This is a genomic window from Pseudomonas sp. ASL7, from assembly GCF_056680375.1.
On the sequence record NZ_CM155279.1, the window covers coordinates 4586701 to 4643461 of the forward strand.

General features: G+C 59.8%; 52 protein-coding genes and 2 pseudogenes (2 of these 54 running past the window's edge). 25 read left to right on the forward strand and 29 right to left on the reverse strand.

The window, feature by feature from the left end:
- Window positions 1-62, forward strand: partial view of an Lrp/AsnC ligand binding domain-containing protein gene (locus tag AC1MDT_RS21275; protein ID WP_003176896.1) — the 3' end only. It extends 427 nt beyond the left edge of the window; only the last 62 of its 489 coding nucleotides appear in the window; the start codon falls outside the window, past its left edge; it ends in the stop codon at window positions 60-62.
- Between the two features lie 111 nt (window positions 63-173).
- Here the strand turns inward: AC1MDT_RS21275 and AC1MDT_RS21280 are convergent, their stop codons facing one another.
- Complete coding sequence (locus AC1MDT_RS21280) at window positions 174-527, reverse strand: YkgJ family cysteine cluster protein (RefSeq protein WP_480418818.1); 354 nt, start codon at window positions 525-527, stop codon at window positions 174-176.
- A gap of 147 nt (window positions 528-674) precedes the next feature.
- Here AC1MDT_RS21280 and AC1MDT_RS21285 point away from each other — a divergent pair, with 147 nt between their 5' ends.
- Window positions 675-1967 carry an NAD(P)/FAD-dependent oxidoreductase gene (locus AC1MDT_RS21285; RefSeq protein WP_480418819.1) on the forward strand — a complete coding sequence of 431 codons (1293 nt, stop codon included), beginning with the start codon at window positions 675-677 and terminating at the stop codon, window positions 1965-1967.
- A gap of 127 nt (window positions 1968-2094) precedes the next feature.
- Here AC1MDT_RS21285 and AC1MDT_RS21290 read toward each other — a convergent pair whose 3' ends face one another.
- Complete coding sequence (locus AC1MDT_RS21290; protein WP_480418820.1) at window positions 2095-2340, reverse strand: DUF1127 domain-containing protein; 246 nt, start codon at window positions 2338-2340, stop codon at window positions 2095-2097.
- 178 nt (window positions 2341-2518) lie between these two features.
- Between AC1MDT_RS21290 and AC1MDT_RS21295 the strand changes: the two genes are divergently transcribed.
- Both AC1MDT_RS21295 and AC1MDT_RS21300 read left to right on the forward strand, forming a co-directional pair.
- Complete coding sequence (locus AC1MDT_RS21295) at window positions 2519-3952, forward strand: aminotransferase-like domain-containing protein (protein WP_480418821.1); 1434 nt, start codon at window positions 2519-2521, stop codon at window positions 3950-3952.
- Between the two features lie 60 nt (window positions 3953-4012).
- Complete coding sequence (locus tag AC1MDT_RS21300; protein ID WP_480418822.1) at window positions 4013-5581, forward strand: phospholipase D family protein; 1569 nt, start codon at window positions 4013-4015, stop codon at window positions 5579-5581.
- Between the two features lie 76 nt (window positions 5582-5657).
- On the opposite strand, the gene AC1MDT_RS21305 is transcribed toward AC1MDT_RS21300, so the two are convergent.
- Window positions 5658-6800, reverse strand: coding sequence for an MFS transporter (locus AC1MDT_RS21305; protein WP_480418823.1), 1143 nt, complete (start codon window positions 6798-6800; stop codon window positions 5658-5660).
- Between the two features lie 166 nt (window positions 6801-6966).
- The gene (locus AC1MDT_RS21310; RefSeq protein WP_201115694.1) at window positions 6967-8460 is read right to left on the reverse strand and encodes an aldehyde dehydrogenase; all 1494 of its coding nucleotides are present in this window, start codon (window positions 8458-8460) and stop codon (window positions 6967-6969) included.
- A 237-nt stretch (window positions 8461-8697) separates the two neighbouring features.
- Between AC1MDT_RS21310 and AC1MDT_RS21315 the strand changes: the two genes are divergently transcribed.
- Window positions 8698-9060: a cupin domain-containing protein gene (locus AC1MDT_RS21315; protein WP_480418824.1), complete on the forward strand. Its 363-nt coding sequence runs from the start codon at window positions 8698-8700 to the stop codon at window positions 9058-9060.
- 187 nt (window positions 9061-9247) lie between these two features.
- Here the strand turns inward: AC1MDT_RS21315 and rpmG are convergent, their stop codons facing one another.
- Both rpmG and rpmB read right to left on the reverse strand, forming a co-directional pair.
- Complete coding sequence (gene rpmG, locus AC1MDT_RS21320; protein ID WP_007894709.1) at window positions 9248-9403, reverse strand: 50S ribosomal protein L33; 156 nt, start codon at window positions 9401-9403, stop codon at window positions 9248-9250.
- A gap of 11 nt (window positions 9404-9414) precedes the next feature.
- Window positions 9415-9648, reverse strand: coding sequence for a 50S ribosomal protein L28 (rpmB, locus tag AC1MDT_RS21325; RefSeq protein WP_003176907.1), 234 nt, complete (start codon window positions 9646-9648; stop codon window positions 9415-9417).
- Between the two features lie 447 nt (window positions 9649-10095).
- Here rpmB and AC1MDT_RS21330 point away from each other — a divergent pair, with 447 nt between their 5' ends.
- A complete protein-coding gene (locus AC1MDT_RS21330; protein WP_480418825.1) occupies window positions 10096-11682 on the forward strand; it encodes an ABC transporter substrate-binding protein in 1587 nt (528 codons plus the stop codon).
- Window positions 11683-11824: 142 nt separating this feature from the next.
- Here AC1MDT_RS21330 and radC read toward each other — a convergent pair whose 3' ends face one another.
- Entirely contained in the window at window positions 11825-12499 is a 675-nt protein-coding gene (gene radC / locus AC1MDT_RS21335) for a RadC family protein (protein ID WP_480418826.1), read from the reverse strand.
- Between the two features lie 136 nt (window positions 12500-12635).
- Between radC and coaBC the strand changes: the two genes are divergently transcribed.
- The 4 genes and pseudogenes from coaBC to argB all read left to right on the forward strand — a co-directional run bounded on the left by coaBC (window position 12636) and on the right by argB (window position 16986).
- Window positions 12636-13844 (forward strand): bifunctional phosphopantothenoylcysteine decarboxylase/phosphopantothenate--cysteine ligase CoaBC, encoded by a 1209-nt coding sequence (coaBC, locus tag AC1MDT_RS21340; RefSeq protein ID WP_480418827.1) that lies wholly within the window; start codon window positions 12636-12638, stop codon window positions 13842-13844.
- A 5-nt stretch (window positions 13845-13849) separates the two neighbouring features.
- Entirely contained in the window at window positions 13850-14305 is a 456-nt protein-coding gene (gene dut, locus AC1MDT_RS21345) for a dUTP diphosphatase (RefSeq protein WP_201115687.1), read from the forward strand.
- A 332-nt stretch (window positions 14306-14637) separates the two neighbouring features.
- A pseudogene (locus AC1MDT_RS21350) lies at window positions 14638-16041 on the forward strand (phosphomannomutase/phosphoglucomutase); the annotation flags it as partial.
- 39 nt (window positions 16042-16080) lie between these two features.
- On the forward strand, window positions 16081-16986 hold the full coding sequence (argB, locus tag AC1MDT_RS21355; protein WP_045059191.1) for an acetylglutamate kinase: 906 nt from the start codon (window positions 16081-16083) through the stop codon (window positions 16984-16986).
- A gap of 176 nt (window positions 16987-17162) precedes the next feature.
- Here the strand turns inward: argB and pyrE are convergent, their stop codons facing one another.
- A complete protein-coding gene (gene pyrE, locus AC1MDT_RS21360) occupies window positions 17163-17807 on the reverse strand; it encodes an orotate phosphoribosyltransferase (RefSeq protein WP_201115685.1) in 645 nt (214 codons plus the stop codon).
- Window positions 17808-17889: 82 nt separating this feature from the next.
- Between pyrE and AC1MDT_RS21365 the strand changes: the two genes are divergently transcribed.
- Complete coding sequence (locus tag AC1MDT_RS21365; RefSeq protein ID WP_007934608.1) at window positions 17890-18669, forward strand: exodeoxyribonuclease III; 780 nt, start codon at window positions 17890-17892, stop codon at window positions 18667-18669.
- Window positions 18670-18834: 165 nt separating this feature from the next.
- On the opposite strand, the gene gltS is transcribed toward AC1MDT_RS21365, so the two are convergent.
- The 3 genes from gltS to rph form a co-directional block, all read right to left on the reverse strand.
- On the reverse strand, window positions 18835-20040 hold the full coding sequence (gene gltS, locus AC1MDT_RS21370) for a sodium/glutamate symporter (RefSeq protein WP_480418828.1): 1206 nt from the start codon (window positions 20038-20040) through the stop codon (window positions 18835-18837).
- Between the two features lie 468 nt (window positions 20041-20508).
- On the reverse strand, window positions 20509-20877 hold the full coding sequence (locus AC1MDT_RS21375) for a DUF4870 domain-containing protein (RefSeq protein WP_480418829.1): 369 nt from the start codon (window positions 20875-20877) through the stop codon (window positions 20509-20511).
- 28 nt (window positions 20878-20905) lie between these two features.
- Window positions 20906-21628 (reverse strand): ribonuclease PH, encoded by a 723-nt coding sequence (gene rph / locus AC1MDT_RS21380; RefSeq protein ID WP_449645057.1) that lies wholly within the window; start codon window positions 21626-21628, stop codon window positions 20906-20908.
- Window positions 21629-21908: 280 nt separating this feature from the next.
- On the opposite strand from rph, the gene AC1MDT_RS21385 reads away from it, so the two are divergent.
- The 6 genes from AC1MDT_RS21385 (at window position 21909) to AC1MDT_RS21410 (ending at window position 27216) form a co-directional block, all read left to right on the forward strand.
- Window positions 21909-22772, forward strand: coding sequence for a YicC/YloC family endoribonuclease (locus AC1MDT_RS21385; protein ID WP_480418830.1), 864 nt, complete (start codon window positions 21909-21911; stop codon window positions 22770-22772).
- A gap of 12 nt (window positions 22773-22784) precedes the next feature.
- A complete protein-coding gene (gene gmk, locus AC1MDT_RS21390; protein WP_414909923.1) occupies window positions 22785-23405 on the forward strand; it encodes a guanylate kinase in 621 nt (206 codons plus the stop codon).
- Window positions 23406-23572: 167 nt separating this feature from the next.
- On the forward strand, window positions 23573-23836 hold the full coding sequence (gene rpoZ / locus AC1MDT_RS21395) for a DNA-directed RNA polymerase subunit omega (RefSeq protein ID WP_007894670.1): 264 nt from the start codon (window positions 23573-23575) through the stop codon (window positions 23834-23836).
- 57 nt (window positions 23837-23893) lie between these two features.
- A complete protein-coding gene (gene spoT / locus AC1MDT_RS21400) occupies window positions 23894-25999 on the forward strand; it encodes a bifunctional GTP diphosphokinase/guanosine-3',5'-bis pyrophosphate 3'-pyrophosphohydrolase (protein ID WP_480418831.1) in 2106 nt (701 codons plus the stop codon).
- A gap of 24 nt (window positions 26000-26023) precedes the next feature.
- Entirely contained in the window at window positions 26024-26404 is a 381-nt protein-coding gene (locus AC1MDT_RS21405; protein ID WP_003229509.1) for a RidA family protein, read from the forward strand.
- A 71-nt stretch (window positions 26405-26475) separates the two neighbouring features.
- Window positions 26476-27216, forward strand: coding sequence for a hypothetical protein (locus AC1MDT_RS21410; RefSeq protein ID WP_480418832.1), 741 nt, complete (start codon window positions 26476-26478; stop codon window positions 27214-27216).
- 141 nt (window positions 27217-27357) lie between these two features.
- Here the strand turns inward: AC1MDT_RS21410 and AC1MDT_RS21415 are convergent, their stop codons facing one another.
- Window positions 27358-28215, reverse strand: a complete 858-nt coding sequence (locus AC1MDT_RS21415; protein WP_480418833.1) for an SDR family oxidoreductase — start codon at window positions 28213-28215, stop codon at window positions 27358-27360.
- A gap of 188 nt (window positions 28216-28403) precedes the next feature.
- Here AC1MDT_RS21415 and exbB point away from each other — a divergent pair, with 188 nt between their 5' ends.
- From exbB to AC1MDT_RS21445, 6 genes are all read left to right on the forward strand, one after another.
- Window positions 28404-29348, forward strand: coding sequence for a tonB-system energizer ExbB (gene exbB, locus AC1MDT_RS21420; RefSeq protein ID WP_480418834.1), 945 nt, complete (start codon window positions 28404-28406; stop codon window positions 29346-29348).
- Window positions 29349-29354: 6 nt separating this feature from the next.
- Window positions 29355-29783 (forward strand): TonB system transport protein ExbD, encoded by a 429-nt coding sequence (exbD, locus tag AC1MDT_RS21425; protein WP_480418835.1) that lies wholly within the window; start codon window positions 29355-29357, stop codon window positions 29781-29783.
- A complete protein-coding gene (locus AC1MDT_RS21430; protein ID WP_480418836.1) occupies window positions 29780-30526 on the forward strand; it encodes an energy transducer TonB family protein in 747 nt (248 codons plus the stop codon). The genes exbD and AC1MDT_RS21430 overlap by 4 nt, the downstream gene beginning before the upstream one ends.
- 276 nt (window positions 30527-30802) lie before the next feature.
- Window positions 30803-31732 carry a hydrogen peroxide-inducible genes activator gene (locus tag AC1MDT_RS21435; RefSeq protein WP_201115674.1) on the forward strand — a complete coding sequence of 310 codons (930 nt, stop codon included), beginning with the start codon at window positions 30803-30805 and terminating at the stop codon, window positions 31730-31732.
- A gap of 9 nt (window positions 31733-31741) precedes the next feature.
- On the forward strand, window positions 31742-33817 hold the full coding sequence (gene recG / locus AC1MDT_RS21440) for an ATP-dependent DNA helicase RecG (RefSeq protein WP_480418837.1): 2076 nt from the start codon (window positions 31742-31744) through the stop codon (window positions 33815-33817).
- A 78-nt stretch (window positions 33818-33895) separates the two neighbouring features.
- Window positions 33896-35296, forward strand: coding sequence for an aminoacyl-tRNA deacylase and HDOD domain-containing protein (locus AC1MDT_RS21445; protein WP_480418838.1), 1401 nt, complete (start codon window positions 33896-33898; stop codon window positions 35294-35296).
- 110 nt (window positions 35297-35406) lie between these two features.
- Here AC1MDT_RS21445 and AC1MDT_RS21450 read toward each other — a convergent pair.
- Window positions 35407-35598, reverse strand: a pseudogene (locus tag AC1MDT_RS21450) (helicase); the annotation flags it as partial.
- A gap of 233 nt (window positions 35599-35831) precedes the next feature.
- Here AC1MDT_RS21450 and AC1MDT_RS21455 point away from each other — a divergent pair.
- On the forward strand, window positions 35832-36089 hold the full coding sequence (locus AC1MDT_RS21455) for a hypothetical protein (RefSeq protein WP_480418839.1): 258 nt from the start codon (window positions 35832-35834) through the stop codon (window positions 36087-36089).
- A 141-nt stretch (window positions 36090-36230) separates the two neighbouring features.
- On the opposite strand, the gene AC1MDT_RS21460 is transcribed toward AC1MDT_RS21455, so the two are convergent.
- Window positions 36231-36608, reverse strand: coding sequence for a helicase (locus AC1MDT_RS21460; RefSeq protein ID WP_480418840.1), 378 nt, complete (start codon window positions 36606-36608; stop codon window positions 36231-36233).
- A 479-nt stretch (window positions 36609-37087) separates the two neighbouring features.
- Between AC1MDT_RS21460 and AC1MDT_RS21465 the strand changes: the two genes are divergently transcribed.
- Window positions 37088-37948, forward strand: a complete 861-nt coding sequence (locus AC1MDT_RS21465; protein WP_480422840.1) for a CAP domain-containing protein — start codon at window positions 37088-37090, stop codon at window positions 37946-37948.
- A gap of 236 nt (window positions 37949-38184) precedes the next feature.
- On the opposite strand, the gene AC1MDT_RS21470 is transcribed toward AC1MDT_RS21465, so the two are convergent.
- The 15 genes from AC1MDT_RS21470 to tssB form a co-directional block, all read right to left on the reverse strand.
- Window positions 38185-39180: a serine/threonine-protein kinase gene (locus AC1MDT_RS21470; RefSeq protein ID WP_480418841.1), complete on the reverse strand. Its 996-nt coding sequence runs from the start codon at window positions 39178-39180 to the stop codon at window positions 38185-38187.
- Window positions 39177-39905 carry a PP2C family protein-serine/threonine phosphatase gene (locus tag AC1MDT_RS21475; protein ID WP_480418842.1) on the reverse strand — a complete coding sequence of 243 codons (729 nt, stop codon included), beginning with the start codon at window positions 39903-39905 and terminating at the stop codon, window positions 39177-39179. Before AC1MDT_RS21475 ends, AC1MDT_RS21470 begins: the two co-directional genes overlap by 4 nt.
- The gene (gene tssM / locus AC1MDT_RS21480) at window positions 39905-43441 is read right to left on the reverse strand and encodes a type VI secretion system membrane subunit TssM (protein ID WP_480418843.1); all 3537 of its coding nucleotides are present in this window, start codon (window positions 43439-43441) and stop codon (window positions 39905-39907) included. Before tssM ends, AC1MDT_RS21475 begins: the two co-directional genes overlap by 1 nt.
- A gap of 13 nt (window positions 43442-43454) precedes the next feature.
- Complete coding sequence (gene icmH / locus AC1MDT_RS21485; protein ID WP_480418844.1) at window positions 43455-44324, reverse strand: type IVB secretion system protein IcmH/DotU; 870 nt, start codon at window positions 44322-44324, stop codon at window positions 43455-43457.
- Between the two features lie 5 nt (window positions 44325-44329).
- Window positions 44330-45661: a type VI secretion system baseplate subunit TssK gene (tssK, locus tag AC1MDT_RS21490; protein WP_480418845.1), complete on the reverse strand. Its 1332-nt coding sequence runs from the start codon at window positions 45659-45661 to the stop codon at window positions 44330-44332.
- The gene (gene tssJ, locus AC1MDT_RS21495) at window positions 45658-46161 is read right to left on the reverse strand and encodes a type VI secretion system lipoprotein TssJ (RefSeq protein ID WP_480418846.1); all 504 of its coding nucleotides are present in this window, start codon (window positions 46159-46161) and stop codon (window positions 45658-45660) included. Before tssJ ends, tssK begins: the two co-directional genes overlap by 4 nt.
- Window positions 46162-46166: 5 nt before the next feature.
- Window positions 46167-47363, reverse strand: a complete 1197-nt coding sequence (gene tagH / locus AC1MDT_RS21500; RefSeq protein WP_480418847.1) for a type VI secretion system-associated FHA domain protein TagH — start codon at window positions 47361-47363, stop codon at window positions 46167-46169.
- A gap of 17 nt (window positions 47364-47380) precedes the next feature.
- Window positions 47381-47521 (reverse strand): type VI secretion protein, encoded by a 141-nt coding sequence (locus AC1MDT_RS21505; RefSeq protein ID WP_480418848.1) that lies wholly within the window; start codon window positions 47519-47521, stop codon window positions 47381-47383.
- A gap of 168 nt (window positions 47522-47689) precedes the next feature.
- On the reverse strand, window positions 47690-49207 hold the full coding sequence (locus tag AC1MDT_RS21510) for a sigma-54 interaction domain-containing protein (protein WP_480422841.1): 1518 nt from the start codon (window positions 49205-49207) through the stop codon (window positions 47690-47692).
- Between the two features lie 13 nt (window positions 49208-49220).
- Window positions 49221-51866, reverse strand: coding sequence for a type VI secretion system ATPase TssH (gene tssH, locus AC1MDT_RS21515; protein ID WP_480418849.1), 2646 nt, complete (start codon window positions 51864-51866; stop codon window positions 49221-49223).
- Between the two features lie 13 nt (window positions 51867-51879).
- Window positions 51880-52887 (reverse strand): type VI secretion system baseplate subunit TssG, encoded by a 1008-nt coding sequence (gene tssG, locus AC1MDT_RS21520; RefSeq protein ID WP_480418850.1) that lies wholly within the window; start codon window positions 52885-52887, stop codon window positions 51880-51882.
- Window positions 52851-54638: a type VI secretion system baseplate subunit TssF gene (gene tssF, locus AC1MDT_RS21525; protein WP_480418851.1), complete on the reverse strand. Its 1788-nt coding sequence runs from the start codon at window positions 54636-54638 to the stop codon at window positions 52851-52853. The genes tssG and tssF overlap by 37 nt, the downstream gene beginning before the upstream one ends.
- Before the next feature lie 19 nt (window positions 54639-54657).
- The gene (gene tssE / locus AC1MDT_RS21530) at window positions 54658-55065 is read right to left on the reverse strand and encodes a type VI secretion system baseplate subunit TssE (RefSeq protein WP_480418852.1); all 408 of its coding nucleotides are present in this window, start codon (window positions 55063-55065) and stop codon (window positions 54658-54660) included.
- Window positions 55062-56567, reverse strand: coding sequence for a type VI secretion system contractile sheath large subunit (gene tssC / locus AC1MDT_RS21535; protein ID WP_480418853.1), 1506 nt, complete (start codon window positions 56565-56567; stop codon window positions 55062-55064). The genes tssE and tssC overlap by 4 nt, the downstream gene beginning before the upstream one ends.
- Window positions 56568-56595: 28 nt before the next feature.
- Window positions 56596-56761, reverse strand: partial view of a type VI secretion system contractile sheath small subunit gene (gene tssB, locus AC1MDT_RS21540; RefSeq protein ID WP_480418854.1) — the 3' portion only. It continues 338 nt past the right edge of the window; 166 of the gene's 504 nt are visible here — the last part of the coding sequence; its start codon lies off the right edge, out of view; it ends in the stop codon at window positions 56596-56598.

The following is a 56761-nucleotide window of genomic DNA, read 5'->3' on the forward strand; positions in this document are numbered from 1 at the left end:
CCAAGAGCTATATCGTGATGGAAGAGGTGAAAGAGAGCTTGAACCTGCCGATTCCGGATTGAGGGTTTATCTCGCCTTTTCGGCCGCCTTCGCGAGCAGGCTCGCTCCCACAGGTACAGTGGTGTCCTTGTGGGAGCGAGCCTGCTCGCGAAGGTAGGCGACTCGGTGGCCCCTTAGACGAGCACCTGCCGCGTCGAAGCCATGTATTCGTGGATCTGCTTTTCGACCCGTGGATGAATCAGTTCCACCGGCCCTCGCCCGTTGGGGCATGGCAAGGTCTTGGTGGTGCCAAACAATCGGCAGATCAGTGGACGCTCGTCATACACGGTGCAGCCATTGGGACCAAGGTGGACGCAATTGAGCTCATCCAACGCCGCATCCTGCTCGGCGCGTGTCTTGCGTGGCAGGCGGGACATTTCTTCCGGCGAAGTGGTCACCGGCCCACAGCAGTCATGGCAGCCGGGCACGCATTCGAACGAGGGTATCTGCTGGCGAAGCGTGCGAATTTTCTGACTGTTGCAACTCATCGAAGCGGTGCCGAAAGCGGAATAGAGCGGGATTCTGCCGCAAAAAACCCGATCCAGACAGCACCAACCGACCAGTGTTGCCCGCGTTCGAGGGTCCGGCTTATGCTCCGTCAAATTTTCTAGACACAGAGAATCAGGATGATGCGCATGAATGCCCGTGCCCAGCACATTGCCTCCTACTACGCCGCCAGCAGCCTGCCGCAGCCTGATCATCCGGCGCTCGCGGGCGAGTTGGTCGCGGATGTGTGCGTGGTAGGCGGTGGATTCTCCGGGTTGAACACGGCGCTCGAACTGGCTGAGCGCGGCCTCAGCGTGGTGCTGCTCGAAGCCCGCAAAATCGGTTGGGGCGCGAGCGGCCGCAATGGTGGGCAACTGATTCGCGGCATTGGCCATGGACTCGATCAATTCGCCAACGTCATCGGTGCGCAAGGTGTGCGTCAGATGAAACTCATGGGGCTCGAAGCGGTAGAAATCGTCCGACAGCGAGTCGAGCGTTTTCAGATCCCTTGCGACCTGACCTGGGGCTACTGCGACCTCGCCAACAAGCCTCGTGATCTCGAAGGCTTCGCCGAAGACGCCGAAGAACTGCGCAGCCTCGGTTACCGTTATGAAACCCGCTTACTGCAAGCCCACGAAATGCACAGCGTGGTGGGTTCCGACCGATACGTCGGTGGCCTGATCGACAGGGGTTCGGGGCATCTGCACCCCTTGAACCTGGCCCTTGGCGAAGCTGCTGCCGCACAACAATTGGGCGCCAGGCTGTTCGAACAATCGGCGGTCACCCGTATCCAGTACGGCCCCGAAATCAAGGTTCATACCGCTCAAGGCTTGGTCCGCGCCAAGACGTTGGTGCTGGGCTGCAATGCCTACCTCAACGGGCTCAATCCCGAACTCAGCGGCAAAGTGCTGCCCGCCGGCAGCTACATCATCGCCACCGAACCCTTGAGCGAAGCACAGGCGCACGCCTTGCTGCCGCAAAACATGGCCGTCTGCGATCAGCGAGTGGCACTGGATTACTATCGGCTCTCGGTGGACAGACGCTTGCTGTTCGGCGGTGCCTGCCATTATTCAGGCCGCGACCCACAGGACATCGCGGCCTATATGCGGCCGAAGATGCTGGAGGTTTTCCCGCAACTGGCCGAGGTGAAAATCGACTATCAATGGGGCGGCATGATTGGCATCGGCGCAAATCGCCTGCCGCAGATCGGTCGGCTCAAAGACCAGCCGAATGTGTATTACGCCCAGGCTTATTCGGGTCATGGGGTAAATGCCACGCACCTGGCGGGCAAGCTGTTGGCTGAAGCGATCAGCGGGCAGCAGAGTGGTGGGTTCGATTTGTTTGCCAAAGTGCCGCACATCACTTTTCCGGGAGGAAAGCATTTGCGCTCGCCGTTGTTGGCATTGGGAATGTTGTGGCATCGGCTTAAAGAGTTGGTCTGAGACACTGTCTGTGTTGCTGCAGGCCTCATCGCGAGCAAGCTCGCTCCCACAGGGGTTTTGTGAACAACACAGATCACCTGTGGGAGCGAGCTTGCTCGCGATGAGGCCGGCAGAAACACCGTAGATTTCAGATCCGCCAAAATGCTTTTAACCCCTCCTCCCGCGCCTGCTCACGGCTCAATCCGACATCCTTGAGCTGCTGGGGTGTCAGTTCCAGCAACGCCTTGCGCGTGTGCAGGCGATGCCAGAACAGCCCCCAACGACCCAGGCAGGACGGTGCGTTGCGCATGACTGCCTCACGCGCGCCGTTGATTTGCCCTGCCGCCAGCTCCTGACTGTGTAAGGTCAGCCGCACATCGCTCAAGCCGCTCATTTCTATCGCTCCTGTTTACTTGGGTAGCCAGCGCTTTCATGATGCGGGGACGGCAAAAAGCATTACAGATTCAAAACATTTGTATTAACTCCATACAGATTTGCCATTTTGAGCTCTGAATTATAAATTTTTATCTGATCTGTACTGCTTAAGTGAATAACCCTACCGAGACTGCGCCATGACCCTGTACGTCAATCTCGCCGAATTGCTCGGCACGCGTATCGAACAGGGCTTCTATCGCCCCGGTGACCGGCTGCCATCGGTGCGGGCCTTGAGTGTCGAACACGGGGTCAGCCTGAGCACGGTGCAGCAGGCCTATCGCATGCTGGAAGACAGCGGACTGGCGATGCCGAAACCAAAATCCGGGTATTTCGTACCGGTGAGTCGAGCGCTGCCCGAGCTGCCAGCCATTGGCCGGCCGGCGCAGCGCCCGGTGGATATTTCCCAGTGGGACCAAGTGCTGGAGTTGATCCGCGCGGTGCCGCGCAAGGATGTGGTGCAATTGGGTCGCGGCATGCCGGACATCACTACGCCGACGATGAAACCACTGCTGCGCGGCCTGGCGCGCATCAGCCGCCGGCAGGACATGCCCGGACTGTATTACGACAACATCCACGGCACCCTGGAACTGCGCGAACAGATCGCCCGCCTGATGCTCGATTCCGGCTGCCAGTTGACCGCCGGCGAGCTGGTGGTCACCACCGGTTGCCACGAAGCACTGTCCACCAGCATTCGGGCGATTTGCGAACCGGGAGACATCGTCGCGGTAGATTCGCCAAGCTTTCACGGCGCCATGCAGACCCTCAAGGGCCTGGGCATGAAAGCCCTCGAGATTCCCACCGACCCGCTCACCGGGATCAGCCTCGATGCCCTGGAACTGGCATTGGAGCAATGGCCGATCAAAGCCATACAGTTGACCCCCAACTGCAACAACCCGCTGGGCTACATCATGCCGGAGGCGCGTAAACGTGCCTTGTTGACGCTTGCCCAGCGCTTCGACGTGGCGATTATCGAGGACGATGTGTATGGCGAACTCGCCTACACCTATCCGCGCCCACGTACGATCAAATCCTTCGACGAAGACGGCCGCGTCCTGCTCTGCAGTTCATTCTCCAAGACCCTCGCACCGGGATTGCGGATCGGCTGGGTTGCGCCGGGCCGGTATCTGGAACGGGTGCTGCACATGAAATACATCAGCACCGGCTCTACGGCACCGCAACCGCAGATCGCGATTGCGGAATTCCTCAAGGCTGGGCACTTCGAACCGCATTTGCGGCGAATGCGCAGCCAATACCAACGCAATCGCGACATGATGATCGATTGGGTCAGCCGGTATTTCCCGACCGGCACCCGCGCCAGTCGCCCGCAAGGCAGCTTCATGCTCTGGGTCGAACTGCCGGAAGGCTTCGACACCCTGAAACTGAATCGCGCCTTGCACGATCAGGGCGTACAGATTGCCGTGGGCAGCATCTTTTCCGCCTCGGGCAAGTACCGCAATTGCCTGCGCATGAACTACGCTGCCAAACCAACACCACTGATTGAGGAAGCGGTGCGCAAGGTCGGCGCCGCAGCAATCAAGTTGCTGGCAGAAACTGACAGCATCAGCGACTGACCTTTATCAGGAAACCAGCGTCCATATGCCAACATCTGCCGTCAATCGGAACGATCCCTCGTGAGAGTCAGACAGCCCCTGCTCGCTTTACTGTTACTCACCTCGTTCCTTGCCGGCTGCGCCAGCCTCCACGTTGAGCGCGAACCCAGCCAGGCGCTGCCCGCCAGCGACTCAGTGTTTGGCCGGTCAATCCAGTCCCAGGCCGCATCCCACCAAGGGCAATCCGGCTTTCGACTGCTGCCCAACAGTACCGACGCCTTTACGGCCCGCGCCGAGCTGATCCGCAATGCCCAAAGCAGTCTCGATTTGCAGTACTACGTCGTCCACGACGGCATCAGCACTCGGATGCTGGTGGACGAACTGTTCAAAGCTGCCGATCGTGGCGTGCGCGTACGAATCCTCCTCGATGACACCAGCAGCGACGGTCTGGACTGGGTCATCGCCACCCTGGCGGTACATCCGCAGATCCAGATCCGGCTGTTCAATCCGCTGCACCTGGGCCGCAGCACCGGTGTAACGCGAACCATGGGCCGCTTGTTCAACCTGTCGCAGCAACACCGGCGCATGCACAACAAGCTGTGGCTGGCGGACAACAGCGTGGCCATTGTCGGCGGACGCAACCTGGGGGATGAGTATTTCGATGCCGAGCCCAACCTGAATTTCACTGACATCGACATGCTCAGCGTCGGCCCGGTTGCCGAGCAATTGGGGCACAGTTTCGACCAGTACTGGAACAGTGCACTGAGCAAGCCGATCAATGAGTTTCTCACGAACAAACCGACCGCCAAGGACTTCGACAATACCCGGACCCGACTAGAGGCATCCCTGGACGAAACGCGCAAACAGAATCACGCGCTCTATCAGCACCTGACGACCTACGCCAGGCACCCGCGCCTGGACATCTGGCGCAGGGAGCTTAGCTGGGCCCGAAGCCAGGTGTTGTGGGATGCGCCGAGCAAGGTGCTGGCCAACGGCGAACCCGACCCGCAGTTGCTGCTGACCACGCAGCTGGCGCCCGAGCTCAACGGGGTCAGCAAAGAGCTGATCTTGATCTCGGCGTACTTCGTCCCCGGCCCGCCGGGGCTGGTGTACCTGACCGGACGTGCCGATGCACGCGTCTCGGTGAAGCTGCTGACCAACTCACTGGAGGCCACTGATGTGCCGGCGGTGCATGGTGGTTACGCGCCGTACCGCAAGGCGCTGCTGGAGCATGGCGTGCAATTGTTCGAATTGCGTCGGCAGCCCGGCGAAGGCGGGGGCAGCGGACCGCATTTTCTTGGCAGCAAATCCTCGCCGAGTTCCGATTCCAGCCTGCACAGCAAGGCAATGATCTTCGACCAGCAGAAGTCCTTTATCGGCTCGTTTAACTTCGACCGGCGCTCAGTGCTGTGGAACACCGAAGTCGGCGTGCTGGTGGACAGCCCGGAACTCGCGACCCGCGTCCGCGAACTGGCACTGCAGGGCATGGCGCCGCCTTTGAGTTATCAGGTGAAACTGGAACAAGGCAAGATCGTCTGGGTCACCGAAGATGATGGCAAGTTGCACACCCTGACCAAGGAGCCGGGTAGCTGGTGGCGGCGCTTCAACGCCTGGATGAGCACCACCGTTGGCCTGGAGCGGATGTTGTAGGCGCATAACTCGCGTCCGGCGCCATAGCGCGATCCGTAGCAGCTGCCGAACGCAGGCTTCGCCAGCAGCTACAAAATCATGCCGGCTGCGCTGTGCCAAATGCACCCTGGCGCGACACCAGAATCACCAATCCAAACGCACCGGCCGCCATCAGCAATGGCAATGCATGCCCACTGATCCACTGGCTGCCGGCACCGGCCGCCAGTGGCCCGACCAGACAACCAATTCCCCACAACTGCGCGATGTGAGCATTGGCCCGCACCAGCGCATCGTCGCGGTATCGCTCGCCGATCAGGATCAGTGACAAGGTGAACAGCCCCCCGGCGCTGGCGCCGAACAACACCCACAACGGCCAGATCAACAACGTGTCGATCAGCAACGGAATCGCCAGGCTCGACAGCAGCAAAACCACTGCACACCCGGTGAACAGCGTGCGTCGCGACAAGCGATCAGCCAACGCCCCTATCGGCAATTGCAGCAAGGCATCGCCGACCACCACCGTGCTGACCATCGCCAGGGCGATCTCCGCCGTGAAGCCCTGACGCAAGCAATACACCGGCAGCAAGGTCAGGATCATCGCTTCAAACGCCGCAAACAGCGAAACCGCCCATGCAATCGCCGGCAGGCCTCGGCAGAAACCCAGCAAGTCACCGAAGGTCACGCTGCTGGCTTCGCTGCTGGGCGCGCCACTACGGCCCAGCAACAGCAACGGCGCCGCCACCAGCAAACCGACGCCGACCCAGAAACCGTAATCCTGCTCGGTGCCCAAGGCCCCCAACAACAATGGCCCGCCCAACTGACTCAATGCGTAGGTGCTGCCATACAGCGCCACCAGCCGCCCACGCCATTGCTCGACCACCAGTTGATTGATCCAGCTTTCACCGAGGATGAAGACCAGGGTCAGCGCCACCCCGATCATCAACCGCAGCAGCAGCCAGATCGGATAACTGGGTAATAGCGCCAGCAAACCGATGGACAATGCCCCGGCCCACAGGCACAGGCGCATCAGATTGGCCGCGCCGAGACGCGCCGCCAGGTGGCTGGAGATTTTCGCGCCCAGCAAGACGCCAATCGCAGGCATCGCCGCCATCACGCCGATCGCGAATGAGCCGTAACCCCAACTTTCCAGGCGAAACGACACCAGCGGCATGCTGACACCCAAGGCCAGGCCGACACTCAGGACCGACGCCAACACGGCGAAATAAGTCGCCCAACGCATGTTCCACGCTCCTGTGGATATTATTTTTCACAGACGACACAAAACAAATGTGGGAGCGAGCCTGCTCGCGAAGAGGCCAGCACATTCAACATCAATGTTGACTGTTACACCGTCTTCGCGAGCAGGCTCACTCCCACAAGGGATCTGCGTCGTTAAGAAAACCGACTTACAATTTGATCCAGGTCGCCTTCAGCTCGGTGTACTTGTCGAACGCATGCAGCGATTTATCGCGACCGTTGCCCGACTGCTTGAAGCCACCAAACGGTGCGGTCATGTCGCCGCCATCGTACTGGTTGACCCACACGCTACCGGCACGCAGCGCCCTGGCGGTCAGGTGAGCCTTCGAGATGTCCTTGGTCCACACTGCCGCAGCCAGGCCGTAAGGCGTGTCGTTGGCAATCGCAATGGCTTCTTCGGCGGTATCGAACGCAATCACCGACAGTACCGGCCCAAAGATCTCTTCCTGAGCGATTTTCATCGCGTTGCTTACACCGTCGAAAATCGTCGGCTCAACATAAGTGCCACCGGTTTCCTGAAGAATACGCTTGCCGCCAGCCACCAGTTTGGCGCCGTCGGTGTGACCGGATTCGATGTAAGACAGCACGGTGTTCATCTGCTGGGTATCCACCAGCGCGCCGACTGTGGTTGCCGGGTCCAGCGGGTTGCCCGGCTTCCAGGTTTTCAGCGCTTCGATCACCAGTGGCAGGAAGGTGTCCTTGATCGAACGCTCGACCAGCAGACGCGAGCCAGCGGTGCAGACTTCACCCTGGTTGAAGGCAATGGCACCGGCAGCTGCTTCAGCGGCCGCTTGCAGGTCCGGGGCATCGGCGAACACGATGTTCGGGCTCTTGCCGCCGGCTTCGAGCCAGACGCGTTTCATGTTCGATTCGCCGGAGTAAATCAGCAGTTGCTTGGCGATCTTGGTCGAACCGGTGAACACCAGGGTGTCCACGTCGTTGTGCAGGGCCAGGGCTTTGCCGACGGTGTGGCCGTAGCCAGGCAGCACGTTCAGCACGCCTTTGGGGATGCCGGCTTCAACGGCCAGCGCAGCGATCCGGATGGCGGTCAGCGGGGATTTTTCGGACGGTTTGAGGATCACCGAGTTGCCGGTGGACAGCGCCGGACCGAGTTTCCAGCAGGCCATCATCAGCGGGAAGTTCCACGGCACGATGGCGCCGACGACGCCGACCGGCTCACGAGTCACCAGACCCAGTTGGTCGTGCGGGGTCGCTGCCACTTCGTCATAGATCTTGTCGATAGCTTCACCGCTCCAGCTCAGGGCTTGCGCCGCGCCTGGAACGTCGATGTACAAGGAATCGCTGATCGGCTTGCCCATGTCCAGGGTTTCAAGCAGGGCCAGCTCTTCGGCGTGCTGTTTCAGCAGGCCGGCAAAACGAATCATGGTGGCTTTGCGCTTGGTTGGCGCCAGGCGGGACCAGACACCGGAATTGAAGGTGGCGCGAGCGTTTTCAACGGCACGCTGGGCGTCGGCGGCGTCACAGCTGGCAATCTTGCCCAGCAGACGACCATCGACCGGGCTGATGCACTCGAAGGTCTCACTGGAGACGGCATCAGTGTATTCACCATTGATGTAGGCGCGGCCTTCGATCTTCAAATCGCGAGCCCGTTGTTCCCAATCGGCACGAGTCAGGGTGGTCATACGAGAGTCCTCCTCTTATTGAATACGAGCGCCCCGCGGTCTTCGCGGGCGGTCTCAGGAATTCTGCCCGGACAGCCTGCTTTTCGGCCCAAGGCAACTGCCACCCTAAACCAGTGGCCGGGGTTGTATCAATATATTTGACACAAAGTCGGCAAACGGCCTTGCAGTGTTCATTTTAATAAACATAGACTTTGAGTCTTTCCAGCCATCGCGCCGCAATCACGGGGAATTACAACAATGAATATCGAGGATGTCGTCGATTTCAGCCAAGCCGCCACCCAGCCGGATCGCTATCGGCCGGACCCGGCGAAAGTCCTCAAGGGCGACCCTGAACAAGCGGTGTACAACCACTACAACAGCCCTTGCGGCCAGTTGAATGCAGGCGTTTGGGAAGGCGAAGTCGGCCAGTGGCTGGTGAACTTCACCGAACACGAGTACTGCGAAATCGTTCAGGGCGTCTCAGTGCTGCGCGACAATGACGGCAATAGCAAAACCGTGCGCGCGGGCGATCGCTTTGTGATCCCGGCCGGGTTCCGGGGCACTTGGGAAGTGCTGGAAACGTGCCGCAAGATCTACGTGGCGTTTGAACAGAAGGCCTGAAGATTTATGCTGCCCCGGCCGGCCTCATCGCGAGCAAGCTCGCTCCCACAGGTTTTGTGATCGACACAGATCTCCTGTGGGAGCGAGCTTGCTCGCGATGAGGCCCTGACTAGCACCACAAAGTTCAGACAACAAAAAAGGCCCGTATCTCGCGATACGGGCCTTTTTTGTAAGAGAGAAAAATCAATTACTTGATTTTGCCTTCTTTGTAGATCACGTGCTTGCGAACAACCGGATCAAATTTCTTGATCTCGATTTTGTCCGGAGTAGTGCGCTTGTTCTTGTCGGTAGTGTAGAAGTGACCAGTACCGGCGCTCGAAATCAAACGAATCAATTCACGCATGATTAGCTCCCTTAGATCTTGCCAGCGGCGCGGATTTCGGCCAGCACGACAGTGATGCCACGCTTGTCGATGATGCGCATGCCTTTGGCAGATACGCGCAGACGCACGAAACGTTTCTCTTCTTCAACCCAGAAGCGGTGATGCTGCAGGTTCGGCAGGAAACGACGACGGGTTTTGTTATTTGCGTGGGAAATGTTATTCCCAGTCACCGGACCCTTACCGGTAACTTGACAGACTCTCGACATGCCTCAGCCCTCTAAAACCACATGCCCAACCCGGCATGGGTTGGCCGCTTAATCTCTCAGTCATTTGGCGCCAGGCGCCGCGTTTCTTTAAGGGTCTTACCGGCTACACCTACAAACGAAGGAACCGGGCCCCTAGAAAAGAGCGCTGCTTTATACCAGAAAGACTAGAGAGCAACAACATTCCGTGTGTGCTGAGTTGATAAAAACCCCATTTTTCGGGCTTCGAGCGCCTAGGATAAAGGCTATCGTCGATGAAGACCGCTCGTCGCAGAGAATCGGCCAACGCGCCAATTCAGGATTTTTCTCAGCCAGCACTCACTGAAAACAGTCGCCTATAGTCCCCTTAAAATGAAAAAGGGGATAGTCATTTGCAAAAGAGCCCACTAGGGTAAGCCTTTTCCAGACTGCACTTGCAGATGGGCCTTCGATCTGTAAAGGAATCCGACCATGCGCCTCGCTGCCCTACCCCTGCTGCTTGCCCCTCTTCTACTGAGCCCACAGGCTATGGCGGCCGCGCTGACTGTCTGCACCGAGGCCAGCCCTGAAGGGTTCGACGTGGTGCAATACAACTCCCTGACCACCACCAACGCCTCGGCCGACGTGCTGATGAACCGCCTGGTGGACTTCGATACCGCCAGCGGCAAAGTGGTCGCCAGCCTCGCGGATAGCTGGGACGTCACGCCCGACGGCCTGACGTACGTATTCAAACTGCATCCGCAGGTGAAATTCCACCGCACCGACTATTTCAGCCCGACGCGTGACCTGACCGCCGAGGACGTGAAGTTCAGCTTCGACCGCATGCTCGACCCGGCAAACCCCTGGCACACCATTGCGCAGAGCGGCTTCCCCCACGCCCAGTCGATGCAATTGCCGGCGCTGATTAATAAGATCGACGCACTCGACCCACTGACCGTGCGCTTTACCCTCGACCACCCGGACTCGACCTTCCTCGCGACCCTGAGCATGGGCTTCGCCTCAATCTATTCGGCTGAATACGCCGACAAGCTGATGAAGGCCGGCACCCCGGAGAAGCTCAACAGCCAGCCGATCGGCACCGGCCCGTTCATTTTCACCCGTTTCCAGAAAGACGCTTCAATTCGCTACAAGGCTAACGCCGACTATTTCGGCGGCAAGCCTTCGGCAGATCCACTGATCTTTGCCATTACACCGGATGCCAACGTGCGCTTGCAGAAATTGCGCCGCAACGAGTGCCAGATCGCTTTGTCGCCCAAGCCTATGGACGTACAGGCAGCACTGAAAGAGCCGACATTGAAAGTCGAAAAAACTGACGCTTTCATGACCGCGTTCGTCGGCATCAACAGCCAGCATCCGCCACTGGATAAACCTGAAGTGCGTCAGGCGATCAACCTCGCGTTCGACAAGGCCAACTACATCAAAGCGGTCTTCGAAGACACCGCCGAACCCGCCAATGGCCCGTATCCGCCCAACACCTGGAGTTATGCCAAAGGCTTGCCGGGCTATCCGCATGACGTCGAAAAGGCCCGCGCATTGATGGCCAAGGCCGGACTGAAGGATGGCTTCCAGACCACCATCTGGACCCGCCCCTCTGGCAGTCTGCTGAACCCGAACCCGAGCCTCGGCGCGCAATTGCTTCAGTCCGATCTCGCGGAAATCGGCATTCAGGCCGAGATCCGGGTGATCGAGTGGGGCGAGCTGATTCGCCGCGCCAAGGCCGGCGAGCATGACTTGCTGTTCATGGGCTGGGCTGGCGACAACGGCGACCCGGACAACTTCCTCACGCCGCAATTTTCCTGCGCGGCGGTCAAGTCCGGCACCAACTTCGCCCGTTATTGCAACCAGGACCTGGACAAACTGATCAGCGCCGGCAAGACCACCGGCGAGCAAGGTGTGCGCACCAAGCTCTATGAACAGGCCCAGGCGCAGATCCAGCAACAGGCGCTGTGGTTGCCACTGGCGCACCCGACCGCCTTCGCACTCACGCGCAAAGACGTCGAGGGTTACTCGGTCAGCCCGTTCGGTCGCCAGGATTACTCGAAGGTCAACCTCAAATAATTGCGTCGCCACAAAACCTGTAGGAGCGAGCTTGCTCCGGGCGGCGTTCCGACGATGATGGCCAACGATAACGCGGGAAGCCTGACACCCCGTGGCGTTCTCAGGTTTATCGCGAGCAAGCTCGCTCCTACATGAACGTGGGTTACATCCACCCGTACTCGGCCATGGACAGCGGATCGCCGTCGCCGATGATGAAATGGTCGAGCACCCGCACATCGATCAGGTCCAGGGCCTCTTGCAAGCGCTTGGTCAGCTTTCGATCAGCCTGGCTGGGGTCGGCACTCCCCGATGGGTGGTTGTGGCAGAGGATCACTGCTGCGGCGTTGTGAGCCAGCGCGCGCTTGACCACCTGGCGCGGATAAACACTCGTACAGTCGATGGAGCCTCGAAACAGCGATTCAAACGCCAGCACTCGATGTTTCGAGTCCAGAAACAGGCAGCCAAATACCTCATGAGGTTCGTGTCGCAACATCGATTTGAGGTAATCACGTACGGCCAGCGGATTTTCCAGCACCGAGCTGTGGCGTAAGCGCTCAGCCAGATGCCGTCGGGCCATTTCCAAGACTGCCTGCAACTGTGCAAACTTCGCCGGACCAAGCCCGAGCTGGGCGCTGAAGACCCTCAAGTCAGCCTCCAATAAGGCGCGCAAGCTGCCGAATTGCATCAACAGGTGTCGCGCCAGGTCCACCGCGCTTTTGCCAGAAACACCGGTTCGTAGAAAGATTGCCAGCAACTCGGCATCGGAAAGGCTCGCCGAACCCAGCTCAAGTAATTTCTCCCGCGGCCGCTCGGCCGCCGGCCAATCGCGAATACTCATGGCACCTCCTTGTCGTGTGGGCGCCGCTGTTCCGTAGCGGTCGCTGTGATATCGTAGCCCATCTTTTTTGCTGGCGATTTCATCCCTGGGGAGGGGGTATCGCCATGCAGCCACCATCGAATTGAAAGGCAGGCCTATGCAGCGGCTGTATCGGAAACGCATCGTTCTGGGCGTCGGCGGCGGCATCGCTGCCTACAAAAGCGCCGACCTGGTCCGCCGCCTGATCGATCAGGGCGCCGAAGTGCGCGTGGTCATGACCCGTGGCGGCAGCGAGTTCATTACACCATTGACCATGCAGGCACTGTCCGGGCACCCGGTCCACCTCGACCTGCTGGACCCGGCGGCTGAAGCTGCGATGGGCCACATCGAGCTGGCCAAATGGGCCGACCTGGTGCTTATCGCCCCCGCCACCGCCGACTTGATCGCCCGCCTGGCCCAAGGCATTGCCGATGACCTGCTGACCACGCTGGTGCTGGCCACCGACGCGGTGGTCGCCGTTGCCCCGGCGATGAACCAGGCCATGTGGCGCGATCCGGCGACCCAGGCCAACCTGCAAACCCTCGAAAGCCGCGATTTGAAAGTCTTCGGCCCGGCCTCCGGCAGCCAGGCCTGTGGTGACGTCGGCATGGGCCGCATGCTCGAAGCCACCGACCTCGCACAGTGCGCGGCAGACTGCTTCCAGCGCCAGGCACTGACCGGCAAACACGTACTGATCACCGCCGGCCCGACCCAGGAAAACATCGATCCGGTGCGTTACATCACCAACCACAGCTCCGGCAAAATGGGCTTTGCCCTGGCCGAAGCGGCGGTAGAAGCCGGCGCCCGCGTGACCTTGATCACCGGCCCGGTGCATCTGCCGACCCCGGATCGCGTGACGCGCATCGACGTGGTGAGCGCCCGCGACATGCTCGCCGCGTGTGAAGCCGCGATCCCTTGCGACCTGTTTATCGCTTCGGCAGCGGTCGCGGATTACCGCCCAGAAGTCGTGGCCCCACAGAAACTCAAGAAAGACCCTACGAACGGCGACGGCTTGTTGCTACAGATGGTGCGCAACCCGGACATCCTGGCCACCATCGCCACGCGCCCCGACCGTCCGTTCAGTGTCGGTTTCGCCGCCGAAACCGAACACTTGCTCGATTACGCGGCCCGCAAGTTGAAAGACAAAAACCTCGATCTGATCGTCGCCAACGACGTCGCCAACCCGAGTATTGGCTTCAACAGTGAAGAAAACGCCTGCAGCGTGATCGACCGTCAGTTACACGCCACACTTTTCGCCCAGACCAGCAAGAGCAAGATTGCTCGACAACTGGTCACTTTTATCGCCGAACGTCTGAACCAGGTTTAATTTACATGCACGCTTTGCAAGCCAAGATCCTCGACCCTCGCATCGGCAGCGAATTTCCGCTGCCGCAGTACGCCACTCCAGGCTCCGCCGGCCTCGACCTGCGCGCCATGCTGGAAAAAGACACCGTGATCAAGCCGGGCGAAACCGTACTGATCCCGACCGGCCTGTCCGTCTATATCGGCGACCCGGGTTTGGCGGCGCTGATTTTGCCGCGCTCAGGTCTGGGCCATAAACACGGCATCGTACTGGGCAATCTGGTCGGTTTGATCGACTCCGATTACCAGGGGCCGTTGATGGTCTCGTGCTGGAACCGTGGCCAGACCGATTTCAACATGGTGGTGGGCGAACGCCTGGCTCAGCTGGTGCTGGTGCCGGTGGTTCAAGCACACTTCGAGATGGTCGAAGAGTTCGTTGAAACCGAGCGCGGTGCAGGCGGTTTCGGGCATTCCGGCAGCCACTGATAGCGGGTGCCACAGTCAGCCGGCCAGGAATTTCATTGTGGGAGCGAGCTTGCTCGCGATGACGGTTGCACATTCGACAAAGGTGTCGCCTGCCAGTCCGCTATCGCGAGCAAGCTCGCTCCCACAGGTTTTGAACTGAAATTGCACAGACGTCATCTGGAAGGTTTACCACTGAAAATCAAGGCATTGGCCGGCAAAATGCTAACTGAAACCGGTGTCATGGCCTTTTCGCAGCACGAACTCTCAGTGGAAAAGATCGTCATACCCTTCAGTTTGAGCCGGTCGACGAGTACTTCGCGGCCAGGTCCAGCCACCTTCAAGATGGAGCATTTCCAGTAATGAGCAGCCCAGCCCAAGTCGCACCCAAGTTCCCCGACAGCATCTTCCGCGCCTACGATATTCGCGGCACTGTCCCGGAATTTCTGAACGCTGAAACCGCTTATTGGCTCGGACGCGCCATCGGTTCACAGAGCCTGGCCGAGGACGAACCGAATGTTTCGGTCGGCCGCGACGGTCGCCTGTCCGGCCCGGAACTGGTTGAACAATTGATCAAAGGCCTCGTCGACAGCGGCTGCCACGTCAGCGACGTTGGCCTGGTGCCAACACCTGCGCTGTACTACGCCGCCAACGTACTGGCGGGCAAGTCCGGGGTGATGCTCACTGGCAGTCACAACCCGTCGAACTACAATGGCTTCAAGATCGTTATCGCCGGCGACACCCTGGCCAATGAACAGATTCAGGCCCTGCACGACCGCCTCAAGACCAACAATCTGAGCAGCGGTAAAGGCAGCGTCACCCAGGTCGATATTCTCGATCGCTACAACACCGAAATCGTCCAGGACATCAAACTCGCCCGCCGCCTGAAGGTTGTGGTCGACTGCGGCAACGGCGCTGCCGGTGTGATCGCCCCGCAACTGATCGAAGCATTGAACTGCGAAGTCATTCCGCTGTTCTGCGAAGTGGACGGCAACTTCCCAAACCATCACCCGGATCCGGGCAAGCCTGAAAATCTCGTGGACCTGATCGCCAAGGTCAGGGAAACCCATGCTGATATCGGCCTGGCCTTCGACGGCGACGGCGATCGCGTGGGCGTAGTGACCAACACCGGCAGTATCGTCTACCCGGACCGCTTGCTGATGCTGTTCGCCCGCGACGTGCTGGCGCGCAACACTGACGCGCAAATCATCTTCGACGTCAAATGCACCCGCCGCCTGACACCACTGATCAAGGAATACGGCGGTCGCCCACTGATGTGGAAGACGGGTCATTCGCTGATCAAAAAGAAAATGAAACAAACCGGCGCGCTGTTGGCCGGCGAAATGAGCGGGCATATCTTCTTCAAGGAACGCTGGTTCGGTTTCGACGACGGCATTTACAGCGCCGCGCGGCTGCTGGAAATCCTCAGCAAGGAAAAATCCTCGGCGCAAGAGCTGTTTGCGACCTTCCCGAATGATATTTCTACGCCGGAAATCAATATCCATGTGACCGAAGAGAGCAAATTCAGCATCATTGATGCATTGCACGACGCGAAGTGGGGGGAAGGCGCTGACCTGACTACCATCGACGGCGTGCGAGTTGACTACGCCAAAGGCTGGGGCCTGGTGCGCGCGTCCAACACCACGCCGGTGTTGGTGCTGCGTTTCGAGGCTGATGACGAGGCGGAATTGCAACGCATCAAGGACGTTTTCAAAGTCCAGTTGAAGCGTGTTGCACCTGATCTCCAACTACCGTTTTGATTAATTGAAGCGCCTTTTACCGAAGTGCCGGAGCCCTGAATGACCCTCGAACGCGAAGCCGCCGCCAACACCGCCAAGGTCCTGTCCGAAGCGCTGCCTTACATTCGCCGCTATGTCGGCAAGACACTGGTGATCAAATACGGCGGCAACGCGATGGAAAGCGAGGAGCTGAAGACCGGCTTCGCCCGCGATATCGTGCTGATGAAAGCCGTCGGCATCAACCCGGTGGTGGTTCACGGTGGCGGCCCGCAAATCGGCGACCTGCTCAAGCGTCTGTCGATCGAGAGCCACTTCATCGACGGCATGCGCGTCACTGACGCGCAGACCATGGACGTGGTGGAAATGGTCCTCGGCGGCCAAGTGAACAAAGACATCGTCAACCTGATCAACCGTCATGGCGGCAGCGCCATCGGCCTGACCGGTAAAGACGCTGAGCTGATTCGTGCGAAAAAGCTCACCGTGACCCGCCAGACGCCGGAGATGACCCAACCGGAAATCATCGACATCGGCCAGGTTGGCGAAGTGGTCGGGATCAACACCGACCTGCTGAACTTGCTGGTCAAAGGTGACTTCATTCCGGTGATCGCGCCGATTGGTGTAGGCGCCAACGGCGAGTCGTACAACATCAACGCGGACCTGGTGGCGGGTAAAGTGGCCGAAGCGCTGAAAGCCGAGAAGCTGATGCTGCTGACCAACATTGCCGGTCTGATGGACAAGTCAGGCACGGTCCTGACCGGCCTGACCACCCAGCAGGTCGACGAGTTGATCGCCGACGGCACCATCTACGGCGGCATGCTGCCAAAGATCCGTTGCGCGCTGGAAGCGGTTCAGGGCGGTGTGGGCAGCTCGTTGATCATCGACGGTCGGGTACCGAATGCGATCCTGCTGGAGATCTTCACCGATACCGGTGTGGGTACATTGATCAGCAATCGCAAGCGTCCCTAAGCAGCACACACAAAAAGACCCCGCTCAACCGGGTTGAGCGGGGTCTTTTTTTGCCTGCGATCCCTGCAGGAGCGAGCTTGCTCGCGAAAAACGTCAACGATTACGCGGGGCGCCTGACGAAACGCGGTGCTCTTATGTCCATCGCGAGCAAGCTCGCTCCTACAGAATCCATGTTGTCAGACGCCGAACTGGGCGCGGTAGGCTTCTACGGCCGGCAGGTATTGCTTGAGCTGCGGATCGTCCGCCAGGAACTCCAGCACCTGATTCAGCGAAACAATGCTGATCACCGGAATACCGAAATCGCGCTCCACTTCCTGGATGGCCGACAACTCGCCGTTGCCACGCTCCTGACGGTTGAGAGCGATCAATACACCGGCAGCCTTGGCGCCGTCCTGGGACGCGATGATCTGCATCACTTCGCGGATGGCAGTGCCTGCGGTGATCACATCGTCGATGATCAACACGTCGCCGGTCAGCGGGGCGCCGACCAGGCTACCGCCTTCGCCATGGGCCTTGGCTTCCTTGCGGTTGAAGCACCATGGCAAATCACGGCCATGGTGTTCGGCCAGCGCCACGGCGGTGGTCGCGGCCAACGGGATGCCTTTGTAGGCCGGACCGAACAGTACATCGAAGGAAATGCCGCTCTCGACGATGGCTGCCGCGTAGAAACGACCTAGCTGCGCCAGGGCCGAACCTGAGTTGAACAGGCCGGCATTGAAGAAGTATGGACTGGTACGCCCGGACTTCAGGGTGAACTCACCGAAGCGCAAAACGCCACGATCAATGGCAAAACGAATGAAATCGCGCTGATACGCTTGCATGAAAAAAACCCCAAATACCACGGATTTAGCTAATTAGGTTGACGCCGTGTATCATACACGCACGCGATTTTTGGGGCCATTTATGCGGATCATCAGTGTGAACGTCAATGGTATTCAGGCTGCAGTGGAGCGAGGTTTGCTCAGTTGGCTGCAAGCACAGAATGCCGACGTCATCTGCCTGCAGGACACCCGCGCCTCCGCCTTTGAACTGGACGATCCAGCCTTCCAACTGGATGGCTACTTCCTTTATGCCTGCGAAGCCGAAGTTCCCGCCCAGGGTGGCGTGGCTTTGTATTCGCGGTTGCAACCGAAGGCAGTCATCAGCGGTCTCGGCTTCGAGACGGCCGACCGCTACGGGCGCTACCTGCAAGCCGATTTCGATAAGGTCAGCATCGCGACCTTGCTGCTCCCTTCGGGGCAGAATGGCGATGAAGACTTGAACCAGAAGTTCAAGCTAATGGACGACTTCGCCCGTTATCTGGATAAACAGCGACGCAAACGTCGCGAGTACATTTACTGTGGCTCGCTGTACGTGGCGCAACAGAAACTGGACATCAAGAATTGGCGCGACAGCCAGCAATCCCCGGGATTCCTGGCACCTGAACGGGCCTGGATGGACGAGATTGTCGGCAACATGGGTTATGTCGATGCCCTGCGCGAAGTCAGCCGTGAAGGCGACCAGTACAGCTGGTGGCCAGACAACGAACAGGCGGAAATGCTCAACCTCGGTTGGCGCTTCGACTATCAGTTGCTGACTCCGGGCCTGCGTCGTTTCGTTCGCAGCGCACGCTTGCCACGTCAACCACGGTTCTCGCAGCATGCACCGCTGATCGTGGACTACGACTGGACGCTGACCATCTAAGCGTCGCTTCGCAGACGCGAACACGCCGACGTCAGTCAGACTGTATGAAAACCGGGCAATCTACTCGCCGGTCAAAGAAAATGCCCGTATCGCAAGATACGGGCATTTTTTTATGCACTAAGTAGTTCACTCAGGCCTGTCAACACAGGCCCAGTGACCAGAACGTCAAACAGCGGCGAAAAACGGCAGCGCAAGGTACAACTTGATCACGACGACATTAATGATATCGATGAAGAAAGCTCCCACCATTGGCACCACCAGGAACGCTATCTGCGAAGGTCCGTAGCGTTGTGTCACCGCCTGCATGTTAGCGATGGCCGTTGGCGTTGCTCCTAGTCCAAAACCGCAGTGCCCTGCCGCCAGAACTGCCGCATCGTAGTTGCTGCCCATCATTCTGAATGTCACGAAAATCGCAAACAGTGCCATGACCAACGCTTGCGCGGCCAGGATGATAAAGATCGGTAACGCCAGTGCTGCCAGATCCCACAGCTTGAGCGACATCAGAGCGATCGCCAGAAACAGCGATAAGCTGACATTCCCCAACACGGAAACTTCACGCTCAAACACCTGATACAAGCCAAGTGCGGAAAGGCCGTTGCGTAAGACCACACCCACGAACAAAACACATACGAACGTCGGCAACTCAAATGCAGTTCCGTGGAGCAGGCCATTCAAGAGGGAGCCGGCCATCAGACTGACGGCGATCAGGGCGAGCGTCTCGATAAACGAAAACGGCGTGATCGAGCGCTCTTTGTTTGGCTGCTCAAAGCCCTTCGGCAGACGCGGCTTATCTTTCTCGCAACCGGGTGTCTGGACACGTTTGATGAGCAGGCGAGCGACCGGACCACCAATCAAACCACCCAGCACCAAGCCAAACGTAGCAGAGGCCATCGCGAGTTCGGAGGCGGAAGCCAGGCCAAACTTCTCGCTGAACGTCGCTCCCCATGCAGCGCCGGTACCGTGACCGCCAGACAACGTAATCGAGCCCGTCAACAAGCCCATCAACGGATCGAGCCCCAAAGCCTTTGCGAGGCCAATGCCCATGGCATTCTGGACCACCAGAAGCCCGATGACCGCCAGAAGAAAGATCCCTACTACGCGCCCGCCTTTCTTCAGGCTGGCAAAGTCTGCACTCAAGCCGATGGTGGCAAAAAAAGCCAACATCAGGGGAGTTTGCAGTGAGGTGTCAAATCGGACATCGATATCAACCCCCCGCAAAGCCAGAAGAAGCAGAGCCACTACCAGACCACCTGCTACAGGCTCAGGGATATTGTAACTGCGTAAAAAACCGATTCGTGTGACCAGTCCGCGCCCCAGTAACAGTACTAAAGAGGCGGCCACAAGTGTTCCATAAAAATCGAGCTGAATCATTGGGATATTCTTGGATATATATTCAGGGGCGAACTTTTTACCTGGACACGCCTCTTGAACAGGTTGATCGTCTCAACACTGATTGTTTTTTAAATTCAAGGACCGTCAATGGCCTTAATATATCGAAATATTTCTGAATAAATATTACTTGTGGCAACTTTATCAACCGACAAGTCTCAACGCCAAACATATAGGCCGTGCTGAGGCTTTGCAGTTGTGACTAAAAGTGTAAGAACGAAACGTGTGTGGGCTGGAGAGGTTAATTTAATTTCAAAAAAACAAATGCCCCGACAAGTCGGGGCATTTGTTTTAAACCGCGGGGAACTGCGTTTCACACCTGATTGCTGGCGGTTTTTTTGTGCACGCTGATTTTTCAATGTGGGAGCGAGCTCGCTCGCGATGGTGTGTCAGTCAACATCAATGTAGCTGACACACCATCGCGAGCAAGCTCGCTCCTACAGCTGATCGTTATTTGATCAACCGCCAGGTGAATGGATACCGGTAAGGCAGCCCTTCATTGGCCTTCACGCCGCCAATGATCGCCAGTACCAGCGCACCGATCGCGACCAGACCGAACAGGAAAAACCCGATGATCACCACCATCAACAGCACGCAAATGGCGGAGGCAATAGCGACAGTGATCTGAAAATTCAGCGCCTCCTTGCCCTGTGCATCGATGAACGGGTCCATCTCGCGCTTCAACTGCCAGATAATCAGCGGGCCGATCAGCGTGCCGAAGGGAACCCAGATCCCCAGCAAGGCGGACAAGTGACAAAACATCGCCCACTGACGAACCTCCTGGCTCGGTATGGGAAGCGGATGTTGCTCGTCACTCATGGCGTCCTCCTTGCGTGGAGCGGTCCAATCAGTCGGCCAGTGCAGCCTTTTGCAGTTCGAAGATCTCGGTCATGCCTTTCTTCGCCAGTTCCAGCATCGCGCTCAGTTCTTCCGGCTGGAACGGCGCACCTTCAGCGGTGCCCTGAACTTCGATGAAGCCGCCCGTGCTGGTCATCACCACGTTCAGGTCAGTCTCGGCAGCCGAGTCTTCCAGGTAGTCGAGGTCGAGCACCGGCTCGCCTTGGTACATGCCGACAGAAACGGCGGCGATCATTTGTTTCAGCGGGTCACCGCCTTTCAGGCCGCCGCGCTTCTTGATCACCTTCAAGGCGTCAACCAGTGCAACCATGGCACCGGTGATGGACGCGGTGCGGGTGCCCCCGTCAGCCTGGATCACGTCGCAGTCGACGTACAGGGTGACGTCGCCCAGCTTGGACATGTCCAGGGATGCACGCAGGGAACGACCGATCAGACGCTGGATTTCCAGGGTACGACCGCCTTGTTTGCCACGGCTCGCTTCACGCTGGTTACGCTCGCCGGTGGCGCGCGGCAGCATGCCGTATTCGGCGGTCAACCAGCCTTGGCCCTGACCTTTCAGGAAACGCGGCACGCCGTTTTCGACGCTGACGGTGCAAATGACTTTGGTATCACCGAACTCGACCAGTACAGATCCCTCGGCGTGTTTGGTGTAGTTGCGGGTAATGCGGATCGAGCGGAGCTGATCGGCAGCGCGACCACTTGGACGTTTCATAGGGAATACCTGTACGGGGACGGAAAACTGCCGAGCATTATAGAGCCGCCGACCAAGACTGGGCACTTCTAAAAAATCTGCCCGACGATTGAAGGCTCAAGCTTGAGCTTAGAACAGCGCTTTGCCGACGGCCTGCAGCCCTTTGTCACACCGTGTGTTTGGGCGCATCCGCCCCACTGCGCTACAATCCTGCGCCTTTACTGCCTGTCGGCTTTAATTCACAGATAGCGGGTCCGCGAAACCTTCAGTAACGCATGGACCTGCATTGCGAGGTACCTCCATGGTGCACAGCATGACCGCCTTCGCCCGCGTCGAAAAAGCCGGTGCCCAAGGCACCCTGAGCTGGGAACTGCGCTCGGTCAACAGCCGCTACCTGGAGCCGCACGTGCGTTTGCCGGAGTCGTTTCGCGACCTCGAGGGCGCGGTCCGCGAAGCCCTGCGCCAAGGTATCTCCCGGGGCAAGCTCGAATGCACCCTGCGCTTCACCGAAGAAAATACCGACAAGCCACTGCAAGTGGACCGCGAGCGCGCCGCGCAATTGGTCGCCGCTGCCGAGACGATCGCCAGCCTGATCAAGAACCCGGCAGCACTCAATCCACTCGAAGTCCTGGCCTGGCCCGGCGTACTTGTGGGCGACGCCACCGACCCGCAAGCACTGAATGCCCAAGCACTGGCGCTGTTCAACGAAGGCCTGAAAGAACTCAAGGCCGGCCGTGAACGCGAAGGCGCCGAGCTGGCGCGGCTGATCAACGATCGCCTGACTTCCATTGAAGAAGACGTGATCACCCTGCGTGAGCTGGTCCCGCAGATGCTTGCGACTCAGCGCCAGAAAGTCCTCGACCGCTTCACTGACATGAAAGCCGAGATGGACCCGCAGCGGCTGGAACAGGAAATGGTCATGCTCGCTCAGAAGAGCGACGTCGCCGAAGAACTGGATCGCCTGAGCACTCACATCATCGAGGTTCGTCGGGTGCTCAAATCCGGCGGCGCTGCCGGCCGGCGCCTGGACTTCCTGATGCAGGAACTCAACCGCGAAGCCAACACACTGGGCTCCAAAGCCTTCGACCCGCGTAGCACCCAAGCGGCGGTCAACCTCAAAGTGTTGATCGAGCAGATGCGCGAACAAGTGCAGAATATTGAGTAAGGCAAACCCGACATGACCCACAGCACCGGCACCCTGTACATCATTTCCGCCCCTTCGGGCGCGGGCAAGAGCAGCCTGGTCAAGGCCCTGACCGACGCTGATCAGGAGATCCGCGTCTCGGTCTCCCACACCACCCGTGCCATGCGCCCCGGTGAAGTGAACGGCGTGAATTATCACTTCGTCGAACGCAGCGAATTCGTGAAGATGATCGAACACGGGGATTTCCTCGAGCGCGCCGAAGTGTTCGGCAACCTATACGGCACTTCGCAAAGCCATCTGCAGCAGACTCTGGACGAAGGCCATGACCTGATTCTGGAAATCGACTGGCAAGGTGCAGAACAAGTGCGCAAGTTGATGCCCCAGGCCCGTTCGATTTTCATTCTGCCGCCGTCACTGCAAGCTTTACATCAGCGTCTGAACAATCGCGGCCAGGACAGCGACGAGGTCATCGAAGGCCGGATGCGCGAAGCCGTCAGCGAAATGAGCCACTACGTCGACTACGACTACCTGATCATCAACGACGATTTCGCCCATGCACTGGACGATTTGAAGGCGATTTTCCGTGCCAATCAGCTGCATCAGAAGCGCCAGCAGCAGCGCAACGGAAAACTTTTGGCTGAATTGCTCGGCTAAACAGCACTTCCCAAAACCGCTGCAAGGGCTTTACATTGGCACTTGCAGCGCGCTGAAGGGGCTGGTCAAAAAATCAGCGCTTCCCTAATCGCTGGTGATTTTTTAAACTGTTGAGTCCGCTCGCCCACCCGGGCAGCGCGCATATTGCATTCGCTCCGAGGAATACCATGGCCCGCGTAACCGTTGAAGACTGCCTGAACCACGTGGAAAACCGTTTTGAACTGGTCATGCTGTCCACCAAGCGTGCCCGTCAACTGGCCACCGGCGGCAAAGAGCCACTGGTACAGTGGGAAAACGACAAGCCTACCGTTGTAGCGCTGCGTGAAATCGCTGAAGGCCTGATGAGCTACGAGTTCATCGCCAACGCTGAAATCGTCGAAGACGAACCGCTGTTCGCAGCGTTCGAGGACGAGTCCAACGAGGCCGTCTAAAACTATGCCTGGTCGACGTAGCACGGCGCGGGGTCACAGCGAACGGCAGGAGTCATCATGCCGAGCATAGACGCCCTCGCCGATCGCTTATCGGCCTACCTCGGCAAGGACCAGGTCAATCTGGTCCGCCGAGCGTACTTCTACGCCGAACAAGCCCACGACGGCCAGCGCCGCCGCAGCGGCGAGGCGTACGTCACGCACCCACTCGCGGTTGCGAACATTCTTGCCGACATGCACATGGACCATCAGAGCCTGATGGCTGCGATGCTGCATGACGTAATCGAAGACACCGGTATTGCCAAGGAAGCGCTGCAAGCGCAGTTCGGCGAAACCGTGGCCGAACTGGTCGACGGGGTCAGCAAACTGACCCAGATGAACTTCGAGACCAAAGCCGAAGCCCAGGCGGAAAACTTCCAGAAAATGGCCATGGCCATGGCGCGCGACATTCGCGTGATCCTGGTCAAACTGGCCGACCGCCTGCACAACATGCGCACGCTGGAAGTGCTGTCTGGCGAAAAGCGCCGGCGCATCGCCAAGGAAACCCTCGAAATCTATGCCCCCATTGCCAACCGGCTGGGCATGCACGCCATCCGCATAGAATTCGAAGACCTCGGCTTCAAGGCGATGCACCCGATGCGTTCCGCGCGAATCTACCAGGCGGTCAAACGCGCCCGGGGCAATCGCAAGGAAATCGTCAACAAGATCGAAGAGTCACTCAGCCACTGCCTGGCCATCGACGAAATCCAGGGTGAAGTCAGCGGTCGCCAGAAACACCTCTACGGCATCTACAAGAAAATGCGCGGCAAACGTCGGGCCTTCAACGAGATCATGGACGTGTACGCGTTCCGGATCATCGTCGACAAGGTCGACACCTGCTACCGCGTGCTGGGCGCTGTACATAATTTGTACAAACCGTTGCCGGGTCGCTTCAAGGATTACATCGCGATCCCCAAGGCCAACGGCTATCAGTCGCTGCACACCACGCTGTTCGGCATGCACGGTGTTCCGATCGAGATCCAGATCCGCACCCGTGAAATGGAAGAGATGGCCAACAACGGCATCGCCGCCCACTGGCTGTACAAATCCAGCGGCGACGAGCAGCCCAAGGGCACTCACGCCCGCGCCCGTCAGTGGGTCAAAGGCGTGCTGGAAATGCAGCAACGCGCCGGCAACTCGCTGGAATTCATTGAAAGCGTGAAGATCGACCTGTTCCCGGACGAGGTCTATGTGTTCACGCCTAAAGGCCGGATCATGGAGCTGCCCAAAGGCTCCACGGCGGTCGACTTCGCTTACGCGGTACACACTGACGTGGGCAACAGCTGCATTGCCTGCCGGATCAATCGTCGTCTCGCACCGCTGTCCGAGCCACTGCAAAGCGGCTCCACAGTCGAGATCGTCAGCGCCCCCGGCGCACGGCCGAACCCGGCGTGGCTCAACTTCGTGGTCACCGGCAAGGCGCGTACGCACATTCGCCACGCGCTAAAACTGCAACGCCGTTCCGAGTCCATCAGCCTCGGCGAACGCCTGCTGAACAAGGTCCTCAACGGGTTCGACAGCTCCCTGGAGAAGGTTGCGGCCGAGCGCGTCAAAGCGATGCTCGCCGAGTATCGCCTCGAACTGATCGAAGACCTGCTCGAGGACATCGGCCTGGGCAATCGCATGGCTTATGTGGTCGCCCGCCGCCTGCTCGGCGAAGGCGAACAGCTGCCAAGCGCGGAAGGTCCGCTGGCCATTCGCGGCACCGAAGGCCTGGTGCTCAGCTACGCCAAGTGCTGCACGCCGATCCCGGGCGATCCGATTGTCGGCCACTTGTCGGCGGGCAAAGGCATGGTCGTGCACCTGGACAACTGCCGCAACATCAGTGAAATCCGCCACAACCCGGAAAAATGCATCCAGCTCTCGTGGGCCAAGGATGTCACCGGCGAATTCAACGTCGAACTGCGCGTCGAGCTGGAACACCAGCGCGGCCTGATCGCGCTGCTGGCCAGCAGCGTCAATGCCGCCGACGGCAATATCGAGAAAATCAGCATGGACGAACGCGATGGTCGCATCAGCGTGGTCCAACTGGTGGTCAGCGTGCACGACCGTGTGCACCTGGCCCGCGTGATCAAAAAACTGCGCGCTCTGACCGGGGTGATTCGCATCACCCGCATGCGTGCGTAGCCCACCCATTACAAGGAGTCATACATGACCAAGACTGTTATCACCAGCGACAAGGCCCCGGCTGCCATCGGTACTTACTCCCAGGCGATCAAGGCTGGCAACACCGTTTACATGTCGGGCCAAATCCCTCTGGACCCAAAAACCATGGAACTGGTCGAAGGCTTCGAAGCCCAGACCGTCCAGGTGTTCGAGAACCTCAAGGCCGTGGCTGAAGCCGCCGGTGGTTCGTTCAAGGACATCGTCAAACTGAACATCTTCCTCACCGACCTGAGCCACTTCGCCAAGGTCAACGAAATCATGGGCAAGTACTTTGACCAGCCATACCCTGCCCGCGCCGCCATCGGCGTAGCGGCCCTGCCGAAGGGTTCGCAGGTTGAAATGGATGCCATTCTGGTCATCGAGTAATGCGTCCGGCGCAACTCTCAAAGGTTGCGCCGCTGCCGTATGTATAAAAAGCGTCTTGAAAGGACCTCACCATGCGCACTGCGCTAGCTCTCTCGCTGGTCGCCCTACTCTTGGGCGGATGTGCCAGCAAACCTGCCGACCGTGATATCAGCGGCACCTGGATCAACCAGGCGGCGATTGATGCTGCCTCCAAAGGCGGCCCACTGCGTGAGGCGCTCCAGGCTTACGGCCCGAACCTGGAATGGAACGTCAACACCAAGGCCGCTCAGGCCCGCTACACCAACGGTTTTGAAAACGTCGAAGGCAAGCTGCTGGGCGAAGAGTCCGGCGCCTGGAAAATCGACTTTTATGGCAGTTCCGCCAGCGAGCTGAAGCGTAATGGCAAGCAACTGAGCCAGGTCGCCAATGATAACGAGCCTGCACAAGTCTTCGACCGCGCCCTGATTCAAGTGCCGGATGGCGCACCGATTGGCGCCAGTTTCGAACGCGCGCTGTATTCCGCCTACATGGGTGGCAGCTGGAAAGTCGTCAGCGGTCCCGGTGAAGGCAACACCGTGCAGTTCCAGGCCGACGGCCAGGTTGCAGGTCTGCCAGGTGCGGATCGCTACGCGCTGTGTCTGGCCGGCGATTGCGCATCAATGAGCGGTGGCAACGACAACATGTGGTTGCAACTCAATGGCCAGGGCAACACCTGGATCTTTGCGCGCAAGGGCAACGAGCTGGAGATTCTCCAGGCCGTGAACACCGCGCAGGCGGACGAGATGCCTTCGTTCACCCCGGGTGATCGCAAGTGGTTGCTCGAGAAGCAGTAAGCAACGCATAACCCAATGTGGGAGCGAGCCTGCTCGCGAAGAGGCCGTAACATTCAACATCATCGTTGACTGTTACACCGCTTTCGTCGGAGCGCCGCCCGGAGCCGGCTCGCTCCCACAGTTGTTTGTGGTGTTTGTGAGTCAGCAGCGGCCTTCGAGGATGGCGGCATACCCTTCGCGATAGCTCGGATACTTCGGCACCCAGCCCAATGCTTTCGCTCGCGCATTGCTGCAGCGCTTGCTGCCGGTGCGCCGCACGCTTGCGTCATCGGCCCATTCCGTCACGCCCAAATAGTCGCGTAACCAGCCCACCACTTCGGCAAGCGGCGCTGGCGCATCGTCGACACCGATATAGACATCATCCAGCGCCACGCCGCGCCCATCCGCCTCCAGCAGGCACGCCATCAACCCTGCGGCATCGTCGGCATGAATGCGATTGGCATACAGCGGCGGATCGACCTCGACGCGATAACCCCGACGAACCTGAGTCAACAACCACTCGCGATCCGGACCGTAGATACCGGTCAGACGTACGATGCTGGCCGGGATGCCACAGTTCAGGGCAACCTGCTCGGCTTCAAGCATCAAACGTCCTGAGTAACCCGCGGCCATCGCTGGCGAAGTCTCGTCGACCCACTCGCCATCCTGCTGGCCGTAAACACTGCTACTGGAAACAAACAGCAGTCGATTGGGCTCCTGCCCGTAATCGCTCAGCCAGCCCAGTACATGCTGCAAGCCCTGCACATAAGCTGCGCGATAACCGGCTTCATCACGCTCGGTGGCGGCGGCGCAATACACCAGGTAATCCACCGCGCCGACTGGCCAGGTCGCCGGACAGTCTTCATTGAACAAGTCGCCGGCAACGCCAATCACACCCTTGGGCAAGCGTGAAATATCACGCCGCAGACCATAAACCTCCCATCCAGCAGCCAACAACCGGGTTGCCAGACGACTACCGATATCACCGCAACCGGCGATCAAAACAGAGGGTGCGGACATCAGAAAACTCCCATCGGAAAGACAAAGACTAGCGCCTGCAAAGGGCGAACGGCTAGCAATGGAGGAAAAAATGGAATCTCTCGCTTTTGCTAACAAGAATTATTTGCAATAATGCCCGCCACTTTTGTTCTCGGCCTTACGAGGCCTGGAAGAACATTAACCGTCTTTTTCTCTCAGGTCCGGCCAGCATGACACCCAATCAATTCCCCGCTTCGCCAACCAAACGACCTCGCGCCTGGAGCGCAGTGGCCGCCCTGCTGATCAGCCTGATGCTGGCGCCTATCGCCGCTTTCGCCGACGCACAAGCGCCAGCACCCGCCAATCACACCGCACCCGCCGCTGCTCCGGTCGCGACCGAGCCGGCCCAGGCTGTCGCCGCCAACGCCGAAGACGTTCCTGAAGTCCTCGAAGCCGACAACACCTTGGGCATGGCCCATGACCTGTCGCCGTGGGGCATGTATCAGAACGCCGACATCATCGTGAAAATCGTGATGATCGGCCTGGCCATTGCCTCAATCATCACCTGGACAATCTGGATCGCCAAGGGCTTGGAGTTGATGGGCGCCAAGCGTCGCTTGCGCAGCGAAATCGCCCACCTGAAAAAAGCCACCACCCTTAAAGAAGCCAGCGCTTCGGCCGCCAAGGCTGGCACCCTCGCCCACCTGCTGGTGCACGATGCGCTGGAAGAAATGCGCCTGTCGACCAATAGCCGCGAAAAAGAAGGCATCAAGGAACGCGTCAGCTTCCGCCTTGAGCGCCTGGTTGCAGCCTGCGGTCGCAACATGAGCAGCGGCACCGGCGTGCTCGCCACTATCGGCTCCACCGCGCCGTTCGTAGGTCTGTTCGGCACCGTGTGGGGCATCATGAACAGCTTCATCGGCATCGCCAAAACCCAGACCACCAACCTTGCCGTCGTGGCACCCGGCATCGCCGAAGCCCTGCTGGCCACTGCGCTGGGCCTGGTTGCCGCGATTCCAGCCGTGGTGATCTACAACGTCTTCGCCCGCTCCATCGCCGGTTACAAGGCGCAGGTGTCCGACGCTTCGGCGCAAGTCCTGTTGCTGGTCAGCCGTGACCTCGATCACACGCCGCCCGAGCGAGTCTCACAACCGCACATGGTGAAAGTGGGGTAATCGGCCATGGGCCTGCATTTGAAAGAAGGCGCAGACGACGATCTGGTCGAAAACCACGAAATCAACGTCACACCGTTCATCGATGTGATGCTGGTGCTGTTGATCATCTTCATGGTGGCGGCCCCGCTGGCCACCGTGGACATCAAGGTCGACCTGCCCGCCTCCAGTGCCAAACCGGCGCCACGGCCAGAGAAGCCGGTGTTCCTCAGCGTCAAAGCTGACCAGCGCCTGTTCCTCGGTGAAGACGAAGTGAAGGCCGAAGCACTCGGCGCCACACTCGACGCCACAACCCAGGGCAAGAAAGACACGACGATCTTCTTCCAGGCCGATAAAGGCGTGGACTACGGCGACCTGATGAGCGTGATGGACAACCTGCGCGCGGCGGGTTACCTGAAGGTAGGTCTGGTCGGACTCGAGACGGCAGTCAAGAAATGATCACCACGCGCCAAAAGCTGACGCGTTATAGCGCGAGCCTGGCCGTGGTGCTGGGCGCCCATGCGCTGGCCATTGCGCTGGCGCTGAACTGGACAACGCGCCCATCCATCGAGCTGCCACCGCAGGCGATGATGGTCGAGTTGGCGCCCGTTCCGGCCCCGCCACCACCGGCCCCGCCAAAGGTGATAACGCCGCCACAGCCACCCGCCCCGGTGGAAGAACTGCCCATTGCGAAACTGGCTGAAGTACCAAAGGCCGAGATTGCCGTGCCGAAACCAGTCAAGCCCAAGCCGAAGCCTCAACCGCCCAAGCCGGTGGAGAAAAAACCGGAACCACCGAAGGAAAAGCCCTCCGAGGAAAAACCGAGCGACACGCAACCGACTCAGGCACCCACGGAAAAATCCGCTCAACCGGCACCGGGGCCGTCGCCAGCGAAGCAGGCCGCCCAAGCCAGCTGGCAAGGCGCCCTGCTCGCTCACCTGGCCAAGTACAAAAAGTACCCGGCCAGCGCGCAGGCCCGGGGCAAGGAAGGCCTGAACCGTCTGCGCTTCGTGGTGGATGGCGAAGGTAACGTGTTGTCGTTCGAACTGGTGGGCCTCTCTGGCAATGCCGATCTGGACCGGGCCACCCTGGAAATGATCCGCCGCGCCCAACCGTTGCCCAAGCCACCAGCCAACATGCTGAGCAATGGCGCCATCGAAATCGTTGCACCTTTTGTTTATTCGCTGGAACGTCGGCGCTAAGTCAATGCAGATTCCCTGTGGGAGCGAGCCTGCTCGCGAATGCGGTGCGTCAGTCAACTTAGATATTGAATGTGATGGCCTCTTCGCGAGCAGGCTCGCTCCCACAGGGGATTGAGGCCACAGAAATATCTGCGATAAGGCACCGAAAGGTGCCTTTTGCGTAGCTGCCAGCGGCAAACACGCATTGCCCGGTGTCACTCAACACACTCAGTCTGATAACGTGCGTCTATCGATTGCAGCCGGTATGCTTGGCCCGCAACTTCATGGACGCTTGCTATGACTCTTACAGAATTACGCTACATCGTTACTCTCGCCCAAGAGCAACATTTCGGCCACGCGGCCGAGCGTTGCCACGTCAGCCAGCCGACTCTGTCGGTGGGCGTGAAAAAGCTTGAAGACGAACTCGGTGTGCTGATTTTCGAGCGCAGCAAAAGCGCCGTGCGCCTGACTCCGGTCGGTGAAGGCATCGTGGCCCAGGCGCAGAAGGTCCTGGAGCAAGCCCAAGGCATCCGCGAACTGGCCCAGGCCGGCAAGAACCAGCTGACCGCCCCGCTGAAAGTCGGCGCGATCTACACCGTCGGCCCGTACCTGTTCCCGCACCTGATTCCACAACTGCACCGGGTTGCCCCGCAGATGCCGTTGTACATAGAAGAAAACTTCACCCATGTCCTGCGCGACAAACTGCGCAACGGCGAACTGGATGCGATCATCATCGCCCTGCCATTCAACGAAGCCGATGTACTGACCCTGCCGCTCTATGACGAGCCGTTCTATGTCCTGATGCCGGCCCAGCACCCTTGGACGCAAAAACAATCCATCGACGCTGCTCTGCTCAACGACAAGAGCCTGCTGCTGCTCGGCGAAGGCCATTGCTTCCGCGATCAAGTGCTGGAAGCCTGCCCGACGCTGGCCAAAGGCAACGACGGCGCCAAGCACACCACGGTGGAGTCCAGCTCCCTGGAAACCATACGCCACATGGTCGCGTCTGGCCTGGGCATTTCGATCCTGCCCCTGTCGGCGGTGGACAGCCATCACTACGCCCCGGGTGTCCTCGAAGTGCGCCCACTGACGCCGCCAGTGCCGTTCCGCACCGTGGCGATCGCCTGGCGCGCGAGCTTCCCGCGGCCGAAAGCGATTGAGATTCTTGCGGACTCCATTCGCCTGTGCTCGGTGGCCAAGCCACCGGTGCCCGTGGTTGCGGCTTAAGTCGCTGACATGACCGAGTTGTCGCAAGTGTCGGTGACGGCGCTCAAGGGCGTCGGCGAGGCCATGGCCGAGAAATTGGCCAAAGTCGGCCTGGAGAATCTCCAGGACGTGCTGTTTCACCTGCCGTTGCGTTATCAAGACCGTACTCGTGTGGTCCCGATCGGCCATTTGCGACCTGGGCAAGACGCCGTGATCGAAGGCACCGTCAGCGGCGCCGACGTGGTCATGGGCCGTCGCCGCAGCCTCGTGGTTCGCCTTCAAGACGGCACCGGCGGGCTGAGCCTGCGCTTCTACCATTTCAGCAACGCACAAAAAGAAGGCCTCAAACGCGGCACGCGGATTCGCTGCTACGGCGAAGCGCGGCCTGGTGCGTCGGGGCTGGAAATCTACCATCCGGAATACCGCGCCATCACCGGTGACGAGCCCCCGCCGGTGGATGAAACCCTGACCCCGGTGTATCCGCTCACCGAAGGCCTGACCCAGCAGCGCTTGCGCCAACTGTGCATGCAAACCCTGACGCTGCTCGGTCCCAAAAGTTTGCCCGACTGGTTGCCGACCGAACTGGCGCGGGACTATCAACTGGCGCCGCTGGCCGATGCCATCCGCTACCTGCATCACCCGCCTGCCGATGCCGATGTCGACGAGCTTGCCCTCGGTCATCACTGGGCGCAGCACCGTTTGGCCTTCGAAGAACTGCTGACCCATCAACTGTCCCAGCAGCGCCTGCGCGAAAGCATGCGTTCCCTGCGCGCGCCGGCAATGCCCAAGGCCACCCAACTACCGGCCAAATACCTGGCCAATCTGGGCTTTACGCCGACTGGCGCCCAGCAACGAGTCGGCAACGAGATTGCCTACGACCTGAGTCAACATGAGCCGATGTTGCGCCTGATTCAGGGCGATGTCGGCGCGGGTAAAACCGTGGTCGCTGCCCTCGCCGCGCTCCAGGCCTTGGAAGCGGGTTATCAAGTCGCGCTAATGGCGCCCACCGAGATTCTCGCCGAACAGCACTTCATCACCTTCAAGCGCTGGCTCGAACCGCTGGGCATTGAAGTCGCGTGGCTGGCCGGCAAGCTCAAGGGCAAGAACCGCGTTGCGGCACTGGAGCAGATCGCCAGTGGCACACCGATGGTGGTCGGCACTCACGCACTGTTCCAGGACGAAGTGCAGTTCAAGAACCTCGCGCTGGTGATCATCGACGAACAACACCGCTTCGGCGTGCAACAACGCCTGGCACTGCGGCAAAAAGGCGTCGGCGGGCGGATGTGTCCGCATCAACTGATCATGACGGCCACGCCAATCCCACGAACGCTGGCGATGAGCGCCTACGCCGACCTCGACACCTCGATCCTCGACGAATTGCCGCCCGGCCGAACCCCGGTGAACACGGTACTGATCACCGATACCCGACGCGTCGAAGTCATCGAACGCGTGCGCGGTGCCTGTGCAGAAGGGCGCCAGGCCTATTGGGTGTGCACACTGATCGAAGAGTCGGAAGAGCTGACCTGCCAAGCGGCCGAAACCACCTATGAAGACCTCACCGCCGCCCTCGGCGAGCTAAAGGTTGGCTTGATCCACGGCCGCATGAAGCCGGTCGAGAAAGCCGCCGTGATGGCCGAATTCAAGGCTGGCAACTTGCAGCTGCTGGTTGCCACCACGGTGATCGAAGTCGGCGTCGACGTGCCGAACGCCAGCCTGATGATTATCGAAAACCCCGAGCGCCTCGGCCTCGCGCAGCTGCACCAGTTGCGCGGCCGGGTCGGTCGAGGCAGCGCCGCCAGCCATTGCGTGCTGCTTTACCATCCGCCGCTGTCACAGATCGGGCGTCAGCGGCTGGGCATCATGCGCGAAACCAACGACGGCTTTGTCATCGCCGAAAAAGACCTCGAGCTGCGCGGCCCCGGCGAAATGCTCGGCACGCGCCAGACCGGTCTGCTTCAATTCAAGGTCGCCGACCTGATGCGCGACGCCGACCTGTTGCCCGCCGTGCGCGACGCCGCTCAGGCGCTGCTGGAGCGCTGGCCGGATCACGTCAACCCGTTGCTCGACCGTTGGTTGCGCCATGGGCAGCAATACGGCCAAGTGTGAGCACCGTCTCAGTTTCTGGGCCCCGGTTTTAAACAAGCTGGTTATACTCCTGCAATTGTTTTGGAACGGATACAGACCATGACCGAAGTTGCCCTCGCACCCGTCCCTCCGCACGCTCCGTCGGTCATTCGGCTGTTGCTGGGCAAGTTGGGCATCGCCTATGAAGAAGTCCTCGACCACCACGGCCTGAATGCCTCGCGCAAGGTCCAGGCCGTTCTGGTCGATGACGCCGTTGGCACACTGATGGTGCTGTTCCCGCAGAGCCAGTTGCTGGACCTCAACCGCCTCGCCGAACTCACCGGCCGGCGCCTCACCGCCGTGTCCACCGAGCGCCTGGTGAAAATGCTCGGCAAACACAACCTGAGCCTGCTGCCCGGCCTGCCGGCGCTGACCAGTTCGCCATGCCTGTATGAAGAAAGCCTGCTGCGCGAGCCGAAGTTGCTGATCAACTCGGGCGAGCCAGGCGTGCTGCTGGAAATCACCAGCACAGCCTTTAAAACCATGCTGACCAAGGCCAGCGCCGCCAACTTCGGCGAAGCCCTGACCACCATTCGCCCGAACCTCGACCGCCCCGACGATGACCGCGAGGAAATCACCCAGGCCGTTCAAGCGTTCACCGCGCGACGCATCCAGCAACGCCTGGAAGCGACCATCGAAATTCCGCCGCTGGCCGAGACCGCACAAAAAATCATCAAGCTGCGCGTCGACCCTAACGCCACCATTGACGACATTACCGGTGTCGTCGAAACCGACCCGGCCCTGGCGGCACAAGTCGTGAGCTGGGCCGCGTCGCCGTACTACGCCTCGCCGGGCAAGATCCGCTCAGTGGAAGACGCCATCGTCCGGGTGCTCGGTTTCGACCTGGTGATCAACCTCGCGCTGGGCCTGGCCCTGGGCAAAACCCTGAGCCTGCCCAAAGACCACCCGCAACACAGCACACCGTACTGGCACCAATCGATCTACACTGCCGCTGTCATCGAAGGCCTGACCCGCGCCATGCCGCGCGCCCAGCGCCCGGAAGCCGGCCTGACCTACCTCGCCGGCCTGCTGCACAACTTCGGCTACTTGCTGCTGGCCCACGTGTTCCCGCCGCACTTTTCGCTGATCTGCCGCCATCTGGAGGTCAATCCGCACCTGTGCCACAGCTACATCGAGCAACACCTGCTGGGTATCAGCCGCGAACAGATTGGCGCCTGGCTAATGCGCTACTGGGACATGCCGGACGAACTGGCCACCGCGCTGCGCTTCCAGCACGACCCAAGCTACGAAGGCGCCTACGCCGAGTACCCGAACCTTGTTTGCCTGTCCGTGCGCCTGCTGCGCAGCCGTGGCATCGGCTCTGGCCCGGATGAAGACATCCCGGATGCCTTGCTGGAGCGCCTGGGTTTAACCCGCGAAAAAGCCCACGACGTTGTCAGCAAAGTCCTCGAAGCCGAAGTGCTGCTGCGCGAACTCGCCTCGCAATTTACCCCGGCTTAAAGCATTCGTCGGATCGCCGCCCGGAGCCGGCTCGCTTCCACACAGATCACCTAAACCCTGTGGGAGCGAGCCTGCTCGCGAAGAACCCAACCCGGTCTACCTGACAGACCTCAAGCCTTCGCCTTCTTCGGCTTCAAATACTGGGTCAACCCCTGAAACCAGATCACTAGCGCCGGGTTGCCCTTGATCTGTATCGACCTGTCCTGAATCCCCGTCATAAACGCCAACTGCTTGCTCTTCGCCTGCATCGTGGCAAAGCCATAGGCGGCACCTTTAAAGGCAATCGCAAACGCCGGCTCGGCTTTAAGGCGGCAAGCTCGGGCTGAAAAACACACTGAACTATATATACGAAACAATACACGGATCCGACATTACGCCAACAAATCAGGCAGAGCGGCGGTGTTAACCTTTGTTCGACTTCGGGGTTACCCCGCAGTAGGCCTTTCTGAATGGTCGAATAATTCAAAAATAAAAATGCTTACCTGCGTTCCTCGTTGCAACTCGTGCAGGTTCTCTAAGTGTCCAGGAGGTAACAATGTCTATTGGTGCAATCTCAGCTTCGATTCCAACCACCACCGCGCCCACTCAGGCCGCGACTACGTCGAGCCAGACAGCCAAGCAATCGCCGACTTCCAGAACAACCGCCAGCAATACCACGGCAGCCCACAAGCACCATCACCACGCGGCGCAAAGCAGCACTGCCAGCAACACAACCGCATCCTCAGCCGCGCCTTCACCTACGGTGAACGGCAGCGGACAAACCATCGGCACGACCATCAACGTCACGGCATAAGTGCTGTTGAAGTCACTCAGATACGCAAACCCCGCTTTGGCGGGGTTTGTCTTTAACTCTGTTGCTCTGAAAGCAGCGCTCGGGTGGCGAGCCAGGTGGCACCAGGCAGTGTACGAAAAGTAATGTCGTAAACAGCAGACTTCAGGGCTTGGGCTTGCGCGGCTTCAAATACTTGGTCAACCCCTGGAACCAGATCACCAGCGCCGGGTTGCCCTTGATCTGAATCGACTTGTCCTGAATCCCCGTCATAAACGCCAACTGCTTGTTCTTCGCCTGCATCGTGGCAAAGCCATAGGCAGAATCTTTAAAGGCAATCGCAAACGCCGGCTCGGCATACACGCCCGACTTGCTGGTGATGCGCTGATCCTTCACCAAGAAATGTCGCGCCACTTTCCCGTCCAGGGTCTGTAGTTGAAACACCAATTCCTTATCGCCCAACTGCTGCTGAAACGCAGGGTTGGTCCGACTGGCCTTGCCCATCAACAAACCCAGCATCCACAAAAGAAAACGAAACTTCATGCGCACAGCCTCAAGAGAAAAATGAACGGCTGGCGCAGTGTAGCGGCTTCAAGCAAGAACGCCACTATCGGGTTACGTTAGAAGAAGATATGACTCTTTTTGACGGTGATGACTACCAAGTCATTGACTAAAATATCAGGCCAAGCCCTCCTCGGAAGCCACGCTGTACTGATCCTAATCTGTGTAATTGCACAGACTCGCCTAACTGTTTGGATCGAACAAGACCAGCACGCTTTGTGGCCGTGACAGGCAAAAAAACGACCCATGGCTGACGGTGGCGACAGGCAAAAATCGGCCAGGAGCGGACGCACGATTCCAACAATAAATTCCCCCCTTTGCTCGTGAAACTTGTGTTGAGGCCCACAGTCTTAGCCCAGCCTTGGAATCCATTTGCGAGCCAATACAGCGAAACGCTCTGCGGTCATTCCTCAGCCCACTATCGCCATTACCGTCGTCATCCCATCAGAGCTGCCCGCCTCATGCGCCAGACCGTTCGCTCCTCCTACGTTTTCTCGCTCTGCCTTATTCCTTTGCTCCCCCTGTTCGCCAGTCCCGCCCATGCCGGCGGGGAAAGGCAACTGGTGGAGGACATCAACGACTACCGCGCCCAACCGCAGCGCTGCGCGGGGCGCACGGTCCAAGCCCTGACGCCGCTGGCTCTGAAGTCGAACCTGGCCTTGCCAATCGGCTATGGAGGCGTTACGCCGGAGACGTTGAAGGATTCCGGCTATCAGGCGGTGTCTGTGCGGACTATCCGTCTGGACGGCGCTGAAGATGCCGAGGAGGCCTTTGACATGCTCCAGAGCCGCTACTGTGGGGCCCTGCTCGATACCCAGTTCGCCGATATTGGCGTGTATCGCGACGAGAGTGAATGGCAGGTGGTGCTGGCGCGGCCCTTGCTCGATGGGCATCTGGACGACCCGCGAGCGGCGGGCAAGACGTTGCTGGCACAAGTCAACGCGGCACGGGCGAAACCGCGCCTGTGTGGTCGTCAGCGCTTCGCCGCTGCACCGCCGCTGACCTGGAATGCCGCCCTGGGGACAGCGGCGCAGGGGCACAGCCGGGCGATGGCCAACGACAATTACTTCGCGCACCAGGACCCCAACGGTGATATGCCGTGGGACCGAGCGAAGGCCGCTGGCTACGGTGGCCGGCAGATCGGAGAGAACATCGCCGCCGGGCAGCGTTCGCCGGGCAAGGCTATGGAAGGCTGGCTGGCCAGCCCCGGGCATTGCGCCAATCTGATGAACCCGATGTTTACCCAGGTTGGTGCGGCCTATGCCGCGAACTCGCGTAGCGACAACGGCGTCTATTGGACGATGCTGTTCGGCGCGAAATGAGGAAATGGGGGACACCCGTTAGCCGGTCCTGCGTCAAGATCCAAAGCCTACCCACGAAGACCTGTAGCAGCTGGCGAAGCCTGCGTCTGACTGTAGGAGCGAGCTTGCTCGCGATGGACGTTAACGATAACGCGTTCTTCCCGAATCAACGCGTTGCTCTCAAGTCCATCGCGAGCAAGCTCGCTCCTACAGTCAGACGCAGGCTTCGCCAGCTGCTACAAGGTATTCGTTGCCCGTTACGTCCGAAGTCGCAGACGTTGCAGCCAAGACGAAGTGGCGCCCATCGTGTCACGCAGTTGTGCGGCAGTGATGGTGCGCTTGGCCGTATCGAATGCCAGCGCCGTTCGCAGGGCTGGCCAGCAGTGTGTCGGTAAGTTCTTTGGTGCCTGGAGCTCGAGGCGGCCATCGCGCGCCTCGGTCGAAGGCAAGCGGCGGAAGGGATGTTTGCCGGCCGCCAATTCGTAGAGCACGCACGCCAAGCCGTAGACGTCGGCACTGGCCGACAGCGGCTGGCCTTCGAGCAGTTCGGGCGCAGCGTAGCCGGGGGTCCAAGCGTTGAAGCGGTCGCGTCTCAGATACGGTAAGCCAGGCAGAATGCCCTCCTGCGCCTGACCCAGACCGAAATCGAACAGGCGCACGCCGTCTTCGCCGAGCATTACATTGCTCGGCTTCATGTCGCCGTGCAGCACGCCGCGAGCGTGGGCATAGGCTAGCGCGTCGAGCAGCGGCAGCGCGATGTCGCGTAGTTCTTTCCATGGCAGGCCCAAGGGCCGCTCGGAGAGCAGTTTGTCCAAGGTCAGCCCACGCATGAGTTCCATGGTGATGAAGGCGCGCTGGCCATCGATGTCCATTTCAAAGCTGTACAAACGCAGCACGTTGTCGTGGCGCAGTCGTCGGGTCAGGGCGAACTCGCTGTAGAGCAAGGCACTGGCGTCCGGCGATTCGGAAAGTTCTTCGCTGACGATTTTCAGCGCAATGTAAGGATCAGGATCGCCGAACTGCTCGCTCAGCAGATCCCGTGCCCGGTAAACCGCGCCCATGCCGCCGGCACCGAGCAGGCGCTCGATGCGGTAACGACCTGCCAGCACGTCGGGCATTTCACTGACGCTGGCCCTTGTCGGCGCCAGCGCTGGCCCTGCTTTGTGCGACTTGGCGAACGCGAAGTAAGTCAGGTTGTTGGCCTGCTCTTCACTCACCATCAGGTCGTCGAGCGGCGGCATGGGCTGGGTCATTGGCGGATCACTATGGCAGTCAGGTTATCCCGCGCCGTGCCACGCAGCGCGCTGTCGAACAGACGCTCCAGGGCAATGTGCGGCGCGCTCAGGCTCAGGGCTTTGCCCAAAGCATCGGTGCCTAGCCCGTTGTACAAACCATCGCTGCACAACAGAAACGCATCGTCGGGGTAAACCTCAAGCTCAATTACCTCCAGCGTCAGCTGGTCAGCCGCCCCAACCGCTCGGGTCAGGGCGTGGGCGGTTGGATGTGCATGAGCGTCGTCGACACTCATGTGGTGCTCGTCGATCAGTTGCTGTTGCAACGAATGGTCTTTGGACAGCTGATACAAACGCTGGCCGCGCCACAGGTAACAACGGCTGTCGCCGGCCCAGATGCAGGCCGCGCGATTGCCTTCCACCAGCAGCGCCACGACGGTGCTGCCCATGATGCTGTCGTGATGCCCGGCCGTGATGGTCAACTCCTGACCCAAACGACGGTTGAGCCAGTGCAGACACTGGCGCACGCTTTTGAGTCGATCGTCAAAGTCATCTGACACCGGTAATTCCGCCAGGCTGGCGACGATCAACTGGCTGGCAATGTCGCCACCCTGATGACCGCCCATACCGTCCGCGACCACCCACAGCCCCTGCTGTGGACAGTCGAGAAAAGCATCTTCGTTACGCGCCCGAACCTTGCCGGCATCGGTACGCGCAGCGCTGCGCCAGGGACTGGCAACCCGCATCAGAGCTGCGCCGGCATACGGAAGGTGCGCAGCACCCCCATGTCGAACGGGTTCGGCGTGCGCTGGCTACTCAGCAAGTAGTTGGCGCGCAGGCCGCCTACGTCGGCCTTCAGCACCATCACATCGCGACCGCTCAGGTACTCGATCTGCATCAGGTCGAACAGACGGAACAGCGACCAAGGACCGGTGTTCTTCTCGATGCCGATCGGACGGCCGGCCATTTTGTCGAGGACCAGGCTAGTACGACCGTCTTCGGCGTCGGCCGGCCATTTGAACGACACCGGCACGATCGGGCCGTGGCGGTATTCGATGGTCTTGTTGCCGAACTTGAACTCGGAACGGCTAACTGCGGGGTCAAGGCTGTACGGTTCCAGTTTGAATTGCACTTGCGGCTCGGCCGGGTTAATCGAGAAGAAGCTCTGGCGGATCACATGTGCCGCGGCCATCTGGTCTAGGTAGACCTTGGAGATCGGCAGGCGGTGACCGTCAATGCTGCGCATACGGTAGTTTCCTGGATCGCCACTGACGAACGGACACATGTACGTATCAAAGAAGCGATCGGCAATGCCCTGAGCCTTGAAAAACTCACGGAAGTCGCTGATCGCCACGTCACTGGTGCTGTGGGCGCTGAACGGGTAGCGCTTGTTGATCGCTTTGCCATAAAAGCTGTACAGCTCGCCCTGATAGCGCTGGTTCAGATATTGGTGGGTATCGTTGAGCACCAGACGCCAGGAGTCTTCCGCCAGCACGTTGAACCATACGCTGACCGGACGCGGTAGTCGGTTGGATGCGTTACGCAGGTTGCTCAGCGCATCACGCTGGCCACTCATGCGGGTTTTGGCCATTTCGAACGCCGCTTGTTCTGGCGCGCTGGCACGTGCCAGGCTCGCCAGCTGCAGTTGCAGGTCGTTGAGCGCATTCAGCGCGGGCGTCAGGTCCGCGGCGGGGCCGTTGTTGTCATCCAACAAACGGTGGAGTGGTTCGAAGCGGCGTTGCAGAGCTTTCTTCGCGGTGTCGGGCAGCTGTTTTGACCTATTGGCCACCCTATCCGATGCTTTGTCCGCCGCGGCAGCGGCCAGTTTACCGAGCTTGCCACCCTTCTCGCCCAGTTTAGCGGCAGCGTCTGCGGCGTCATCGACACCCTCCGCTATCCCCCTGAAGCGCGTGTTCTCGCGCACTTCCAGCAGCAGTTGCAACACGGGCGAGTTGGCGGAAGTGAGGCCCGCCAGTTGCTCGGCACCTTCACCGGCATCGTTGATCGGTGGCAGCGCCACTTTGCCGACTGCGTCGCTCCAGAAGTTGGCGTAATCGCGGAAGTACAGTTGTTCCAGTTCGACCATCAGGCGACGCAAGTCCATGCCGCTCATGCCAGAACCTTCGCCCAGTACCCAGTTGTCTCGCAAAATGTCGGTGATCAGCGCTGTACCCTGAACCGAGAAATACTGCTGATAACCCTGTTGCGTGTAGAAGCCCGGGATCATCGAATCGGCGCCGACAAACAACGTCCCCTGCGGACCCAAATGTTGGCTCAAACGGTATTCCGGCAGGTGACGGGCCTGCTCGCGCAGCATCCGGTAAACCACGTTGGCCAGCGATTCGCTGCGCAACACCTGACGCGCTTGCGCTACCAGTTGATCGTTCAGCGGGTAGATAAACGGCTGTTTCAGCAAACGCTCAAAGTGGGTATTCAAACCGTTCTGTACCGCGGTGTTGCCGGCGTAACGCAGGGACCAGTCCGTGGCGACCCAATCTGTGAGCCATGCCGCATCGCGGCGATCTTTCATGTTCAGCATCAGGTACGCACGAAGGCTGTTGAGCAGGCGTTCGCGGTCCTTCATGTTGGCGCGGATCTGCCCTTCCAGCAGCATCGCGACCCGCGGCAACAGTTGCGCTTCAAGCTCACGCTCATAGGCATCCTTGACCACCGGATTGACCTCTTCGCCCTGATACAGACCGCCACGCTCGCGGTAGCTCACGTCACCTTTTTTCGCGAAGACCTGAGTCGCTGCGTAGCGGGTGTCGAGGGTCATGAGCACCGCCATGGAATCATCACGCGCGGCCAGGGCCGATCGCTGTTGGGTCCAGGTGGTGGTCAGGTTGCGCAGATTTTCCAGATGTTCGGAGTTGGCGGAGAAACCGCCCGCCCACAGCAGGCCGAATAAACCCAACGCGGCCAATGCACCGACGTACAACCCACGCTGGCCCCAATGGATGCGGCTGAGTTCGCGCTTGTCCAGACCGGCCAGATCGGCTTCGGGAAAAATCACCCGGCTGAGCACGTGGTGAATGAACCGTGAACGACCACTGCGCAGAGTCGGCAGCACGCCGGAGTTGATGCCCAGATTGGCACCGATGCCGGCGGTGGCCTGGTCCATTTCCTGGGTCAGGTGCGGAGCACTGGTCAGGTAGAAACCGCGCAACTGGCTAGCACGCTGATAACGGTTGCCGGTGAAAGCCATGTCGACGAATAGGCACAGGCGCGCGCCGATCTGCCCCAGTTGGTGGGGGAAGTCGAGGATGCGGCCACGGCGCGGGGTGTTGCGCTCCTGGTGCATGCGCATGATCACTTGGCTGTTCAGGCGACGCAGCAGCGCTTCGAACTCGGCGCGCAGCACGCTCACGTCGGCATCGCTCTGCTCTTTGCGGAAACTGGTGCCCAGCACCTGATCGCTTTCTTCGCGGGTCAGTTGATCGAAGAACTCTTCAAAACCCAGCAACTGGTCAGCCTTGCTCAGCACCAAATAAACCGGCACATCCACGTGCAGTTTTTGATGCACGTCTTGCAGACGCGCACGCACTTGACGGCCCAGGGAGTCCAGATCCTGTTTGGAGTCGCCCAGCAGCATTTCAACGGGGATGGTCACCAGCACGCCGTTCAACGGACGGTTGCGGCGACGCTTGCGCAGCAGGTCGAGCAAAGTGCTCCAGGCGCTGCCATCGACTTCAGCATCCGGCTGGGTCAGGTAACGTCCGGCGGTGTCGATCAGCACACCGTGGTCGGCGAAGTACCAGTCGCAATGGCGGGTGCCGAGGGTGTCGCGGGTCAACTTGCGTTCGATCTTGTTGATCGGAAACTCAAGGCCCGAGAAGTCCAGCAGGCTGGTCTTGCCGCTGCCCTGCGGGCCGATCAGCAAGTACCACGGCAAATCACTGCGCCAGCGTTCGCTGCGACCGCGATACAGGCTCGAGGTCTTCAGGGTTTTCAACGCGTCCTTGAAGCGCACGCGAAGCTCTTTTTGCTCTTCGTCAATATGGTCTTCACGGCGGATACGATCCTTGCCGTCTTCGGTGCCTTCGATCGCTTTCTTGCGCACTCCGGCGCGCCAGCTGACGAAGACCATGGTCAGGCCCCAGATCAGGAACAGCACACTGATGGTCAGCAGGCGGGAAGTCGAAGCTTCCCAAAACTTGTAGTCATCGACCGCCAGCAGCGGCCCGACGAACCACACGAGCAGTGCGACAAACAGCACCAGCAGCAAGCTCCAGACCCAGGTCTTGCGCAAAAATGCGCCGACTTTCTTGAAAAACTTTTTCATCACTCGTCCCTGTTTACGGCTGCGGCTGAACCGCCGCCGGATCAAGCTGCTGATAAGGTTGCAGTACGGTTTCGCGTTGCTCGCCCAACACCCAGGCGAACCCCGAATACATCACCACCAGGCAGACCGCAGTGAACAACACCACCATCCACGCCGGCACGATGCGCACCAGGCTGCGGCGCTGATCGTTCAGGCCTTCCCAATGCGGCGACAGTTCGCGGGACACGTCGCCGCGCAGCTGACGAATCTGGCGATACAGGGCGTCGCGGAGGCCTTCGAGTTCGAGCATGCCGCGCGCCTGCACGCGGTACTTGCCTTCGAAACCGAGGGACAGACACAGGTACATCAACTCCAGCATCGGCAGGTGCTTGACCGGATTTTTCGACAGGCTTTCCAGTAGCTGGAAGAACTTCTCGCCACCGAAGGTTTCGTTGTGGAAGCTGCTGAGCAGGCTCATCTGCGACCACTCGCTTTCGTTGCCCCACGATGTGGTGACGATGGCTTCGTCGACCACGGTGCAAAGTACATAACGGGCAGTCATCATCTGGCTGCTTTCGGCACCGTTGTGCAACGCACGCACTTCAAACAGTTTCACCGCGGCGGTCAGTCCCTCGTTGAGCCCATACAGGTCTTCGCGGGTGTCGCTGCGCTTGAGCCGCACCACTTCCGACAACAGATCCGAGGCTGCGGCCACCAGCACGTTGAGGCTGAAGTTAAAAGACTCCGCCGGGCTCGAATGCGCGGCGTAGATCATCCGTTCCGCCAACTGCTCGAAACGTGGCGTTGCAGCGAAGTCTGTCAACGGGCTCGAAGCAGGGCCGTGGCCCTGGCGGTCGAGCAGGACGGTTTTATCGTCCTGATAGTGTTCCATGTCCTTGGTCATGTCAGTCAGTTCCTGATGGCCCAGAATTTCAGTTCAAGCTCGGCAAATTCGCCGGACACGTGGAACGCGAAGCCACCGGAGCGCTCAAGTTGTGCCAGGTCTTCGGAACTGGGTTCGAGGATGAAATAGGTTTTGTTGGAGTGGAACGCGATCTGCCGTGGGGCCACCGGCAACGGCTTGACCTTGATGCCGGGTAGATGCAGGTTCACCAGTTGGCGGATGTGCTCCACCGGGCCGATCTTCAGGTGCGCCGGCAAGCGGTGTCGCAGCTCTTCGGAGTCGCAGTTGGCGCTGGCCGCGAGCACGAACGAAGCCGAGCCCAGCAGTTTGTGGTCGTGCAACGGCGAGACAGTGATCCCGTACTGACGCGCTTGCAACACCAGCTCGATGGCGTGCTGTTCGAGCACCATCGACAACACCTGCCGAATCGCTTCCATCAGTTTGCGGAAGCTCGCGCCCTGGTCGCTGTGCTGGTAACGGCTGTCCAGACGCGGGCGTTTGCTGTCACTGGAGAACGTCGCCAGATCGCCGAGCATGGTCAGCAGCGTGCGGTACAACTCTTCCGGATGAACCTGTTCCAGACCGAGGTAGTGACGCAACAACAGCTCGGTGCGATTGATAAGTTGCAGCATCATAAAATCGCCGACTTCCGCGCCACCGACCTTGCCGTTGGATCGGATGCGGTCAGCGATGGTGTCGCCGCGATGGCCGAGCATGCTGATCACTTCTTTCAGGCAAGACAGCAGGTAGCTGGAAGAATGCGCCTGAATATAGGTCGGCACGAAATCCGGATCGAGGCTGACCACGCCGTCAGGCGTGGTGTCGAGCACGTCGCAGATTTTCAGCTTCACGTAGGCCTGATCACTCAGCTGCTCACCGAGCAACAACTTGAAGTCCGGACGAGCGCAGCTGACCTGGCTGGCGGAATCGTCGCCGGCGTTGGAGTTGGCGACTTCCGTTTCATACGAGGTGTAGCGGGCCAGCACATCGGACTGCTCCGGACGACGGGATTCGATGTGGTTACCAGTGACCAGTGGCAGCGTCAGGTAGACCGGCGTGTTGCCGGTGTTCGGCGGCACGTCGAGCGCCAGAGGCTCGGTGTTGCCCCCGAGTTCGAACAGGCTACCGTCTGGCAAAATCCCCGAGGCCTGGCTGATGACCAGTTTGCCCATATTGAGGAACTGCAAGTCGATGTCCAGGTTCAGGAAGCCCCAGGTGTAGCTGCCCAGTAACTGCGTGCGGGTCTTCATCTGGTAGTCGTAATAGCGATCGCTGTGCTGTAAGTGCTGCGGACGCAGCAACATGCCTTCCTGCCAAATGACTTTATGAAAACTCATGATCTGTCATCCGTCTTGGCCAGCGTATCGTTGCTGTTGCGAATGCCGGTCTGATCGAGGGTCATATCAGCGGCGGTGACACCCACCGGCGTGACTTTCACCGTGTAGCGCCATTTGGTTTCCGGCAGATCGCGGTAAGCGGCAAGGACGCCAACGTAGCGGCTACCCTGTTGCACGCTGAGCTTCATCTCCACGGTTTCACCCGGGCGCAGCTCGATTTCTTCACTGGCTACCAGGTCCGGGGCCAAGGACTCCTTGGCGCGCTCGTAGAGGCTGAAGAAGTCTGCGTTTTCGAACGTCACCGGATGTTTGAGCTCGAACAGGCGCACGACAATGGGCGACGGACGCCCGTTGAGGTCGGGGTTCAGTTGATCGCTGGCCGTGATCTTCAGGTTAAGTTTGGTGACGTGGGAATACGGCGACAGCGACGAGCAGCCGGCCAGTAGCAGCGCAGCGATCGCCGTCAGCGTCTTGTAAAAAGCGATCGAACAACGAGACATGCGCATCATCCTTGGTGGTCGGTGTGAAGGGTGGAAATCAGGCGGATTTGCTCTTCGTAAGCTTGGGCGAAGTCGCGAGCCAACAGGCGCTCGCTCCAGTCATCGTCCTGACGCAGGGCCTGGTGATACCGACCGTATGCTCTCCAGCGGCTGCCCGACGTGGCCAGCAACGGCTTGTTGTCGCGTTCGAAACGCAGGGTCAATCGCTGTGGCGAGAAATGCTCCAGCGTGCCGCGAACGGCGGCGCGGCTGGCAGTCAGCAAGGCCACCTGATGCGCCTGCAAATCGCGGAAGGCACGGGAGATCGACAGCTCGGCCGGCAATTGGCCCGGCGTGTTCGGCTGCAACAAAACGCCCAGCGCGTCACCGGCATCGACCGCAAATTTCAGCGGATTTTTGTGAGCGCCTTGCACGGTGGTCTGGGCCAGACGCAGTTCGTTTTTCAATTCGCTGCGGGTACGCAGGCTTTGCTGCAAACCACCGACGCTTAGCTTGAGCAAGCGCGCTGCGCTCAGCGCCAGGGCTTCGCGGGCATCGTGGTCGAGGTCTTTGAGGTCCACGCCAAGCGCCGCTCCGAAGTGCTCCCAAAAACCTTCGTTTTGACGCTCGGGCGCTTTCGGTTCCGGGGCTGGCGCGGGCTCAATCGGGGCATCGATCAGCTCCGGAACCGTCAGGCTTTCCATGTCGATGCGGGCGTAATCGGCACGCTGTTGGGGCTCCTGACGCGGTGTGTTGAGGGCACTCAGCTCGTCGATTTCCGAGAACGCACGCTCTTGCCGGTCGAGCATGCTCAGCGGGTCGAGGTCGAGGAACGCATCGTCAGGAATGACGCTGCCCACGGTCTGCGGACGCCCGACTTCGGTGTCAAACGTCGCGGGATCGCGGACCAGCCGCGCACGGATCTCGAAGTCACCGAGCACGTAGACGCTGCCGTGCTCAATGCGCATGGCTTCGCCCTTGCGCAGGCGCACGCCGCTTTTGCTGTCCTGAATACCATTGCTGCTGGTATCGGTCAGGAAATACATGCCTTCGCGGTAAGTGATCAACGCGTGGTGGTTGGACAGATGACGTTTGCGGTCCGGGATGATCCAGTCGCAATCCTCGCCCCGGCCGATCACGCCGCCGGCCTGCTTGAAGGTCTTCCGACACAAATCCGTAGGCACGAACTGCTTGGTGTTCAGCATTTCGAAATCCAGTTCCATGATGATGCTCCTTGCGGTCACTTGCCGCGATTGACCGCCTGCGGATCACCCAATGGGCGATAGGTGTTGTCGTTGAATTTGTAATTGCCGCAACAGCCGCCGACACCGCATAGAACGACGAGTGTCAGCAAGACGGCGTGCCAGTGACGAACAGACATCAGAGGGTCTCCAGAGGTAGACAAAGCACGAAGCACCGACCCGTTCGGGCGGCACTATCAAAAGCAAATGAGATAGGGTTTTCGGCTCTGGCCATAGGCTGAAAGCCAAGCACCTGTGGTGAGGGAACTTGCTCCCTCGCCACAGGGGTTCGCCGATAGACATTGAGATCAGCCATCGAATGCACCGAAATTGATATTCAGGCGCCCGAGGCGATACAGCAGCGTGCGGCGCGGCAACCCGAGTTCGCGAGCGGCGCGAGTCTGGTTTCCGCGGTTTTTGCGCAGGCAATCGAGCAACAGATTGCGCTCGATCTGTTTCAGGTATTCGCGCAGGTTCAGGCTGTTGTCTTTCGGCATGAGGTCCCTGCGCAACGAAAAATGCTCGACCAGCAACTCGCCGCCTTCGCACAGCAACACGGCGCGTTCGATCAGGCTTTTGAGTTCGCGCACATTGCCGGGGAAGGCATACCCGGACAGTTGATCCAGTGCCGCATCGGACCAGCGCACCGCCTCTCGCTGCAGGAACGAACAGGCCTTGTCGGCGAAGTGCCGAGCCAGGTCGAGGATGTCGCCTTCACGCTGACGCAACGCCGGTAACTCGATCGGAAATTGCGCGAGACGGTAGTACAAGTCCTCGCGGAACTTGCCTTCACTGACCAACACCGACAAATCACGGTGCGTCGCGGCAATGATGCGCACGTCGATCGTGTGGGTGTCGTTGGACCCCAGCGGGCGGATCTCGCCTTCCTGCAATACGCGCAGCAACTTCGCTTGCAGGGACAGCGGCATGTCGCCAATTTCATCCAGCAACAAGGTGCCGCCATTGGCGGCATCGAACAGCCCGGAGCGGTCGCGGTCGGCGCCGGTGAAGGCGCCTTTGCGGTAGCCGAACAACTCGCTTTCCAGCAGGTTTTCCGGGAACGCAGCGCAGTTCTGCACGATGAACGCCTGGGAACGTCGTGGGCCACCGTCGTGAATTGCCCGTGCGACCACTTCCTTGCCGGTGCCAGTCTCACCGCACAGCAGCACGGTGTAGGGGCTGTGCATGACTTTGCTGATCAGCGAATAGGTCTGGCGCATGGCCGAACTCTTGCCGATCAGACCATAGCCGCTGGCGTTTGGGACGCTGACCTTCGTCGGTCGTGTATCAGCGGTCGGTTGACGCAAACGTTGCAGCAAATGCAGTTGGCCGAGCACGAACGAACCGAGTTGACCGAGGGAATCGGCAAAGCCTTGCAGCTCGATGTGGCGACGACTGGCGCATACCAGCAAGCCTTCGACAGCCTTCTGCCGATTGACCAGCGGCACGCACAGCAGCGACTGCCAAGGCGTGGCCTGCGGCGGGAGGAAGCTGGTTTCGTGCAGGCTGCCGCTCAACTCGCTGAGGGACACCACGCGGTTCTGGCACAGGGCGAATTGCAGCAGTTGTTCACCGTTGTAATCCGCCGGCAGGTTCGCCGCGTCCCGGGGTTGCACAATCCCGTTCAGGCACTCGGCGTTCATCCCCAGGCACGTGTGAGTCGCATCCAGCAGGTACAACTGTGTCAGCTCGCAGCCGCTGAGCTCGGCCAAGCCACGCACAAAATCTCCCAGCAGCGCCGCGCCATCCGCCGCCCGCGACAGATTGCCGAACTGCGTCAGCAAGGCTTCGGCATAGACCAGCGGTTGCGGCACCTGAGTGAACATCACACCTACCACCTCAGGCGAACTCACAGATCACGCTAGCGTGGCCGTCGAGCGTCGCGTGGACACTCTTGAGGCGTTCGCCGGTGGCCATCGCATCGAGCAAACGGTCAGCCACCCGCGGCAGCACGTGCAGATCAAGCAAGTGATCGATCAAACGAGCGCCGCTGTCGCTTTGGGTGCAGCGTTCGGCCAAGTGATTGACGAGGTCCTGGGAATAGGTGAAATCCAACTGCCGGCGATTCAATCGCTCACCCAAACGGCCGAGCTTGATTTCGATCAACTCGCGCAACACCGGGCCACCGACCGGGTAGTAAGGCACCACGCGCATGCGTGCCAACAGCGCCGGTTTGAAGTGTTTGCTGAGCACTGGGCGGAGGGTTTCTTCAAGCACTTCGGCGGTCGGCCGCGCGCCGTTTTCGCAGCATTCGCTGATGCGATCACTGCCCAGGTTCGAGGTCATCAGGATCAGCGTGTTGCGAAAGTCGATCTCGCGCCCTTCCCCGTCGTTGGCCACACCTTTGTCGAAGATTTGATAGAACAGATTCAGCACGTCCGGATCGGCCTTCTCGACTTCGTCCAGCAGCACCACCGAGTACGGCTTCTGGCGCACGGCTTCGGTGAGCATGCCACCCTCGCCGTAACCGACGTAGCCTGGCGGTGCGCCGATCAGCCGAGAGACCGTGTGTTTATCCTGAAATTCGGACATGTTGAGGGTGGTGATGAAACGATCACCGCCATACAGCAGGTCAGCCAGGGCCAGCGCCGTTTCTGTCTTGCCGACCCCGCTCGGGCCGACCAACAGGAACACGCCGACCGGTGCATCCGGTTTGCTCAAGCCGGCAGCGGTGGCGCGCATCGAGCGATCCAGCGCATGAACGGCTTGTTCCTGACCACGAATGCGCGTGCGCAGGTCGGTGGCGAAGCTCGCGATTTTGGCGTTGTGCTCGCGGGCCAATTGCGCCAATGGCACGCCGGTCCAGGCGCTGATCACTTCAGCCACCAGACGCGGACAGACTTCGAAGCTCACCAGACGCTTTTTGACGTGAGCATCGGTCAGGGCACGGTGGGTTTCGTTCAGCGCAGCTTCAAGGATCGCGACGTTGTCCACGGGTGCTTCGAGGGATTCGATTACGGTGCCTTCAGCGTCGCCCTCGCCCGTGATGGTTGGTTCGACAACAGCGGCTTCACGGGCGTTGGCCAGTTGCTGACGCAGTTGCAGCAAGCGTTCGGCCAGTTCCTTCTGTTCGATCCAGAGGGTTTCCAGGACGACCCTTTCGTCTTCGGCGGCCTCCAGACGATCTTCCAACGCATCCAACGCTTCGTGGTCGATCTGCAAGCCTGCTTCGGCGTCACGGCGCAGCGCTTGCCGCTGACGGCCACCTTCGGCCAATTCGCCACGCAGGCGCTCAAGACTGTCCGGCGCGGCAGCAAGACTGATGCGTACACGGGCACACGCCGTGTCGAGCACGTCGACGGCTTTGTCCGGCAGCTGACGACCCGCGAGATAACGAGCCGACAGCTCGGCCGCTGCAACCACCGCGTCATCGCGCAGGTAGATGCCGTGGCTCTTTTCGTAAACCTGAGCCAAGCCACGGAGTATGGTCACCGCTTCGTTGACGGTCGGTTCGTGCAGTTGCACCGGCTGGAAACGACGGGCCAGGGCCGGGTCTTTTTCGAAGTACTTCTTGTACTCGGCCCAGGTGGTGGCAGCGATGGTGCGCAACTCGCCACGAGCCAAGGCTGGTTTCAGGAGGTTGGCTGCGTCGGAACCGCCGGCATTGCCCCCCGCGCCAATCAGCGTGTGAGCTTCGTCGATAAACAGGATGATCGGTTTCGGCGAAGCTTTGACTTCGTCAATCACGCCTTTGAGGCGACGTTCGAATTCACCTTTGACGCTAGCACCTGCTTGCAACAGGCCCATGTCCAGCGACAGCAATTCAACGCCTTTCAATACGTGCGGTACTTCACCCGCCGCGATGCGCGAAGCCAGGCCTTCGACGATGGCGGTTTTACCGACGCCCGCTTCACCGACCACTATCGGATTGTTTTTGCGCCGACGAGCGAGGATGTCGACCATCTGCCGGATCGCGTCATCGCGGCACAGCACCGGGTCAAGCTTGCCGTCGCGGGCCTGTTGGGTCAGGTTGTGGGTGAAGCGCTGCAGCAGCGATTCGCCCGGCACCGCGGGTCTACCGCTGACCGCTTGTTCTTTCTGCGACAGCGCGAATGCTTTCAGGCGCTCGACGTTCAACTTGGCGAGCAACAACTGATAGCGACTGCCGGCGTAGCGCATCGGGTTGCGCAGCAGCGCGAGGATCAACGCGGCTTGCTCGACCTGGCTCTGGCCCAGTTCAAGGTTGGCCACAAGCAACGCGTCTTGCAGCCACTGCACCAGTTCCGGGGCGAACACCGGGTTGCGCGAAGCGCTGTGTTCGACCCCGGACTGCAGCGCGGCGCTCAGTTCTCCGGCATCTACTTCGGCATCTAGCAGTGCACGTGCGAGCAGGCCTTTCGGGCGTTCCAGCAGGCCCAGCAGCATGTCTTCGATGAGAATTTTGCTGCCGCCACGGGCGACGCAGCGTTCGGCAGAACTTTCCAGGTCTCGGCGGGTTTCGGCGTCCAGTGCCTGGATAAGTTGTTGCAGGTCTACGTTGATCATTGTTCATCTGTCCTTAATGAATTTTGCTGCCCAGGGTCACCACGCCGTCCGCTTTTTCGCGGCCGAGCCAACTGGTCCATCCCAGGCGACAGGCGTTCTGCTCACCAATGCGTAGTTCGCGGATCTCTTCCTGGCGCAACACCAGGCGAATGTCGTAATCGAGCGGGTCACGCAAGGTGAACCGCACCAGCGCGCACAGCGGCTGGTAGCCGAAACCGATCGGCAGGAATTCGTGAAAGCGTTGCCAGTCGAGTTCGCGGATGTGAATGCGAAATTTGCCACTGCGGTCGCGCACCTGTTCACCCAGCACCAGGTCTTCGCCGAGCAGGCTGTTGGCGCGGCCCAAACGATTGCGTTGCTCCTCGAGAATGGTCACGCGACGCTCGATGCACTGCTCGATGGTCAGTTCAGCGTGTTTGAAGTAGTAACGCAGCACCGCTTCGATCAGCGCCGCCGAGTGCGCGCGCAAACTGAGCAGGCCGAGGTACGGCAGCAGGCGTTTCCAGTTCAGCTCCCGGGCCCTGCGGATCTCTTCACCACCGAGGCCGATCAGCGCGAACAGTTGTGAAGAAAACGGGTCTAGCGCGCCACTCTGGAAGCTCGCGCGGTAGCGGTACTTTTGCCAGATCGGCAGCATCAGCCGTTGCAGGCGATGGTGAAAAAGGTCGAGAAAATTGCGGGTCGGGTTGCCATCTTCGCTGTCGCCCAAGGCCTGCTCACTGTAGAACGCCGGCAGCGGCGAACCGGAGCCGACCAGGCCGATCAGGTTGAAACGCAGGCGTGCGCGCATCTGCCCGTGTTCTTCGAAAAACTCCACGCGATCAACATCGCTGCCAGGGAAACCCAGGCTCGGGTTGGCCTGAAACTCCAGCTGGTCGTACAGATCGTCTTCGCTCAGGTACGGGTGTGCCTCCCGCAGCCGGTCAACCACCAGCAGGACGGCCTGAAACAGCGAGTACTCGCGTATTACCCGACTCAGCCCGCTTAAAGCAGCGGCTGCAGGCCCATGCGTGGTGTCCATTGGTAAACCTCTCCTTGCGTACTTGTTACCCGCAGCTCGTGGTACGAATTGAGGCTGGCGTAAAGCGCGAAAAACTCGTTAAGAACCGAAGCGAACACGAACAGATCGCCCTCGCCGATATACCCTTGCGGGTCGATGGTCAGTTCGGTGCGCAACCCGCGTACTGGCAACCCTCGGTGCAAACGATCGACGTGTTGATGCTTGATCGACTTCAGTCCATCCAGTAGGCGTCTACTGACCTTTTCAGCGTGTTGGTCGTAGTAGCGCGGCAGGTCGTAGGTTTCAAGAATCACCTTCAGCGCATTGACGTCGGCCAGCGACAGATAGTTAAGCGACATGTTGCTGATCAGCTTCCAAAGGAAATCGTGATTCAGCGGCGGCGCGAAACTGGACGTAGCCGGGGTGATGTTGCGGAAACTCAGAAACCCGGGGGTCCCTTCGCAAGCCTGACTGATATCGCCGGGCTTGAGCTTGCGCGGCAGGTTCTGATTGGTGCACATCAGCTCGACCGACAGGGTTTCGTGGGCTCCGGTGTGGCGGATGCCGAAGCTCAAGTGGGTGTCGAGGCCGTCGTGCAGCGACGACGGACGCTGGCGAATGCTGTAGTGCGGGCGGCGGGGGGGCACGTCGAAACTCGGATCGTGCTCGAAGGATTCGAACGGCACGTACTCCTGATAACCGAGGCCACCGGGGTTCCAGCCGGTCACGGTTTCCACCGAAAACACACCGCAGTTTTCCAGGTCATATCCGGCTGGGAGCAACAGGTATTCGTCCTGCTTGCCGTCGAGGCGGATTGGCGATGCATCGTGCTGGAACAGGTTCACGATCGGCGTGCAGTAAAGCTTCACGTTGTCCAGGGTCGGGCGTAGACGCTGGATACCACTCTTGCGGATGTCGAAGCGCAATTCCAGACCGCGCATCTGCTTGAGCGTGTCTTGCGGCAGCGCCTTGAGCAGGTCCAGGCCGTTAATGTCGACGAACAGAAATTTGTCCTGGAAGGCGAAGTATTCCTGCAAGTAGCGATAGCCGCGGAAGGTGTTCAGTGGGTACGGGATCAACGCCTCTTCTTCGGCAAAACCCACCGGCTGTACGCGGTTGCCGGGGATCTTGAAGGCCATGGGCAGGTCGTTCACACCCAGGATGGGCTTGCCGTCGCCGTCCAGCGGGATCAGTTCGATACCTTCCAGGTTGCGCAACAGGCTGAGGTACAGCATCTGGCTGATGTAACGCTCGCCAGCAAAGTGCAGACGCAGGCGACTGAGCTGCAGTTCACCGAGATGGCCGTCGGCGCTCATTTCCAGACGCAGGCTCAACAGCGAACCGTCGCCCTTCACCGAGTAATTCAGCGCGGCCAGATTCAATGGCAAGACTTCGGTTGGGTAGCAGGTGCGAAACCGACAACGCACGCCATCGATCGGCACGCTCTCGACCGGCGTTTCACGCTCGACCCTCAACGCAGGACCCGAGCGCTGCAACGGGTCGAACTGCAAAATGCTGAACGCCGGCAGTGGCCGCATATAGTTGGGCCACAGCAATTGCATCAGCGAGTGGCTGAGTTCTGGTAGCTCGTCGTCGAGCTTCTGGCGCAAGCGCCCGGTCAGGAATGCGAAGCCTTCAAGTAACCGCTCTACATCCGGATCCCGCCCGGCCTGACCCAGGAAAGGCGCCAATGCCGGGCTACGCTCGGCGAATCGGCGACCTAACTGGCGAAGTGCGGTGAGTTCGCTCTGGTAGTAGTGGTTAAAGGACACGCGCAATACCTGTTTGTCGTTAGCTGATCTTGACTTGACCGCTGCCATCCAGGCGCGCGGCAAAACTGACCTGACGCTTGAAACCATCAACCTCCAGCAGGCCTTCGATGCTGAAGGACAGGCGAAGCTGATCGTAATCACGCGGCAGGGAGATGACACGCACGTTGCTCAGGCGCGGTTCGTAGGCTTCGATGAAGCTTTCGATGGCCCGGCGGGCCTGACTCAGCGAGTCGTGCAGGCTCAGGCGCATGTCATTGAGATCAGGTAGCCCGTAATCGGACAGCGTCTGCACGCTGCCCGCCCGGGTGCTGAGCATCTTGGCCAGATGGGCAGCCACGGACGCCATGGCGCAGGCCTCGCGGCTCCAGCCGACGCGTTTTTCCGCGTCGCCTCCCAGGCGTTCGAAAAGGCTGCCGTATTCAGTCACGAGATTTGTTGCTTGCGCTTGTACGGGGAGTCCTTGTCGAGCTTACCTACCAGCGACAGGGTGAAATCGGCCCCCATGTACTTGAAGTGCGGGCGCACGTTCAGACTGACGCGGTACCAGCCAGGCTCGCCTTCGACATCGCTGACGATGATCTGCGCTGCACGCAGTGGGCGACGACCACGGACTTCGGCGCTTGGGTTTTCCTGGTCGGCCACGTACTGGCGGATCCACTTGTTGAGTTCCAGTTCGAGATCGGTACGTTCTTTCCACGAACCGAGTTGCTCGCGCTGCAGCACTTTCAAGTAGTGAGCCAGACGGTTGACGATCATCATGTACGGCAGTTGGGTGCCGAGCTTGTAGTTCAGCTCTGCCGTCTTGCCTTCAGCGCTGGTGCCGAAGAACTTCGGCTTCTGCACCGAGCTTGCCGAGAAGAACGCCGCGTTGTCGCTGCCCTTGCGCATGGTCAGGGAGATGAAGCCTTCCTCGGCCAGCTCGTATTCACGACGGTCGCTCACGAGCACTTCAGTTGGAATCTTGGTTTCGATTTCGCCCATGCTTTCGAAGTGGTGCAACGGCAAGTCTTCCACTGCACCACCGCTCTGCGGGCCGATGATGTTCGGGCACCAACGAAATTTGGCGAAGCTGTCGGTCAGCCTGGTGCCGAACGCGTAGGCCGTGTTGCCCCACAGGTAGTGCTCGTGGCTGTTGGCAACGGTTTCCTTGTACACGAACGATTTGACCGGATTTTCTTCCGGGTCATACGGGTTACGTAACAGAAACCGCGGTACGGTCAGGCCAACGTAACGGGAGTCTTCCGACTCGCGGAAGCTCTGCCATTTGGCGAAATGCGGACCGTCGAAGTGATCCTTCAGATCCTTCAGGTCCGGCAGACCGGTGAAGCTTTCCAGACCGAAGAATTTCGGGCCGGCCGCGGCAATGAACGGCGCGTGGGACATGCAGGCAACGCTGGACACGTACTGCATCAGTTTCACGTCCGGCGAGCTTGGGGACATGAAGTAGTTAGCGATGATCGCGCCCACCGGCTGACCACCGAACTGACCGTATTCAGCGGTGTAGATGTGCTTGTACAAGCCAGCCTGCATCACTTCCGGCGAATCTTCGAAGTCGTCCAGCAGGTCTTCTTTAGAGACGTTGAGGATCTCAATCTTGATGTTTTCACGGAAGTTGGTGCGCTCGACCAGCAACTGCAGGCCACGCCACGACGATTCCAGCGACTGGAAGTCGGGGTGATGCAGAATTTCGTCCATCTGGCGGCTGAGCTTGGCATCGATCTCGGCGATCATTCGATCAACCATGGCTTTTTTGACCGGCTCGCCGCTGTTCTGCGGCTTGAGCAGCTCTTCGATGAACGCCGACACACCACGTTTGGCGATGTCGTAGGCTTCGTCGTCCGGGGTCAGGCGGGTTTCGGCGATGATGCTGTCGAGAATGCTGTATTCACCGTTCTCGTTGCTCTTTTGCTGTGCTGCGCTAGTGCTCATTGTATTGGCTTCCTTGGCTGATGGAGACTCAGGCATCCTGGGCTGCGGCGTTCAGGCCCAGCTCACCCAGTACGCGACCGCGGGATTCGTCGTCGGCGAGCACGCCTTCGATGGCTTTGCGAAATGCAGGCGCATTACCCAAGGGGCCTTTAAGGGCCACCAGCGCGTCGCGCAGTTCCATCAGTTTTTTCAGC

What these genes read in the sequence shown, in the direction of transcription:
- dut (WP_201115687.1), top strand. Translation starts at nt 13,850, where the DNA reads ATGCACGCTTTGCAAGCCAAGATCCTCGACCCTCGCATCGGCAGCGAA.
- gltS (WP_480418828.1), bottom strand. Translation starts at nt 20,040, where the DNA reads ATGATTCAGCTCGATTTTTATGGAACACTTGTGGCCGCCTCTTTAGTA.
- AC1MDT_RS21435 (WP_201115674.1), top strand. Translation starts at nt 30,803, where the DNA reads ATGACTCTTACAGAATTACGCTACATCGTTACTCTCGCCCAAGAGCAA.
- AC1MDT_RS21415 (WP_480418833.1), bottom strand. Translation starts at nt 28,215, where the DNA reads ATGTCCGCACCCTCTGTTTTGATCGCCGGTTGCGGTGATATCGGTAGT.
- tagH (WP_480418847.1), bottom strand. Translation starts at nt 47,363, where the DNA reads ATGGAACTGGATTTCGAAATGCTGAACACCAAGCAGTTCGTGCCTACG.
- rph (WP_449645057.1), bottom strand. Translation starts at nt 21,628, where the DNA reads ATGAAACGTCCAAGTGGTCGCGCTGCCGATCAGCTCCGCTCGATCCGC.
- spoT (WP_480418831.1), top strand. Translation starts at nt 23,894, where the DNA reads ATGCCGAGCATAGACGCCCTCGCCGATCGCTTATCGGCCTACCTCGGC.
- AC1MDT_RS21310 (WP_201115694.1), bottom strand. Translation starts at nt 8,460, where the DNA reads ATGACCACCCTGACTCGTGCCGATTGGGAACAACGGGCTCGCGATTTG.
- rpmB (WP_003176907.1), bottom strand. Translation starts at nt 9,648, where the DNA reads ATGTCGAGAGTCTGTCAAGTTACCGGTAAGGGTCCGGTGACTGGGAAT.
- AC1MDT_RS21280 (WP_480418818.1), bottom strand. Translation starts at nt 527, where the DNA reads ATGAGTTGCAACAGTCAGAAAATTCGCACGCTTCGCCAGCAGATACCC.
- tssC (WP_480418853.1), bottom strand. Translation starts at nt 56,567, where the DNA reads ATGAGCACTAGCGCAGCACAGCAAAAGAGCAACGAGAACGGTGAATAC.
- AC1MDT_RS21470 (WP_480418841.1), bottom strand. Translation starts at nt 39,180, where the DNA reads ATGACCCAGCCCATGCCGCCGCTCGACGACCTGATGGTGAGTGAAGAG.
- AC1MDT_RS21505 (WP_480418848.1), bottom strand. Translation starts at nt 47,521, where the DNA reads ATGTCTGTTCGTCACTGGCACGCCGTCTTGCTGACACTCGTCGTTCTA.
- rpmG (WP_007894709.1), bottom strand. Translation starts at nt 9,403, where the DNA reads ATGCGTGAATTGATTCGTTTGATTTCGAGCGCCGGTACTGGTCACTTC.
- gmk (WP_414909923.1), top strand. Translation starts at nt 22,785, where the DNA reads ATGACCCACAGCACCGGCACCCTGTACATCATTTCCGCCCCTTCGGGC.
- radC (WP_480418826.1), bottom strand. Translation starts at nt 12,499, where the DNA reads ATGAGTATTCGCGATTGGCCGGCGGCCGAGCGGCCGCGGGAGAAATTA.
- exbB (WP_480418834.1), top strand. Translation starts at nt 28,404, where the DNA reads ATGACACCCAATCAATTCCCCGCTTCGCCAACCAAACGACCTCGCGCC.
- AC1MDT_RS21475 (WP_480418842.1), bottom strand. Translation starts at nt 39,905, where the DNA reads ATGCGGGTTGCCAGTCCCTGGCGCAGCGCTGCGCGTACCGATGCCGGC.
- tssK (WP_480418845.1), bottom strand. Translation starts at nt 45,661, where the DNA reads ATGAGTTTTCATAAAGTCATTTGGCAGGAAGGCATGTTGCTGCGTCCG.
- AC1MDT_RS21455 (WP_480418839.1), top strand. Translation starts at nt 35,832, where the DNA reads ATGTCTATTGGTGCAATCTCAGCTTCGATTCCAACCACCACCGCGCCC.
- tssG (WP_480418850.1), bottom strand. Translation starts at nt 52,887, where the DNA reads ATGGACACCACGCATGGGCCTGCAGCCGCTGCTTTAAGCGGGCTGAGT.
- AC1MDT_RS21430 (WP_480418836.1), top strand. Translation starts at nt 29,780, where the DNA reads ATGATCACCACGCGCCAAAAGCTGACGCGTTATAGCGCGAGCCTGGCC.
- AC1MDT_RS21365 (WP_007934608.1), top strand. Translation starts at nt 17,890, where the DNA reads ATGCGGATCATCAGTGTGAACGTCAATGGTATTCAGGCTGCAGTGGAG.
- coaBC (WP_480418827.1), top strand. Translation starts at nt 12,636, where the DNA reads ATGCAGCGGCTGTATCGGAAACGCATCGTTCTGGGCGTCGGCGGCGGC.
- rpoZ (WP_007894670.1), top strand. Translation starts at nt 23,573, where the DNA reads ATGGCCCGCGTAACCGTTGAAGACTGCCTGAACCACGTGGAAAACCGT.
- AC1MDT_RS21385 (WP_480418830.1), top strand. Translation starts at nt 21,909, where the DNA reads ATGGTGCACAGCATGACCGCCTTCGCCCGCGTCGAAAAAGCCGGTGCC.
- tssM (WP_480418843.1), bottom strand. Translation starts at nt 43,441, where the DNA reads ATGAAAAAGTTTTTCAAGAAAGTCGGCGCATTTTTGCGCAAGACCTGG.
- AC1MDT_RS21330 (WP_480418825.1), top strand. Translation starts at nt 10,096, where the DNA reads ATGCGCCTCGCTGCCCTACCCCTGCTGCTTGCCCCTCTTCTACTGAGC.
- exbD (WP_480418835.1), top strand. Translation starts at nt 29,355, where the DNA reads ATGGGCCTGCATTTGAAAGAAGGCGCAGACGACGATCTGGTCGAAAAC.
- tssJ (WP_480418846.1), bottom strand. Translation starts at nt 46,161, where the DNA reads ATGTCTCGTTGTTCGATCGCTTTTTACAAGACGCTGACGGCGATCGCT.
- AC1MDT_RS21410 (WP_480418832.1), top strand. Translation starts at nt 26,476, where the DNA reads ATGCGCACTGCGCTAGCTCTCTCGCTGGTCGCCCTACTCTTGGGCGGA.
- tssH (WP_480418849.1), bottom strand. Translation starts at nt 51,866, where the DNA reads ATGATCAACGTAGACCTGCAACAACTTATCCAGGCACTGGACGCCGAA.
- AC1MDT_RS21290 (WP_480418820.1), bottom strand. Translation starts at nt 2,340, where the DNA reads ATGAGCGGCTTGAGCGATGTGCGGCTGACCTTACACAGTCAGGAGCTG.
- pyrE (WP_201115685.1), bottom strand. Translation starts at nt 17,807, where the DNA reads ATGCAAGCGTATCAGCGCGATTTCATTCGTTTTGCCATTGATCGTGGC.
- AC1MDT_RS21285 (WP_480418819.1), top strand. Translation starts at nt 675, where the DNA reads ATGAATGCCCGTGCCCAGCACATTGCCTCCTACTACGCCGCCAGCAGC.
- AC1MDT_RS21465 (WP_480422840.1), top strand. Translation starts at nt 37,088, where the DNA reads ATGCGCCAGACCGTTCGCTCCTCCTACGTTTTCTCGCTCTGCCTTATT.
- AC1MDT_RS21305 (WP_480418823.1), bottom strand. Translation starts at nt 6,800, where the DNA reads ATGCGTTGGGCGACTTATTTCGCCGTGTTGGCGTCGGTCCTGAGTGTC.
- AC1MDT_RS21445 (WP_480418838.1), top strand. Translation starts at nt 33,896, where the DNA reads ATGACCGAAGTTGCCCTCGCACCCGTCCCTCCGCACGCTCCGTCGGTC.
- argB (WP_045059191.1), top strand. Translation starts at nt 16,081, where the DNA reads ATGACCCTCGAACGCGAAGCCGCCGCCAACACCGCCAAGGTCCTGTCC.
- AC1MDT_RS21460 (WP_480418840.1), bottom strand. Translation starts at nt 36,608, where the DNA reads ATGAAGTTTCGTTTTCTTTTGTGGATGCTGGGTTTGTTGATGGGCAAG.
- AC1MDT_RS21405 (WP_003229509.1), top strand. Translation starts at nt 26,024, where the DNA reads ATGACCAAGACTGTTATCACCAGCGACAAGGCCCCGGCTGCCATCGGT.
- AC1MDT_RS21510 (WP_480422841.1), bottom strand. Translation starts at nt 49,207, where the DNA reads ATGTTCACTCAGGTGCCGCAACCGCTGGTCTATGCCGAAGCCTTGCTG.
- AC1MDT_RS21315 (WP_480418824.1), top strand. Translation starts at nt 8,698, where the DNA reads ATGAATATCGAGGATGTCGTCGATTTCAGCCAAGCCGCCACCCAGCCG.
- AC1MDT_RS21375 (WP_480418829.1), bottom strand. Translation starts at nt 20,877, where the DNA reads ATGAGTGACGAGCAACATCCGCTTCCCATACCGAGCCAGGAGGTTCGT.
- icmH (WP_480418844.1), bottom strand. Translation starts at nt 44,324, where the DNA reads ATGACCAAGGACATGGAACACTATCAGGACGATAAAACCGTCCTGCTC.
- recG (WP_480418837.1), top strand. Translation starts at nt 31,742, where the DNA reads ATGACCGAGTTGTCGCAAGTGTCGGTGACGGCGCTCAAGGGCGTCGGC.
- AC1MDT_RS21295 (WP_480418821.1), top strand. Translation starts at nt 2,519, where the DNA reads ATGACCCTGTACGTCAATCTCGCCGAATTGCTCGGCACGCGTATCGAA.